This is a genomic window from Collinsella sp. AF05-9, from assembly GCF_003465595.1.
Taxonomy (GTDB): Bacteria; Actinomycetota; Coriobacteriia; order Coriobacteriales; family Coriobacteriaceae; genus Collinsella.
In genome coordinates this window covers 1-57671 of the sequence record NZ_QSBB01000002.1, presented here as the reverse complement: position 1 = coordinate 57671, position 57671 = coordinate 1, and the positions used below count along the sequence as shown (strand labels likewise).

Annotated in this window: 42 protein-coding genes and 1 tRNA gene; 37 read left to right on the top strand and 6 right to left on the bottom strand. The window is 59.7% G+C overall.

Annotated elements, in window-relative coordinates:
• Window positions 1-89 precede the first annotated feature (89 nt).
• Window positions 90-180, top strand: a tRNA-Ser gene (locus tag DWV43_RS01000).
• Between the two features lie 131 nt (window positions 181-311).
• Here DWV43_RS01000 and DWV43_RS00995 read toward each other — a convergent pair.
• Window positions 312-1652 carry a D-alanyl-D-alanine carboxypeptidase family protein gene (locus DWV43_RS00995; protein ID WP_158549379.1) on the bottom strand — a complete coding sequence of 447 codons (1341 nt, stop codon included), beginning with the start codon at window positions 1650-1652 and terminating at the stop codon, window positions 312-314.
• 197 nt (window positions 1653-1849) lie between these two features.
• On the opposite strand from DWV43_RS00995, the gene DWV43_RS00990 reads away from it, so the two are divergent.
• The 19 genes from DWV43_RS00990 (at window position 1850) to larD (ending at window position 28571) form a co-directional block, all read left to right on the top strand.
• On the top strand, window positions 1850-2545 hold the full coding sequence (locus DWV43_RS00990; RefSeq protein ID WP_117583803.1) for a response regulator transcription factor: 696 nt from the start codon (window positions 1850-1852) through the stop codon (window positions 2543-2545).
• Between the two features lie 25 nt (window positions 2546-2570).
• Entirely contained in the window at window positions 2571-3809 is a 1239-nt protein-coding gene (locus DWV43_RS00985; protein ID WP_117816966.1) for a sensor histidine kinase KdpD, read from the top strand.
• 103 nt (window positions 3810-3912) lie between these two features.
• Complete coding sequence (gene pstB, locus DWV43_RS00980) at window positions 3913-4788, top strand: phosphate ABC transporter ATP-binding protein PstB (protein WP_199569326.1); 876 nt, start codon at window positions 3913-3915, stop codon at window positions 4786-4788.
• A gap of 64 nt (window positions 4789-4852) precedes the next feature.
• Window positions 4853-5581 (top strand): response regulator transcription factor, encoded by a 729-nt coding sequence (locus DWV43_RS00975; protein ID WP_089572665.1) that lies wholly within the window; start codon window positions 4853-4855, stop codon window positions 5579-5581.
• Window positions 5582-5584: 3 nt separating this feature from the next.
• Entirely contained in the window at window positions 5585-7009 is a 1425-nt protein-coding gene (locus tag DWV43_RS00970; protein WP_117634258.1) for a cell wall metabolism sensor histidine kinase WalK, read from the top strand.
• A 195-nt stretch (window positions 7010-7204) separates the two neighbouring features.
• Window positions 7205-7861 carry a YveK family protein gene (locus DWV43_RS00965; protein ID WP_117816965.1) on the top strand — a complete coding sequence of 219 codons (657 nt, stop codon included), beginning with the start codon at window positions 7205-7207 and terminating at the stop codon, window positions 7859-7861.
• Window positions 7862-7863: 2 nt separating this feature from the next.
• A complete protein-coding gene (locus DWV43_RS00960; protein ID WP_117816964.1) occupies window positions 7864-8601 on the top strand; it encodes a CpsD/CapB family tyrosine-protein kinase in 738 nt (245 codons plus the stop codon).
• Window positions 8602-8618: 17 nt separating this feature from the next.
• Window positions 8619-9269, top strand: coding sequence for a tyrosine-protein phosphatase (locus DWV43_RS00955; RefSeq protein ID WP_055250497.1), 651 nt, complete (start codon window positions 8619-8621; stop codon window positions 9267-9269).
• 39 nt (window positions 9270-9308) lie between these two features.
• On the top strand, window positions 9309-9809 hold the full coding sequence (locus DWV43_RS00950; protein ID WP_117816963.1) for a GNAT family N-acetyltransferase: 501 nt from the start codon (window positions 9309-9311) through the stop codon (window positions 9807-9809).
• 202 nt (window positions 9810-10011) lie between these two features.
• Complete coding sequence (gene htpG, locus DWV43_RS00945) at window positions 10012-12036, top strand: molecular chaperone HtpG (protein WP_117816962.1); 2025 nt, start codon at window positions 10012-10014, stop codon at window positions 12034-12036.
• A gap of 510 nt (window positions 12037-12546) precedes the next feature.
• A complete protein-coding gene (locus DWV43_RS00940) occupies window positions 12547-15321 on the top strand; it encodes a YhgE/Pip domain-containing protein (protein ID WP_233539186.1) in 2775 nt (924 codons plus the stop codon).
• Window positions 15322-17511, top strand: coding sequence for a YhgE/Pip domain-containing protein (locus tag DWV43_RS00935; RefSeq protein WP_117816960.1), 2190 nt, complete (start codon window positions 15322-15324; stop codon window positions 17509-17511).
• Window positions 17512-17711: 200 nt separating this feature from the next.
• Window positions 17712-18695, top strand: coding sequence for a DMT family transporter (locus tag DWV43_RS00930; RefSeq protein WP_055250488.1), 984 nt, complete (start codon window positions 17712-17714; stop codon window positions 18693-18695).
• A 116-nt stretch (window positions 18696-18811) separates the two neighbouring features.
• Window positions 18812-20113, top strand: a complete 1302-nt coding sequence (locus DWV43_RS00925; protein ID WP_199569324.1) for a M20 family metallopeptidase — start codon at window positions 18812-18814, stop codon at window positions 20111-20113.
• Window positions 20114-20116: 3 nt separating this feature from the next.
• Entirely contained in the window at window positions 20117-21409 is a 1293-nt protein-coding gene (locus DWV43_RS00920) for an MFS transporter (RefSeq protein WP_117816959.1), read from the top strand.
• A gap of 303 nt (window positions 21410-21712) precedes the next feature.
• Window positions 21713-23026, top strand: coding sequence for a histidine--tRNA ligase (gene hisS / locus DWV43_RS00915; RefSeq protein ID WP_117817668.1), 1314 nt, complete (start codon window positions 21713-21715; stop codon window positions 23024-23026).
• A gap of 256 nt (window positions 23027-23282) precedes the next feature.
• Window positions 23283-26096 carry a phosphoenolpyruvate carboxylase gene (locus DWV43_RS00910; protein ID WP_369831442.1) on the top strand — a complete coding sequence of 938 codons (2814 nt, stop codon included), beginning with the start codon at window positions 23283-23285 and terminating at the stop codon, window positions 26094-26096.
• 416 nt (window positions 26097-26512) lie between these two features.
• The gene (larA, locus tag DWV43_RS00905) at window positions 26513-27790 is read left to right on the top strand and encodes a nickel-dependent lactate racemase (protein ID WP_117583385.1); all 1278 of its coding nucleotides are present in this window, start codon (window positions 26513-26515) and stop codon (window positions 27788-27790) included.
• A 49-nt stretch (window positions 27791-27839) separates the two neighbouring features.
• Entirely contained in the window at window positions 27840-28571 is a 732-nt protein-coding gene (gene larD, locus DWV43_RS00900) for a D/L-lactic acid transporter LarD (protein WP_117583384.1), read from the top strand.
• 300 nt (window positions 28572-28871) lie between these two features.
• Here the strand turns inward: larD and DWV43_RS00895 are convergent, their stop codons facing one another.
• From DWV43_RS00895 to serB, 4 genes are all read right to left on the bottom strand, one after another.
• Window positions 28872-29411, bottom strand: a complete 540-nt coding sequence (locus DWV43_RS00895; protein ID WP_117817670.1) for a TetR/AcrR family transcriptional regulator — start codon at window positions 29409-29411, stop codon at window positions 28872-28874.
• 2 nt (window positions 29412-29413) lie between these two features.
• Window positions 29414-30334 carry a LarC family nickel insertion protein gene (locus DWV43_RS00890; protein WP_117583382.1) on the bottom strand — a complete coding sequence of 307 codons (921 nt, stop codon included), beginning with the start codon at window positions 30332-30334 and terminating at the stop codon, window positions 29414-29416.
• A gap of 10 nt (window positions 30335-30344) precedes the next feature.
• Window positions 30345-31127: a nickel pincer cofactor biosynthesis protein LarB gene (gene larB, locus DWV43_RS00885; protein ID WP_117583381.1), complete on the bottom strand. Its 783-nt coding sequence runs from the start codon at window positions 31125-31127 to the stop codon at window positions 30345-30347.
• A 114-nt stretch (window positions 31128-31241) separates the two neighbouring features.
• Window positions 31242-31877, bottom strand: coding sequence for a phosphoserine phosphatase SerB (serB, locus tag DWV43_RS00880; protein WP_117583380.1), 636 nt, complete (start codon window positions 31875-31877; stop codon window positions 31242-31244).
• A gap of 256 nt (window positions 31878-32133) precedes the next feature.
• Here serB and aspS point away from each other — a divergent pair, with 256 nt between their 5' ends.
• Window positions 32134-33921, top strand: a complete 1788-nt coding sequence (gene aspS / locus DWV43_RS00875) for an aspartate--tRNA ligase (RefSeq protein ID WP_117817672.1) — start codon at window positions 32134-32136, stop codon at window positions 33919-33921.
• A 305-nt stretch (window positions 33922-34226) separates the two neighbouring features.
• Here the strand turns inward: aspS and DWV43_RS00870 are convergent, their stop codons facing one another.
• Window positions 34227-35243, bottom strand: coding sequence for a LacI family DNA-binding transcriptional regulator (locus DWV43_RS00870; protein ID WP_117817674.1), 1017 nt, complete (start codon window positions 35241-35243; stop codon window positions 34227-34229).
• A 376-nt stretch (window positions 35244-35619) separates the two neighbouring features.
• Between DWV43_RS00870 and DWV43_RS00865 the strand changes: the two genes are divergently transcribed.
• From DWV43_RS00865 to DWV43_RS00790, 16 genes are all read left to right on the top strand, one after another.
• Window positions 35620-38628: a glycoside hydrolase family 2 TIM barrel-domain containing protein gene (locus tag DWV43_RS00865; protein ID WP_117797114.1), complete on the top strand. Its 3009-nt coding sequence runs from the start codon at window positions 35620-35622 to the stop codon at window positions 38626-38628.
• A gap of 3 nt (window positions 38629-38631) precedes the next feature.
• On the top strand, window positions 38632-39087 hold the full coding sequence (locus tag DWV43_RS00860; protein WP_117765414.1) for a hypothetical protein: 456 nt from the start codon (window positions 38632-38634) through the stop codon (window positions 39085-39087).
• A 153-nt stretch (window positions 39088-39240) separates the two neighbouring features.
• On the top strand, window positions 39241-40704 hold the full coding sequence (locus DWV43_RS00855; RefSeq protein WP_117817676.1) for an amino acid permease: 1464 nt from the start codon (window positions 39241-39243) through the stop codon (window positions 40702-40704).
• 421 nt (window positions 40705-41125) lie between these two features.
• Complete coding sequence (locus DWV43_RS00850; RefSeq protein ID WP_035136856.1) at window positions 41126-41374, top strand: HPr family phosphocarrier protein; 249 nt, start codon at window positions 41126-41128, stop codon at window positions 41372-41374.
• 189 nt (window positions 41375-41563) lie between these two features.
• The gene (locus tag DWV43_RS00845) at window positions 41564-41806 is read left to right on the top strand and encodes a FeoA family protein (protein ID WP_040358815.1); all 243 of its coding nucleotides are present in this window, start codon (window positions 41564-41566) and stop codon (window positions 41804-41806) included.
• Window positions 41807-41845: 39 nt separating this feature from the next.
• A complete protein-coding gene (locus DWV43_RS00840; RefSeq protein ID WP_006234774.1) occupies window positions 41846-42067 on the top strand; it encodes a FeoA family protein in 222 nt (73 codons plus the stop codon).
• Between the two features lie 125 nt (window positions 42068-42192).
• Window positions 42193-44520 (top strand): ferrous iron transporter B, encoded by a 2328-nt coding sequence (locus DWV43_RS00835; protein ID WP_117817678.1) that lies wholly within the window; start codon window positions 42193-42195, stop codon window positions 44518-44520.
• A gap of 175 nt (window positions 44521-44695) precedes the next feature.
• A complete protein-coding gene (locus tag DWV43_RS00830; RefSeq protein ID WP_117797110.1) occupies window positions 44696-44896 on the top strand; it encodes a hypothetical protein in 201 nt (66 codons plus the stop codon).
• Between the two features lie 143 nt (window positions 44897-45039).
• On the top strand, window positions 45040-46119 hold the full coding sequence (locus DWV43_RS00825) for a substrate-binding domain-containing protein (RefSeq protein ID WP_117817680.1): 1080 nt from the start codon (window positions 45040-45042) through the stop codon (window positions 46117-46119).
• A gap of 459 nt (window positions 46120-46578) precedes the next feature.
• Window positions 46579-48006, top strand: coding sequence for a glucuronate isomerase (gene uxaC / locus DWV43_RS00820; protein WP_117817682.1), 1428 nt, complete (start codon window positions 46579-46581; stop codon window positions 48004-48006).
• Window positions 48007-48102: 96 nt separating this feature from the next.
• Window positions 48103-49617: a tagaturonate reductase gene (locus tag DWV43_RS00815; protein ID WP_117817684.1), complete on the top strand. Its 1515-nt coding sequence runs from the start codon at window positions 48103-48105 to the stop codon at window positions 49615-49617.
• Window positions 49618-49695: 78 nt separating this feature from the next.
• Window positions 49696-51180, top strand: coding sequence for a UxaA family hydrolase (locus DWV43_RS00810; protein WP_117817686.1), 1485 nt, complete (start codon window positions 49696-49698; stop codon window positions 51178-51180).
• A 379-nt stretch (window positions 51181-51559) separates the two neighbouring features.
• Window positions 51560-53119 (top strand): MFS transporter, encoded by a 1560-nt coding sequence (locus DWV43_RS00805; protein WP_157758022.1) that lies wholly within the window; start codon window positions 51560-51562, stop codon window positions 53117-53119.
• Between the two features lie 114 nt (window positions 53120-53233).
• Entirely contained in the window at window positions 53234-54829 is a 1596-nt protein-coding gene (locus tag DWV43_RS00800; RefSeq protein WP_117778843.1) for a glycoside hydrolase family 28 protein, read from the top strand.
• Between the two features lie 131 nt (window positions 54830-54960).
• Complete coding sequence (locus DWV43_RS00795; protein ID WP_117856204.1) at window positions 54961-57126, top strand: pectinesterase family protein; 2166 nt, start codon at window positions 54961-54963, stop codon at window positions 57124-57126.
• Between the two features lie 68 nt (window positions 57127-57194).
• The gene (locus DWV43_RS00790; RefSeq protein ID WP_158569801.1) at window positions 57195-57632 is read left to right on the top strand and encodes an SGNH/GDSL hydrolase family protein; all 438 of its coding nucleotides are present in this window, start codon (window positions 57195-57197) and stop codon (window positions 57630-57632) included.
• Window positions 57633-57671 lie beyond the last annotated feature (39 nt).

Sequence of the window (57671 nt, the reverse complement as noted above, 5' to 3'; positions counted from 1 at the left end):
AAGCTTTCAAGAAGGAAAGGCTGCTAGGCAATTAGAAAATTTCCTCTTGCTCATCCTTGGCTGTTTGGTTACTATAGAACGGCTGTTACGGAGAGCTGACCGAGAGGCCGAAGGTGCTCGCCTGCTAAGCGAGTATGCCCCAAAAGGGCATCTGGGGTTCGAATCCCCAGCTCTCCGCCAGTATGACTTGAAAGAAGGGTCCCATTTGGGGCCCTTTTTTGTGCGGAGAAAGGAGGCTGGGGATTCGAACCCTCAAAAAAAGAGGCATCCTTTCGGACGCCTCCTTTCAGTGGACTTATTATTCTTGCGCCCTACACCTCGGGCGCCTTGGCGACGGTCTCGCTTTCTGCCGTGAGTGGGCGGTTGTCGATGCGACGGCCCAAGCGATCGAGCTTCACGAGTAGCCATTCAATGGGATTCGGCCCTGCGCCTTCCTCGTCGGCAACTAGGTCCATGACGGCGATCTTGGTGCCGTCCTGCTTGAGCGTGACGCTGCCCACCTTGTCGCCCACATGCACCGTGCCCGAAAGATCGTCGTAGCTAACCTTTTCGGTCACCTCGCCGGCAAGGGAAAACACGGTCGCTTGCGCCGTAGGATCGGCGAGTGTGGCGTCGATCGTCTTATCCGTCCAGTCGGTTTGGCCAATGCGCGCCATAAGCGGGTTGCCGTTGGCGGTCTTTTCCTGTGTGTTGGCGATTGCGACCGTCACCTTGTGACCGTAGTACCAATTGGCAAGGGTTGCGGTATCGGTAAAGCGCTGGTCGGTGGTGGTGGAGTTCAAAACGACGGTGTAGATCTCGTCGCCGTCGCGGTTGTAGGCGCTCGTAAAGCAATAGCCCGCGTCGTCGGTGGTGCCGGTCTTGCCACCGATGTTGCCATCTTGGCCCAGCAAATAGTTATGCGTGTCCATGGAATGCGAATGGTCGGTGCCGTCGGCGCCCGTGACCTCGATCCAGGAATCCTCGCTCGCTACGACCTCGCGGATCGTGTCGTTTTTCATGGCCTCCTGCATCATCAGCGCTACGTCGTGTGCGGTTGAGTGCATATCGCCAGCCCACTCATCAAAGTCCAGACCATGCGGGTTTTCAAAAAGCGTACCGGTGCAGCCGAGCTTCTTAGCGCGCTCGTTCATGGCCTTCACAAAGGTTGCCTCGGCGTCTTTGGTCTTAGGGTCGATCTTCTTGCCCACATATTCGGCGAGCACGATGGCGGCGTCGTTGCCCGAGGGAATCATCAGGCCGCGCAGTGCCTGCTCCACGGTAAGCTCGTCACCTTCGAGCAAGCCGGCGGTCGAATTACCCACGGTGGCTGCGGCGTTGCTCACCGTGACCTTCTCGTCCATCTTGCAATTCTCGACGGTTAGGATTGCGGTCATGACCTTGGTGATCGAGGCGATTTTGACCTGCTCATCGGCGCCGCGCCCGTAGTAGACGGTGCCGTCTTTGCCCATGACGAGCGCATTGGTCGCATCGATATCGGGCAGATTATCGGCCGTGATGCCGCGCGCATCGGCGGTTTTGCCGCAGACATTGTCGGTCGTGAGCACTTGGGCGCCGGCGACGGTGGGCACGCCAGCGGCAAGGGCGATAGCGCAGACAAAGCCGGCGGCAAGCTGGGCTGAGCGCTTTGCAAAAGAGGTGAGGGACTTCACAGATTTCGCTTTCGACGGGATGGTCTCTTCTGGAACTAGAGTATATCGTTTGCCGGTGTCGGCAATCATCGCGTGCGTGCGTGGCCCACATCCGCGCCCGAACGGGCACAAGGGTGCTTAAGGCCGACTTAATCACCCACGCTTGTTGTGTGTGGCATGCGCCCCCTCGGGCATAATGGAGCGCGAGAGGAGCACGCATGAACGAGCACATTTTGGTAGTTGATGACGAGAAGGCCATCGCCGACCTAGTTGGCATCTACCTTACAAAAGAAGGCTTTGACGTACAGGTCGCCTATAGCGGGGCCGATGCTGCCAAGGCAATCTTGGAGCAAGAGTTCGATCTGGCGCTGCTGGATGTCATGCTGCCCGATATCGATGGCTTTGAGCTGTTGCGTACGATCCGTTCCAGCCATACCTATCCCGTGATCATGCTGACGGCGCGCGATGCCCAGCAAGACAAGATCGAGGGCCTTTCGCTTGGCGCAGACGATTATGTGGTCAAGCCGTTCCGTCCGCTGGAGCTCATTGCACGCGTTCATGCTCAGCTTCGTCGTTATACCAGCTACGGCAGCCGCGCACAGGCGGCCGAGTCGCCGATCATCCAGCTCGACGGCCTCGAGATCAACCGCGACGCCCGCTCTGTGACGGTGGACGGTGCGCCGGTGCGCCTTACGCCCATCGAGTATTCCATCTTGCTGTATCTGGTCGAGCATCGTGGTAGCGTGGTGCCCGTGGAGGACCTGTTCCGCGCGGTGTGGAACGAGGACTTTATGCCCGGCTCCAACAATACGGTTATGGTGCACATTCGCCATCTGCGCGAAAAGATCGGCGACGATGCCCAGAAGCCGCGCTTTATCAAAAACGTCTGGGGCGTCGGCTACATAATCGAATAACGCCTTTGATGGTGGGGGAGTAGATATGACAAAAGACGATAGGCGGGCATTCGAGGTACCCGATCGACTCTTTGAATACGTAAGGGCGGTCGTTGACAACCGTGCGTTAGCGACGGTGCTGCTCTTTTTGCTGAGTCTGCTGCTCATCGGCATTGACAATATCGTTGGCATCCTGGCAGTTCTACTCATTGGCTTTTTGCTGATTGATCGATTCGAAATCGTTCGCCGCTGTGTGGTGATCGGCGGCGCCGCGTGGACAATTACGTTGGCGATCGGGTCCATGGCGCTTGGCGGTATTGGCGAGCCCGTATTCTTTGACGCCGGCTTTGTGTTCAACATGCTTGGATTTGTGCTGGCGCTTGCCGTGTGCGTCCTGTTCTTCTGCGGACGCGCCCTGTACTACCAGGGTTACGAGCAGGGCGAGCTGCACGCCGACCGCGTGATTGCCGCCCGCATTCAGGACCGTCTGATCGATAACCCCGACACATGGGACAACATTGACGGCGACTTCCTCGAGGTCGAGGGCGCGCTCAACCGGGCGCGCGATTGCGAGCGTAGGGTTCAACAAGCCCTGCGTGACGAATCCCACCGCAAAGATGACCTGGTGACGTACCTGGCGCACGACCTGCGCACGCCGCTCGCCAGCGTGGTGGGCTACCTTTCGCTTTTGCAGGAGGCCCCCGATTTGCCGCTTGAGCAGCGCACGCGTTTTACGGGCGTGGCGCTCGACAAGGCGCACCGGCTCGATGCACTCATCGAAGAGTTCTTCGATATCACGCGCTTTGACTTCCACGATATCGTGCTCACGCGCGGCTATGTTGATCTGGGGTTGCTGCTGGCTCAGGTGGCTGACGAGTTCTATCCCATCCTCAACGAGCAACATAAGGAAGCCCAAGTTGATATTCGCGAGGACCTGACGGTGCTCGTGGATGGCGACAAGATGGCCCGCGTGTTCAACAACATCATGAAAAACGCCGTCGCCTATAGCTATGAGGGCTCGACTATCACGATTGAGGCCAGGCGCCAAGACGATGGCGGCGTGCGCGTGCGCTTTATCAATCAGGGCGATCCTATCCCTGCGGCTAAGCTCAAGGTGATCTTTGAGAAGTTCTATCGCCTGGATGCGGCGCGTGCGACCAATCGCGGTGGTGCCGGTTTGGGCCTTGCTATTGCCAAGGAGATCATCGCGGCACACGGCGGTACCGTTGCATGTGAATCGACGCCCGAACACACGATATTCACCATCGAGCTGCCCGCCGCATAGCTAGCGTGCCCTTACAAACACTTGACAATGTGCTCACGTGCGTATGAGCCGCGATTCCTACTATCGATACTGCTGAATTGATATCGATATGGAGGTGTGCGGTATGACGGCTGCTGCGGCTGTGGAGCCCACGGAGCTTGAAGAACTCATGGAAGCGCAGGCCGAGGCCGCGCATGAGCGCGAGGTTGGGGATGCGACTCGCCCCACGGCAGAGGATCTTGCCGCCTCGCCGACGCGCATCGATGTCGAGGGCCTCGACCTGTTCTATGGCGACCACCATGCGCTCAAGGACGTGAATATCAAGATTCGCGACAAGCAGATCACCTCGTTCATCGGGCCTTCGGGCTGCGGAAAGTCCACGTTGCTGCGCTGCTTTAACCGCATGAACGACGGCATCAAGGATTGCCGCATCGAGGGCAAAATCGCGCTCGATGGTCAAGATATCCTGGGCGATTACGACATCTGCCGTTTGCGCCAGCGCGTGGGCATGGTGTTCCAGCGCCCCAACCCGTTTCCCATGAGCATCTACGACAACGTCGCCTACGGTCCTCGCGGTATGGGTGTGCGCGACCGCGCCGTGCTCGATGAGCTGGTCGAGGACTCCCTTCGTCGCGCTGCGCTATGGGATGAGGTCAAGGACAAGCTCAAGGAGTCGGGCCTGGGTCTTTCGGGCGGTCAGCAGCAACGCCTGTGCATCGCCCGCGCACTTGCCGTGCAGCCCGACATTCTGCTGATGGACGAGCCGACCTCGGCGCTCGACCCTGTGTCGACGCTCGTGGTGGAGCAGCTTGCCTGCGAGCTCAAGGAGACTTGCACGCTGGCGGTTGTGACGCACAACATGCAGCAGGCCGCGCGTATTTCCGATTCCGTCGCATTCTTTTTGCTGGGTGAGCTGGTGGAGCACGCGCCTGCCGCGCAACTCTTCAAGAATCCGTCCGATCCGCGTACGGCGGATTATTTGACGGGGCGTTTTGGCTGATACCATCTAGTAAAGGTACCTTTAGGGTTAAGATGCGGTCATGCCGGCCGCAAAGGGGTTCAACATGATCTATTACGTCGAGGACGATGACAACATCAGGGATTTGACAGTCTACGCGCTGCGCAAGCAGGGAATCGAGGCCGAGGGCTTTTCGTGTGATGGCGAGTTTAAAGCTGCCGTGGCGCGACGGGTGCCCGATGCTGTGCTGCTCGATATCATGCTGCCCGACACCGATGGCTTGGCGATTATGCGTCGTCTGCGTGCCGATCGCCTGACGGCGACGGTGCCCATCATGATGCTTACCGCCAAGGACACCGAGCTCGACAAGGTGATGGCGCTCGATGGCGGTGCCGACGATTACCTGACTAAGCCGTTTTCGCTCATGGAGCTTGCGAGCCGCTGCCGCGCACTGCTGCGTCGCGGCGGCATGGTCAAGCAGGCGAGCGATGTGCTCAGCGTGGGCGACATCGTGCTCTCGCCCAGCCATCGCGAGGTGACCGTTGCCGGCGAGCCGCTTAAGCTCACCCTGCGCGAGTTCGACCTGCTCGAGTACCTCATGCGCAAGCCCGGCGTGGTCTTTACCCGCGAGTCGTTGCTGCAGAGCGTGTGGGGCTGGGACTTCGACGGCGGTTCGCGCACCGTTGACGTGCACGTGCAGACGCTTCGCCAAAAACTGGGCGAGCATGCCAGCGCCATCGAGACCGTGCGCGGCGTGGGTTATCGCCTGGCCGAGCCTTCTGCCGGTGATGGTGCCGAAGGCGACGACACCGCGGCCACCGCATCGGAGGAGTAACCCGTGGTCTTCGCCCCCCAGGGAAAACATACGCTGTCGCACCGCGTTTTTGTGACGATCTTTGTCTGCGCCATGGCGGTTATCGTGGCGTTTACGGTGCTGGGTGCGTTCTTTGTGCAAAACACTTTGGCGGATGCCACGAGTGCCAATCTGGCGCAGGAAACCGAGCTCATTGCTGCCGCTCTCGACGAGCAGCAGGAGCCCATTCCGTTCTTGCGAAGCCTCGATCGCGAGGATCTTCGTATCACGCTGATCAATAAGGACGGATCTGTTGCCTACGACAACGAGGCGTCGCCTTCCACACTGCCCAACCATGGCGATCGCCCCGAGGTCATCGAGGCCTTTGAGAGTGGTTCGGGTTCCGCGGAGCGCGCAAGCTCTACACTCGACGAGATTATGCTGTATCGCGCCGTCACCCTTGATAACGGCCAGGTCGTCCGCTTGGCGCAGGCCCAGCCTGGCGTTGCGGCGATTTTGCTGTCGATGCTGGCGCCGATGCTGCTTATCGCAGCAGCGGGTGCGGTACTCTCGTTTTTTATGGCGCGCCGTGAGTCCCGTGCCATCATCGCGCCGTTGCAAGAGGTGGATTTGGATCACCCACGCCGTAGCTATGAGCACGCCTATGCCGAGATGGTCCCCATGCTTGAGCGTATCGAGTCGCAGCGCCAGGAACTCAAGCGCCAAATGGCGGTGCTAGCGGACAACGACCGTATGCGCCGCGAGTTCACGGCGAATATCACCCATGAGCTCAAGACGCCGCTTACGGCGATTTCGGGCTATGCCGAGCTCATCGCAAATGGCATGGTCGAGGGCGAGGACGACCTGCGCAACTTTGGCGGTCGCATCTATCGTGAGGCGGGCCGCTTGGCAGCGCTTGTCAACGACATCCTTACGCTGTCTAACTTGGACGAGGCCGAACGTGCAACTGAAGGCGAGGCAGTGCCCATTGGGTCCACGGAGCCTATTGAGCTCTCGCGTGCGATCTACGCGGTTGAGCAGCGTCTTGAACAGGTTGCCCGTCAGGCGAATGTGACGATAAGTCATGAGACCAAGCCTGTGGTCATCGAAGGCGTGTCGCGCTTGGTCGACGAGCTCATCTATAATCTGGCAAGCAACGCCATCCGCTACAATCGGCCCGGCGGTACGGTTACGCTGCAGTGCGGCACTAACGACGAAGGCCATCCGTTCCTCGCTGTCGCCGACACGGGAATCGGTATCGCGCCTGAAGAACAGGGCAAGGTATTTGAGCGGTTCTATCGCGTGGACAAGAGTAGGTCCAAGGCACGCGGCGGAACCGGCCTGGGGCTTGCCATTGTCAAGCATGCGGCCCTGTATCATCACGCCACGCTTGATCTGTCGAGCGAGTTGGGCGTGGGAACCACCATTACGGTGACGTTTCCCATACAGCAGGACGAGCCATTCGCATAGCGATACAACACAGATATTGATGTAGACGCCGCATTTGACTTTCGGGTGCGGCGTTGTTGTGCAATTTTACGATTGCTTCCGACATTTTTACAGGAGAGCCTGTTTCTTATGTATAGAGTTTGGTCTCGGTAAAAAGATGCGATAACATACGGACAGTTTTGTCAATCCGAACTGGGGAAATGAAAGGCAAGCTGCATGACCCTTCTCGAACTGTTCCAGCTGCTGAAGAAGCACCTCAAGCTGGTCATCACCCTTCCGGTGGTCTGCGCGATCGCCATGGGCATCGTGTCCTTCGTTGCGATGGACAACACCTATACCGCGACGACGAGCATGTACATTCTCGCCAAGACCGACGATAGCGGTCAGATGAGCTACAACGATCTCTCGGCGAGCCAGATGCTTTCCAACGATATCGCCACGCTGCTGGATAGCGATAGCGTTAAGAGCGGCGCCGCCAAAGAACTGGGCCTCACCGATTTGGATGACTACAAGGTGTCTGTTTCCTCCGAGACCACCACGCGTGTCATTACGCTTTCGGTTACCGGCACCGATGCCAAGGAGTCGGCTGAGGTCGCAAAGGCCATTGCCAGCTCGGTGAGTACGGTCGCTCAGAACGTCGGCGCTGCCCAGAGCATCAACGTTATCGACGAGGCTAAGACCCCCGAAGCCCCCAGCGGCCCCAAGCGCACGCTGTATATTGCCGTCGCGTTCCTCGCCGGTATCTTTATCGCAGTTGCCTATGTCGTTTTGGCAGACATGCTCAATACCCGCATCCGCGGTGCCGAAGAGGCAGAAGAGCTCCTGGGTATTCCCGTTGTTGGCCGAATTCCGGCTATGAAAGGTGGTAAATAGGCATGGCTAAGGCAAAGAACACCGATAAGCTCGTTGTGCAGAATGCCGCCAAGACCCTTCTGGCCAACATCCGCTTTGCGAGCGTGGACGACCCCATTCGCACCATCACCGTTACCTCCTCGATTCCCAACGAGGGCAAGTCTACGGTTTCCATTAATCTTGCTCAGGCAATCGCCACGAGCGGCAAGAGTGTCCTGCTGGTCGAGGCTGATATGCGTCGCAGGTCCCTTGCCGATATGCTCGGCGTCCGCTCCCGCGGCGGACTCTATGCAGTCCTGTCCGAGCAGGTTTCTATCGACCAGGCGATTGTCGAGACAGGTCAGAAGAACTTCTACTTCCTCGATGCCGAGCCGCACATTCCCAATCCTGCCGACATCATCGTCTCCCATCGCTTTGCCAAGCTGGTAAAGGCACTGTCCGCCAAGTTCCAGTACGTCATCTTCGATGCTCCTCCGGTCGGCACCTTCATCGATGCTGCCGAGATTGCCAGCTTGACCGACGGCGCGCTGTTCGTGGTGCGCGAGGACTTTACCAAGCGCGAAGAGGCGCTCAACGCTATCGCCCAGCTTAAGAAGTCCGAGAAGGTCAAGCTCATCGGTACCGTCATGAATTACTGTGAGACCGAGACCAGCGAGTACTACTATTCTTACTACACCAAGGACGGTAAGAAGGTTAAGAAGGGCTCCGACGATCGGGGCACTTCCAAAAAGGGCATCTTCACCAACCGAGCAAACGTTTAGTTGATTAAGGCTGACCTATGCGTGACATTCATTGCCATATCTTGCCGGGTGTAGACGACGGCGCCGCCGATCTCGAAGAGAGCTTGGCGATGCTCGAGGCTGCCAAGCGGGCCGGTGTAACCAGAATCGTTTGCACTCCTCACTGCCGTGATCCCTATTTTGATTACGACAAGATGTGGGATGCCTTTGAGTTGCTGCGCGATAACGCTGACGGTTTTCCGCTCCAGATGGGCTTCGAGGTCAACCATCGAAAGCTCGTTGAGCTTGGTATCGATGCCGCGGATCACTTGCATTTCGATGGGACCAACGAGTTTCTGCTCGAGCTTTCGACGCATGCCGATGCGTATGCGTTTAGAGAGTACGAGAACACGATTTACGATTTGCAGTGCCGTGGCTACCAGGTGATCATCGCTCATCCTGAGCGCTATCGTGCGGTTCAAAAGGATGTAAGCGTGGCGGAGCGCCTGGTCGATATGGGCTGCAAGCTGCAGGCTTCGGCGGACTTTATTGCCGGCGGTCGCTTTGGTCGCGAGAAAAAGCCGGCACAGCGCCTGTTCGATCAGAACCTGTACAGCTTCATCGCGAGCGATGCCCATAACGTGGGTCATTACGACTGCCTGGCGAAGGCTCGCGCGAAGTTTAGCGTGCGCGGAGCTCATTTTCGCTAAAATCTGTCCCTAACGTTCGCATTGAATGAAAGGGCAGCCATGGATATCCAACTTAAGACGGGATGCTTTGATGACGCGGCGTTGGTGCGCCGCGTCGTTTTTATGGACGAACAGGGCTACGAGAATGAGTTTGACGCTATCGACGAGGATCCGAACTGCATCCATGTGACGCTCTATGTAGACGGTGAGCTTGCCGGTTGCTCGCGCGTGTTTCCCGAAGAGCTTGAGCGCGCGGCTGACGCAGAGGCTCCGGTGTCGCCGGCGTGCGACTTGGACGAAGGCGTCGCGGCGGGGGAGACCTACATTATGGGGCGCGTGGCCGTGCTGCCGAGCATGCGCCGTCGCGGTTTGGCGAGCAAGATTGTCGAGGCCAGTGATACGTGCGCGCGTGATGCCGGCTCCAAGCTCATTAAGCTGCACGCGCAGGAATACGTGCTACCACTCTATGCCAAGGCGGGTTACACGCAGATTGCCCCGGTGGACTATGAAGACGAGGGCCAGCCCCATGTTTGGATGGCCAAGCGCGTAGATGGCAGATAGGGACGTTCCTTTCCTGCCGGCAGTCGGGGACACTCCTTGGCAATTGGTGCATCAGAGCGTTTGGACATACAGTTTTTCGATTCCGTATGTATATATGCGCGCTAATGGGTTATAAAATCTAAGTCTGAACATAGCAGGTCTGCAATGCGGCTCGGGCAACCGGGCCGTTTTTGCGGACGGGGGTAGCGCGAAAGGACTGCACATGCGTCAATTTAAGACCGAGAGCAAAAAACTGCTCGACCTCATGATCAACTCCATCTACACCAATAAGGAAATCTTCCTGCGCGAGCTTATCTCCAACGCGAGCGATGCCGTCGACAAGCTCAACTTTAAGAGCCTGCAGGATCCGAGTGTCAAGCTCGACCAGGGCGACCTGGCCATCCGTGTTTCCTTTGATAAAGATGCCCGTACCATCACCATTTCGGATAACGGTATCGGCATGACCGCCGAGGAGCTCGAGCGCAATCTGGGCACCATCGCCCATTCCGGCTCCGAGGAGTTTAAGACTGAGAACGCCGAGCAGCAGGGTTCCGATGTCGACATCATCGGTCAGTTTGGCGTGGGCTTCTACTCTGCCTTTATGGTTGCCAGCCACGTAAAGGTTGTCAGCCGCGCCTATGGCGAGGACACCGCCCACGTTTGGGAGTCCGACGGTCTTGAGGGCTACACCATCGAGGATGGCGAGCGTGCTGAGCACGGTACCGATGTCATCCTGACGCTGCGCGAGAACGAGAAGCTCGACGCCGACGGCGAGGCCGAGACCTACGATCGCTTCCTGACCGAGTGGGGCCTCAAGAGCCTGATTCAGCAGTACAGCAACTATGTGCGCTACCCGATTCAGATGATGGTGAGCAAGAGCCGCCAGAAACCCAAGCCCGAGGACGCCGGCGACGACTACAAGCCCGAGTACGAGGACTACCAGGAGCTCGAGACCATCAACTCCATGACGCCGATTTGGAAAAAGCGCAGCTCCGACGTTGAGCAGAAGGATTACAACGAGTTCTACAAGTCCACGTTCCACGACTTTGACGATCCCGCGCGCACTATCAGCTTCCATGCCGAGGGTACGCTTGAGTACGATGCGCTGCTGTTTGTGCCGGGTCGCGCCCCGTTCGATCTGTACAGCAAGGACTACGAGAAGGGCCTGGCGCTCTACAGTTCCAACGTGCTGATTATGGAGAAGTGCGACGACTTGCTGCCCGACTACTACAACTTTGTGCGCGGTGTCGTGGACTCTGCCGACGTGACGCTCAATATTTCGCGTGAGACGCTGCAACAGAACCGTCAGCTCAAGGCCATTGCCAAGCGTGTCGAGAAGAAGATCACTGCCGATCTTGAGGACATGCGCGACAACGACCGCGAGGCCTACGAGAAGTTCTTTGAGAACTTTGGCCGCGGCCTTAAGTACGGCATCTACTCGAGCTATGGCATGAAGGCCGATGAGCTCGCCGACCTGCTACTGTTCTGGTCTGCCAAGGAGCAGAAGATGATTACCCTGGCCGAGTATGCCAAGGGCATGCCCGAGGATCAGAAGGCCATCTACTACGCCGCCGGCGACTCGCGTGAGCGCTTGGCCAAGATGCCCGTGGTAAAGGGCGTGCTCGAGCGCGGCTATGACGTGCTGTTGCTGACGCAGGATGTGGATGAGTTTACGTTCCAGGCTATGCGTGAGTACGTTGCCGCCGATATGCCTAAGATCTACGAAGACGACGCCGCCCGCGAGGCTGCCGAGAAGGCCGTTGCCGACGGTGCCGAGCCCGAGGTCGAGGATCGTCACCTGGAGCTCAAGAACGTCGCGACTGGCGATCTTGATCTGGCGACCGAGGACGAGAAGAAGGAGGCCGAGGACGCCACCAAGGAGAACGAGGACCTCTTTAGCGCTATGAAGGAGGCGCTCAGTGACAAGGTCGAGAAAGTTGCCGTCTCCGCGCGCCTGACCGATGCCCCCGCTTGCATCACCACCGAGGGTCCGCTTTCGCTCGAGATGGAGAAGGTGCTTCAGAAGGGTCCTGAGGGCGCGCCCGACGGTATGCCCAAGAGCCAGCGCGTGCTCGAGCTCAACGCCAAACACCCGGTCTTCGCCAAGCTCGTCGCTGCCCAGAAGGCCGGCGACGCCGACAAGATCAAGCAGTACTCCGGCCTGCTCTACGATCAGGCCCTGCTGGTCGAGGGCATCCTCCCTGAGGACCCCGTTGCCTTCGCAGCAGCTGTCTGCGAGCTTATGTAATTGGGTAGTTACGCGGTTCTACGAACCGCGTAACTACTCGACGCTGCCCTTCGTTCCGCCGTTCTAACGAACGGCGGACCAGCCGACGCTGCGCGGGCACCAGAGCGACAACTTGTCATTCAAAGAGGACGGCATGACCAGAAGGTCTATGCCGTCCTCTTTTCATGCCAATTTGTTCGCTCTGGTGACCGCTCGCTGGCATTACCAAAACATCGACGGTCCAATAATGATCCCTTGGGGACGGAGAAAAAGTGGTCGTTGGGGGACGTTCTTGTTTGACTGGTAGTTTAAGAACGCCCCCGATGACTATTCGGATTGCTAATTTGTGCGGGTTGTGGTTTTGTGACCTGCTGAAATTTGAGATACTGTACAACTGTACGTTAACTAATCTTCGTAGTATATTGCTACCCGCAAAACTCAATACCATTGTGCTTCGAGACGCTAAAGCGCCTACGTACAATGGTTTTTGATAGTACGATTTGATTCAACGACAGGATGGATGGTCCAAGCGTGAGTCTCGGCAGCAAACTATCCAACGCAAAGGTCTCCTTTGCGATATTTAAGCGCGACATTAAGCGACTGCTTATGAACCCCGTCGCCCTGGTGGTTACCTTGGGCGTGTGCGTCATTCCCTCGCTGTATGCCTGGTACAACATCGTTGCCAACTGGGATCCGTACGGAAATACCCAGGGCATTAAAATCGCCATCGCCAACAACGATCAGGGCACCCAGAATGACTTGGTGGGCGAGCTCAATGCAGGCGATAAGGTGGTCGACCAGCTCAAGGAAAACGATCAGCTGGGCTGGACCTTCGTCGACTCGGCTGCCGATGCCAAAGAGGGCGTCGAGAGCGGGGAATACTACGCGGCGATCGTAATCCCCAAGAACTTCTCCGACAATCTTGTCTCGATGCTCGATGGCAATTACCATCAGCCGAAGCTCACCTATTACGTCAATGAGAAGAAGAGCGCCATTGCGCCCAAGGTCACCGATACCGGTGCCAACACCATCGAGGAGCAGATCAACTCGGAGTTTGTCTCCACGGTGGGCGAGACTGTTGCCAGTATCGCCAAGGATGCCGGTGTCGATTTAAAGGACAAGGCAACCCAGACTCAGGACTCGCTGACAAGTTCGGTGTCCGAGGCATCCGACACCTTGGGTGAGGTGCGCGATTCGATTGGCGATATGAATGCCGCCATCGATAAGACGAGTGGCGCTATCGCCTCGGCTGATGCGGCGCTTGCCGGCTTGCAAGGTCAGGCACCGTCGCTGACGCAGGCAATCTCCCAGGGCAACGACCTGCTGGGCGAGGCTCGCGCCACGGCGGGCAACTCTATCACCTCGCTCTCCAAGGCACTCTCGGAAGGTAGCCTTGCACTCACCAAGACGTCAGCCTCCGCGAACGCTGCGATTGGCAAGCTAACGGGTACGGTCACATCTACGACCACCCGCATCGACAACTCGCTCGAGTCTCTCCAGGCGACGATCGATCACAATAAGGCCGTTATCGGGCACTTGGAGATTCTCGTTAATGACACGTCGACAGGTTCCGAGGAAATTGACGCGCGCATTGTATCGACCATCGATTCGCTTCGCGAGCAAAACCAGAAGCTGCAGAGCATCAAGGATGGCCTTTCTGCACAATCGAGCGCCATGGCAAACGACGCTACGGCAATCTCGAACGCGAGCAACGCACTCAACGCGGCAATTCAGACCGGTACGGCTAACCTCGGTCAGGCTCAGACCGATCTGGGTCAGAACGCACTTCCGAAGGCTTCGAGCGCGCTTGACTCCTTTGCCGCCGTTTCGGGCGATTTGACCGGCATTGTGTCGGGTATGACCCCCACGATAGCGAGCGCGCGCGGCACGCTGGCGCAGCTCGACGCCACGCTCAAGCAGGCAAAGACCACGCTGTCCCAAACCGACGCCTCCCTTGCCAAGGTTCAGGACAAGCTCGTGACCGCCGCCAATGACATTGCGGCGCTGCAGACCTCTGAGTCTATGGGCGAGTTAGCCGACCTCATGGACGTCGACGTCAATGACGTGGCAGATTTCATGGCATCTCCGGTTGAGCTGACGTCCAAGTCAATCTATCCGGTCAAGAGCTTTGGCTCGGGCATCGCGCCCTTCTACACCAATCTGGCGCTGTGGGTAGGCGGCTATGTGCTCATCGCTATCTATAAACTCGAGGTCGACCGCGAGGGCATCGGTAGCTTTACGGCGCGTCAGGGCTACTTTGGCCGCTGGCTGCTGCTGGTGATCCTGGGTGCGTTGCAGGCCATCATCGTTACGGTGGGAGATCTGGTCATTGGCGTTCAGTGCGTCAATCCGCTGCTCTTTGTACTGGGCGGCATCGCTATTTCGTTCACCTACGTCAACATCATCTATGCGCTGTCCACCACGTTTAAGCATATCGGTAAAGCCATTGGCGTCATCCTCGTCATTGTGCAGATCCCCGGCTCGTCGGGCATGTATCCCATCGAGATGATGCCCGGCTTCTTCCAATGGCTGCATCCGCTGCTGCCCTTCACCTATGGCATCAACCTGCTGCGCGAGACCGTCGGTGGCATGTATTCGTTCAACTACCTGTTCAACCTGTGCATCCTGGGCGTGTTCCTTGCCATCGCACTCTTTATTGGCTTGCAGCTGCGTCCGCTGCTGCTCAACCTCAACCTGCTCTTTGACAAGCAGCTTTCCACGACGGGCCTCATGATCTGCGAGTCCAACGACCTGCCGCGCCAGCGCTATTCGCTGCGCACGGCCATGCGCGTCATGCTCGATTCGGATTCGTACCGTCGCGAGCTGCTCGATCATGCCGTGGCGTTTGAGCATCGCTACCCGTACTACATCAAGGGCGGTTTTGCCGCCGTGGTAGGCGTGCAGGTTCTGCTCTTTGTGCTTTCGACGGTGCTCGATATCGACAATAACGGCAAGATCATCCTGCTCGTTATCTGGATCATTTCGGTTATCGCCATCTGCGGCTGGCTCATCAACATCGAATACATCCGTGCGAGCCTCAATACCCAGATGCGTATCTCGGCGCTTTCGGACGAGGACCTTCGCCGCGAGATGCGCGAGCACACGGCTGCCATCCCTGCCGCCCGTCGCATGTTTGGTCTCAACGCCAGCGAGCGTGGCGCCAAGGGAGGCGAACAGCCTACGAGCCGTCTGTCGCATATCGGTGCGCATCGTAAGGCTCAAGATGCCGACGGCGCTGACAACGTAAACGGAAACGACGGGGACACCACCTCGCTTGGCAAGCACTCTAAAGGAGGTGAGGCATAAATGAAAAACATCCTGCACCTGTTTAAGCGCGATGTCCAAAACGTGTCTCGCTCCGTGATCGGCATGGTCGTCGTGATGGGCCTGGTCATCGTGCCATGTCTCTATGCATGGTTTAACATCGCCGGAAGCTGGGATCCCTACGGCAATACCGGCAACCTTAAGATTGCAGTGGTCAACACCGATGAGGGTTACGAGAGCGATCTGATTCCCGTCGAGGTCAACGTGGGCGAAAACGTAACCGCCACCCTGCGCGGCAACGAGAACTTCGACTGGGTCGTCCTCAACGACCGTGATAAGGCGATTGAGGGCGTTAAGTCGGGCGCGTACTACGCTGCCGTCGTTATCCCTAAAACGTTTAGCGCCGACATGATGACGCTTTTCTCGACCGAGGTGAAGCACGCCGATATCGAGTTCTATGAGAATCAGAAGGCCAACGCCATCGCACAGATCGTGACTGAAAAGGGTTCGAGCGCCGTCCAGAGTCAGGTCAACGAGACCTTTACCAAGACCATCACGACCATCGGCCTTAAGACCGTGTCCAGCCTGCTCGACTATATGAGTACCGACCAGGTGAGCAGCTTTATCGCCAATCTGTCCTCGACGCTGGGCGATTCGGTCGAGGACCTGCAGGACGTTCAGGCGAGTGCGACGTCGCTCGCGGGCATTTTGAGCTCCACGTCCGATTCACTGACATCGGCGGGCGGCATGCTCAAGCAGACGGGCACCGTTGATGAGTCGACGAAGCAGCTGATGGAGCACGCCAAGAGTGGCATCAATGATTCCAAGGAAGCGCTCAAGGCCGCCAACGATGCCGTTGACGCGGCGATTGACGGAAGCGCGGGCTCGTTCGACAACGTGTCCGCCGAGCTTGCGAAGGCATTCGATGCCGCGAATCAGCATGTTGACCTTACGGTGTCTCAGCTCAACGAAGCCGCAGCGGCGCTCAATACGCGTGCTGACGATATCGATGCGATGACCGATCAGCTCCGTAACCTTGCCGACCAGGTGAGTGATGACAAGCTCAAAGACGGTCTCGAGTCCGCTGCGACGTCGCTGGGCAGAATTGCCGTGGAGTACCGCAACAATGCGAAGGACCTGACGGCGACCGCAAAGTCCCTTTCGGACGGCATGGCGGAGGTCAACAACTCGCGTGCCGAGGTCGACCAGGCCATCGCCGATGCCAAGGCGGGTATCTCGGGAGCCAAGTCCGACTACGATTCCACGTTCTCGGTTAAGGCCAAGGAGCTCAAGAAGACCATTTCGGGCGTTCTGGATTCCCTGAACGGTATCTCGGGTGACTTGGATAGCGCCGTGAGCGGTCTGACCGACGCCTCTGGCTCGCTCGCAAAGGGCCTCTCCAAGGCTGCGACGCTGGTCAACAAGGCTTCCGATCAGCTGGGTGAGGCATCGGACAAGATCAGCGCCTTTAAGGACGAGCTCGATGGCGCCCTGATGTCGGACGACCTTGCCACGATCAAGACGATGATCGGCAACGATCCCGAGGGTTTGGCCGTGTCGCTTTCCGGCCCCGTCGCGCTCGACCGCAAGCCGGTCTATCCGATCCGCAATTACGGTTCGGCCATGGCGCCGTTCTATACGATCCTGTCGCTGTGGGTCGGCTCGATCGTGCTGGCGGCCATGATGAAGGTATCGGTTGACGATGAGCTCATCAACGAGCTGATCCCCGTGCGCCTGCACGAGATCTACCTGGGCCGCTACCTGTTCTTTGGAGGTCTGGCCCTGCTGCAGGCGACACTCGTGTGCGCGGGCGACATCCTGTTCTTTGGCACCCAATGCGACAACCCGCTGCAGTTTGTGCTGGCGGGTTGGGTCGCGAGTCTCGTGTTCTCCAATATCGTCTACACGCTCACGGTTTCGTTTGGCGATATCGGCAAGGCGCTCGCTGTCGTGCTGTTGGTCATGCAGGTCGGCGGTTCAGGCGGTACGTTCCCCATCGAGATGACCGGCCCCGTGTTCCAGGCGATCTACCCGTTCCTGCCGTTTACCCACGGCATCAACGCCATGCACGCCGCCATGGCTGGCGCCTACCATATGGAGTACTGGATTGAGCTGGGTATCTTGGCGAGCTACCTGATTCCGTCGCTGGGCCTGGGCGTCGTCTTCCGCCGCCCGGTCATCAAGGCCAACGACTGGATCATCGAAAAGCTGGAGTCGACCAAATTGATTTAGCGCGACAATGTGGCGTTGACGGAACATCGAGGCCTTCCGGCTCGACGCTTTAGTTGAGTGAATTGCATGAGCTGCTTGGTTGTTGCTACAGTAGCGGGGCGTGCCGGGGGTCCGGCGCGTCCCGTTTTTATTTGACCATGAGGCGGCACGCAGCCATACGCGTGCGGACACCACGCCCAGATTGAGTGCGAGGATGTTCCATGGCCCAATACGCTGCCAACGAAATCGAAAACATGCCCGATAGCCCTGTAGCCCGTGAGGATTTGGGCGCGGGTGGTATTCCCCGGGGTGCCGGCGCACGCTCGCCGTTGTTCTGGAAAGTTCTACTGCTTTCGGTGGCGATTATCTGGGGCTACTCCTTTACCACTATGAAGGACGCACTCGACACCATTCCGGTGTTCGAGCTGGTCTATGTTCGCTTTCTCCCGGCATCACTGGTTATGTTTGCAATTTTCCATAAGCGCATCATCGCTCATTTCAATGCCCGCAACCTGATCGTCGGGCTTGGCATGGGTGCGCTCATGTGGGGTGCCTACGGTTTGCAGACGATCGGCCTGGCACAGACCACGGCGGGCAAGAGCGCTTTTTTGACCGGCACGTATTGCATCCTTGTGCCGTTTGCAAGCTATGTCCTGAGCGGTGAAAAGCTTACCCGGTATAACCTGGGTGCAGCGTTGTTGTGCCTGGCGGGTATTGGCCTGGTAGCGCTCGATAGCGTCGAGTTCAATGCCGGCGATGTTATTACCTTGGGCGGCGCGATCTTCTTCGCCATCCAGATGGCGGTGACTGCCAAGTACGGTCGCAAGATGGACATCAACGTCATCACGTTTTGGATGTTTGTGGGCAATGGCGTTTTGAGTTTAATCACGTCGCTGCTATTCGAGACCCAGGCGCCCCTCTCTGCATGGACGCCGGAGTTTATCGGTGTGGCTGTTTTCCTCTCGGTGGGCTGCACATGCGTGGCGCTGCTCGTCCAAAACGTCGGTTTGGCGCATGTCCCCGCCTCGACGGGCTCACTGCTTCTTTCGATGGAGTCGCCTTCGGGCGTGTTGTTTTCGGTGCTGCTGATGGGGGAGGCGCTCACCTCGCGCCTGCTCGCCGGCTTCGTGCTTATCTTCCTGTCGATTATCTTGAGCGAGACTCACTTTGATTTTTTGCGCAAAAAGCCGCGCCCGCAATTGTAAACAACTTGTTGCGCCGCCCTCCTGGGGCGGCGTTTTTTATGTAACGCCCTTACAGTTATACCTTGCACTTTAGACCATCAAAGTGTTTGCTGCACAAATAATACTGGAGGGCATCTATGGCACCAGCTCAGTCCGATTTTCAACCGCAACCAGCGCCCAAGGCCACCCCGGCAGCGCAAGCCGCTATCGGTGACGGTCTTGTTGCCGAGGCTCAAGCTTTTGCAGACAAGCTTGCTGCGTGGCGCCACGATCTGCATCAGACGCCCGAGTTGGGTAATTGCCTTCCGCAAACCTCTGCGTATATCCAGGCACGTCTGACCGAGATGGGCATCCCGTTCGCCACGCTCGTCGACGGCTCCTGTGTTGTGGGCCTCATCGGTGCCGGTGCGGCCGTGGCGGCCCAGGGCAACGGTACGTGCACGGACGATCAGGCCGGCACGGTCATCATGCTGCGCGGTGACATGGATGCCCTTCCCGTCGCGGAAGAGTCGGGCGAGCCTTTTGCCTCTGTCAACGGCTGCATGCATGCTTGCGGCCACGATATGCATGCGACGGCCCTGCTTGGTGCCGCCCGCCTGCTCAAGTCTCGCGAGACCGAGCTTGTCGATGCCAATGCCACGGTTAAGCTGCTGTTCCAGCCGGGCGAGGAAACCTTTGAGGGCGCCCGCGCCGCCATCGCCGACGGTCTGCTGCAGAACCCGCGTCCTCAGGCGGCTTTTGCCATGCACGTCAACAGCCAGTCGCCGCTCGGCCTAGTGCTCTATGGGAGTCCGGCGCTCTCGGGCGTGTACGGTTTCCGCATCACGCTGCAGGGCAAGGGTGGCCACGGTTCCAGCCCTGAGATTTGCATCGACCCCATCACGGCCGGCGTGCATGTGCACCTGGCGCTTCAGGAGCTTATCTCTCGCGAGGTGCCGGCGGCCAAGGAGGTCGCGCTTACCGTGGGTAAGTTCGCTGGCGGTTTGGCGGCCAACGTCATCCCCGACACCTGCGTGCTCGAGGGAACGTTGCGCGGCTTCGATGTCGAGCTCATGGCGCATCTTAAGACCCGCATCGCCGAGGTCGTCAATGGCGTCGCGGCAACGTATCGCACACCGGCGACCATCGAGACACTCTCGGATGTTCCGCCGCTCGTACTCGATGACGATATGACCCAGGCATCGCTGGGCTATGTGGGTGCGACATTGCCCAAGGCAGCTTTCCTGCCGTTATTCCACGCCATGGCGAGCGAGGACTTTGCGCTTATCTCGAGCGAGATCCCGAGCGCGTACTTTACCGTGGGCGCCGCTGTAACCGATACGGATGAGCATTTTGCCCAGCACCATCCCAAGGCGCGCTTTAACGATGCCGAGCTTCCCCTCGGCGCCGCGGCTTATGCCGCCGTCGCTCTCGGATACATTGCGGACCACAAGGAGTAATCCATGTCCCAGCAACGTAAGTTCTTCCCCGGCTGGCTCGTGGTGGCCTCTGGCTTCGTGATCATGGCCACGTGCTACACGATTTTCGTCAACTGCATGAGCCTGTTCCAGCCGCTGATCGTCAGCGACCTGGGCATTTCCCTTGCGCAGTACAACATCTCCAATGCCATCTCCACCGTGGTGAGCGTTGTGGGTTCGCTTGTGATCGGCCATGTCGCCGATAAGGTGAGCGGCCGCGTTTTGGGCTCCCTCACCGTTATCGCCACCTCTGCCGTGCTTGTCGGCATGAGCTTTGTGGGCGAGCTTTGGCAGGTCTACGTGCTCTTTGCCGTCTCGGGCTGCTTCGCCGTGGCCTCGACCCGTCTGCTCATTAGCCTCGTCACTGCCAACTGGTTTACGGCCAAGCGCGGTCTTGCTATCTCCATTGCGCTTTCGGGCTCGGGCTTTGGCGGTGCCATTCTCTCGCCGATCGTAAGCTCGCTGATCGTGAGCGTGGGTTGGCGTTCCGCCTTCTTGGTGCTTGCCGCCGTCTGCATTGTGGCGGCGCTGCCCATCACGGCGTATTCCTTCCGCACCAAACCTTCCGAGATTGGCCTGAAGCCGCTCGGCGAGAACCCGGGCGATCCGTCTGTTTCCACCGCGGGCGATAAGGACGAGCATACGGCCCCAGAGGTCAGCGTCGGTTGGTCGCGCATTAAGAAGAGCCCGGCATTCTGGCTGCTCGTCGCGGCATTCCTCTTTATGGGCCTTGTCAATGGCGCCATCCTGCCCAACCAGGTTACGAATATGACGAGCGTCACCGTCAACGGCACCAAGATCGTCACGGGCGGCCACGATCCCATGTGGGCGGGTACCGTACTTTCGGCCTACATGGTCACCGTCGTTATTGCCAAGATTTCGCTCGGTGCGATCTATGACCGCTTTGGCAATATCCTTGGCTCCGTTGCGTGCATTATCGCCTGCGTGGCGCTGTGTTTCCCGACGACGGACCTCGGTCCTATTGTCGCCGCTGTGAGCTTTGGTGTTGGAACGTGCATGGGCACCATCACGCCTACCATCGCCGCGTCCAAGCAGTTTGGCATGGCCGACCTGGGTAAGGTCACGGGCACCATTACCTCGCTCGAGATGGTCGGCGGCACCGTGGGCGCCATTGTCTCGGGCGTGCTGTTCGATGCCACGGGCTCCTTTGCGAGCACCTGGATTGTGTGCCTGGCGTGCTCCGTGGTCATGCTCGTGTTCCTGCTGGCATCCGAGCCCATCGCCGCCAAGCTGCGCGCAAGCGTGGCGGGGGAGTAGCGGGTCGCCGCCTATTCCTGTTTGCCTGTTCTGCCCGTGGCTGCCCTGGAAGCCGAATGGATGCTCGTACTGTCATTCGGTTTCCAGGGCAGCCACGGGTCTACGAAATGATCTCTTTTCCTCCGTCCCCAAGGGATCACGTAATCCGAAGGGGACGGAGGAAAAGGGATCACAAACCGCGGCGGCGTGTCTGGCCGAACGAGTCCCCATACCCTCGTTCGGTCAGACACGCCGCCGCGTTGCTGCTTTGTGCCGTATAATGTCCACTACCTATGACGCGATACAAAAGAAAGGTGTTTGCCCATGCAGGCACAGAAGGCGGAGGGAACCCGCGACCTTATCGGCGCCGAGATGCGCGCTTGGCAAAAGATGCAGCAGATCGCTGCCGGCGTGTTCGAGCCGTTTGGTTTTAAACCCATCGAGACGCCCGCGATCGAGCAGGTGGACGTCTTTGTCCACGGCATCGGCCAGTCGACCGACGTCGTGCGCAAGGAGATGTTCCGCGTCTTTAGCGGCGCCAACCTGGAGCGCGTCTTTACCGAGGGCACCGACACAAAACTCAAGCCCAAGCAGCGCCTGGCGCTTCGTCCCGAGGGCACGGCCGGTGTGGTGCGCGCAGTCGTGGAGAACAACCTGGTGCCCCAGGGCTCCACGCCGTTTAAGGCTTACTACGCCGAGGCCATGTTCCGTGGCGAGCGTCCCCAGAAGGGTCGCCTGCGCCAGTTCCACCAGGTGGGTATCGAGTGGCTCGGCGCTCCCGATCCGGCGGCAGACGCCGAGTGCATCATCATGCTCATGGAGTTCTACAAGCGCCTGGGCTTCGATCTTTCCAAGCTCCGTCTGCTCATTAACTCGATGGGTGACGCCCAGTGCCGTCCGGTTTACCGCGAGCAGGTTAAGCAGTTCATCCTCGATCACGCAGACGAGATGTGCGATGAGTGCCGCGAGCGCGCCGAGCTCAACCCGCTGCGTGCCTTCGACTGCAAGAACGACCACTGCCGCGAGATCATGGCCGACGCGCCGCTGATGGGCGACAACCTGTGCGACGAGTGCCGCGAGCACTACGAGCAGGTCAAGCGCTATCTGGATGCCGCCGGTATCGAGTATGTCGAGGATCCCACACTGGTGCGTGGTCTGGACTACTACACCCGCACCGTCTTTGAGGTCGAGGCTCCCGGTGCCGGCGTCGGCTCCATCGGTGGCGGCGGCCGCTACGACGGCCTGGTCGAGCTCGAGGGTGGCAAGCCCACGGCGGGCGTCGGCTTTGCCGTCGGTTTTGAGCGCGCCCTGCTGGCCCTGCAGGCCTTTGGTAACGACTTGGGTGCCGAGGAGGCCCCGTGCGTCTACGTTGCCAATGCCGGCAAGGAGCTGCGTCAGAACGTCTTTGCCATCACGCAGGAGCTTCGCGCCGCTGGCATCGTGACCGAGGCCGACTACCAGGGTCGTTCGCTCAAAGCTCAGTTCAAGCAGGCCGACAAGGTTGGCGCCAAGCTCATTTTGGTCCTGGGTGGCGACGAGCTTGCCGCCGGCAAGGTCAAGGTGCGCGACATGGAGAGCCATGAAGAGGTCCTTGCCGATCTGGCCAACGTCGTCGAGGCGGTTCGCGAGCGCCTGTAGCGCATCATTTTGAGCTGCGGACCCGCTTGAGTGTCCCGTCCATTGCGAGCGATTGTTACGGGGGTGTTTCGCATTTATGCGGAATGCCCCCGTTTGTGTATGCCGTCCACCGAGAAATACGACCATTTAGAGCAAAACCCTTGCAATGCAGAAAATACTTTTGTGTGGTAAAGCGCAATCAGTATCGAAAGTATTTCGCAAGCGCCTATAATGAATACCGCATGTTACGTGCATAGAAGGAGGAATGGGAGGAAACGTGGCTGAGAACCTAAGCAACCAGTCTGTACCCGAAGCCGCGGCGCGCGTCGCTGCCGTGGTCAACCGCCTCGTTAACCGAATCGGCTCGAATGCCGAATCCAAGGAGCGTCTCGCCGAGATCGAGATCCCCGAGGAGCTGCGCGACAATCTGGCGCTGTTCTTGCGCCTGGAGCGCCGTGTGCTTAGCGAGTATGATCCCGAGATCGCGGACCTGTTCGACAAGATTTTGACAGCCGAGATTGTGGCCAATGCCGGCAACCCCGGTAGCCGTGCTGCCGACGAGTCCGTCGACGAGCAGGGCGTGCCCACTGCCGACGAGCCCACCGCCGTGGCGTTTCGCGAGGTTGTCGATATGATCGACAGCCTGCCGCTCGATAAACAGCAGGTTATCGTCCGCGCCTTTACGAGCTTCTTCCATCTGGCAAACCTGTCGGAGGAGAATTACCGTGTGGCGCAGCTGCGCGAGCGCGAGGCCGGCGCATCGACCGATACCGAGGTCGATCCTGCCAACGAACTCACCGTCGCCTATCACCAGTTGGTAAACGAGATGGGTGTCGAGGGCGCCAACGAGCTGCTCGGCAAGCTCGAGTTCCACCCTGTCTTTACCGCACATCCCACCGAGGCCCGTCGTAAGGCCGTCGAGGGCAAGATTCGCCGTATCTCCAACCTGCTGGAGGAGCGTCCGCGTCTGGGCGGTTCCGACCTGGTGGAGAACGAGCGCCATATGCTGCAGGAGATCGACGCCCTGGTGCGTACGAGCCCCATCGCGCTCAAGAAACCCACGCCGGTCGAGGAAGCCGATACCATCATCGACATCTTCGATAACACGCTGTTCGACGTTATTCCCGTCATCTATCGTCGTTTTGATGACTGGGTGCTGGGCGATAAGGCCGGCACCGTGCCGCCGCTGTGCCCGGCGTTCTTCCACCCCGGCAGCTGGATCGGTTCCGACCGCGACGGTAACCCCAACGTCACCGCCAAGGTGAGCCGCGAGGTCGCTGCCAAGTATTTCACCCATATGGTGCTCAAGCTCGAGGACAAGTGCCGCCGCATCGGCCGCAACCTCACGCTCGAGGCCACCTACAGCAAGCCGTCTGCCGAGCTCATCAACCTGTGGAACCATCAGGTCGAGATGAGCACTCAGTACACCGCACGTGCTGAACTAATCTCCGAGCACGAGCCGCATCGCGCCGTCATGCTCGTCATGGCCGACCGACTCAACGCCACCGTGCGTCGCATCACCGACACCATGTACCACAGCGCCGATGAGTTCCTGGAGGACCTGCGCGTCGTCCAGCGCTCGCTGGCCGCCTGCGGTGCCGTCCGTGCTGCCTACGGCCCGGTCCAGACCATCATCTGGCAGGTCGAGTCCTTCGGCTTCCACATGGTCGAGATGGAGTTCCGTCAGCACTCCGTGGTGCACGCCCGCGCCCTCAAGGATATCCACGAGAACGGTATCCATGGTGATCTGCAGCCCATGACGCGCGAGGTCATCGATACCTTCCGCGCTATCGGCTCCATCCAAAAGCGTTACGGCAAGAAGATGGCGCACCGCTACATCATCTCGTTCACCAAGAGCGCCCAGCATGTGGCCGACGTCTTTGAGCTTGCCCACCTGTCCTTTGCGCATGAGGAGGATGTCCCCGAGCTCGACGTGATCCCGCTGTTCGAGCAGCTCGAGGACCTCGAGGGCTGCGTCGACGTGCTCGACCAGATGCTTACGCTGCCCGTGGTGCAAAAGCGCCTTGCCCAGACCAACCGTCGCATGGAGGTCATGCTGGGCTATTCCGACTCCTCCAAGGATGCCGGTCCTACCACGGCTATGCTCGCGCTGCACTCCGCACAGGAGCGTATTGCCAAGTGGGCCGAGAAGAACGATATCGATCTGGTGCTCATGCACGGTCGCGGCGGTGCCGTGGGCCGTGGTGGCGGCCCGGCCAACAAGGCCGTGCTGGCGCAGCCCAAGGGTTCGGTCAACTGCTTCTTTAAGCTCACCGAGCAGGGCGAGGTCATCTTTGCCCGTTACGGTAACCGCACGCTGGCTCAGCGCCATGTTGAGTCCGTTGCCGCTGCAACGCTTTTGCAGTCGGCCCCGAGCGTCGAGAAGACCAACACCGAGACCACGCAGAAGTTCTGGGATATGGCCGAGAAGCTCAACGCTGCAAGCCACGAGCGCTATCTGGATCTGCTGAACACCGAGGACTTTACACCGTGGTTCTCGACCGTGACGCCGCTGACCGAGGTCGGTCTGCTGCCGATCGGCTCGCGCCCGGCCAAGCGCGGTCTGGGTGCCAAGTCGCTCGACGACCTGCGTACCATTCCGTGGATTTTCAGCTGGAGCCAGGCTCGCATTAACCTGGCCGCTTGGTACGGTCTGGGTACCGCCTGCGAGCAGCTGGGCGATCTTGACCAGCTCAAGGCTGCCTACCAGGAGTGGCCGTTCTTCCGCACGTTCATCGACAACATCGAGATGTCGATCGCTAAGACCGACCAGCGCATCGCCAAGATGTATCTGCACCTGGGCGATCGCCAGGATCTGTCCAAGAAGGTCTTCACCGAGATGCAGCTCACGCGTAAGTGGGTCCTTGCCATCGTCGGTGACGAGTGGCCGCTACAGCGCCGTCGCGTGCTTGGCTGCGCCGTTCGCGTGCGTAACCCCTATGTCGACGCCCTGTCCATCGCTCAGGTCCGCGCCCTTCGCGAGGTGCGTATGAACCAGGACGAGATGGCCGAGGAGAAGAAGGCCGAGTACATGAGCCTGATTCTTTCGACTGTGACCGGCGTCTCGGCAGGATTGCAGAACACGGGGTAATCGATAACCCTGTAGTCGTCCGGGTCCGCCATCAGTTTACTTTTAGGCACGTCCTCGGACATGCAAGAAGCCCTCGCTGCGCACTTCGTGCGGCGAGGGCTTCTTGCGTCCTGCGGAGTGTGCCTAAAAGTAAACTGATGGGGCCCTACGATGTCCGGTCTTCGGCGGATTACTGCTGGGGAAAAGATAGCGCGCTTCGCGCGTTTTGGATGGGGTCTGTCTCGGCGGCGCGTTTGGCGCTTCTCGCCTTGCGACTGTAGCGCCCGCGGTCCTCATTGGGACCACGGCCGTTTTGTTATGGGTCAAATATGAACGTTGTGTTAATGAGTCGGTGGACGGTGGTGTTTTTCGGTGAGCGGCGTATCCTTCCAACGGTTTGACTAGTGTGTCAGTTGAAAGGAAGAGGGCGCTCGTCAATGTTTGAATGTGAACTACCGTTTGACCACAAGACGTTGCATCTGGAGCTCGAGGACAAGAACTTCGCGGGTGTGATGGAAGGTCATCAAAACGAGTTTAAGACTACAAAATCGCAGGAAGAGCTGGTAGAGGAGTCGCTTGCCAACCCTTATGGCTCGCCTTCGCTCGAGGAGCTTTGTGCTGGCAAAAAGGATATCGTAATTATCAGCTCTGACCATACGCGTCCCGTTCCTTCGCGTGTGACGATGCCTATTCTGCTGCATCACATTCATGCCGCTGCGCCCGAGGCCCGTGTGCGTATTTTGGTTGCTACGGGTATGCACCGTCCGTCGACGCACGAGGAGCTCGTCAATAAGTATGGCGAGGACATCGTTGCCAACGAGGAAATCGTTATGCATGTCGCGACCGACGACAGCATGATGAAAAAGATCGGCACCCTGCCTTCTGGTGGCGAGTGCATCATCAACAAGATTGCGGCCGATTGCGATCTGCTGCTTGCCGAGGGCTTTATTGAGCCGCACTTCTTTGCCGGTTTCTCTGGTAGCCGCAAGTCCGTCCTGCCTGGCATCGCCAGCTACAAGACCATCATGTACAACCACAACGGTCAGTTTGTGAACGATTCCCACTCGCGTGCCGGCAACCTGTGCCACAACCACGTGAGCGAGGACATGTTTGCCGCCGCCGAGATGGCTCACCTTGCCTTTGTGCTCAACGTGGTGCTCAACGGCAAGCACGAGGTCATTGGCTCCTTTGCCGGCGACATCCACAAGGCGCACGAGGCTGGCTGCGAGTTCGTGAAGAGCCTTGCCGGCGTTGAGCCCGTCGAGTGCGAGATCGCCATTACCACTAACGGCGGCTACCCCCTCGATCAGAACATCTATCAGGCTGTGAAGGGCATGTGCGCTGCCGAGGCCACGCTTCCCGAGGGCGGCGTGATCATCGACGTCGCCGGTTGTGCCGACGGTCACGGCGGCGAGGGCTTCTATCACAACATCGCCGACAACGATCCGGCAGAGTTTGAGCGCGCCTGTATCGATCGTCCTAAGGACGAGACCCTGCCCGATCAGTGGACGAGCCAGATCTTTGCCCGCATCCTGGCGCATCACCCCGTGATCATGGTCACCGACCTGTGCGATCACCAGATGCTCAAGGATATGCACATGACGCCGGTCAACACCCTCGAGGAGGCGCTCAAGCTCGCCTTTGAGATGAAGGGTGCCGACGCCAAGGTCGCCGTCATCCCCGATGGCCTGGGTGTTGTCGTCGCGCAGCACTAGTGCGCGGCTTAAACGAATCGTTTATAACCGACAAGAAAGATAAGGTTTTATGCTTACCAAACTCCTCTGCGAATTCGGCGCGACGGCCCTCATGATCGTCTTTGGCGTGGGCGTGCACTGCGATACCGTGCTCAAAGGCACCAAGTATCAGGGCTCCGGCCATATGTTTGCCATCACCACCTGGTCTTTTGGCATCTCGGTCTGCCTGTTTGTCTTTGGCGGCGCCGTGTGCATGAACCCCGCTATGGTGCTTGCCCAGTGCATCGTCGGTCTGGTGCCGTGGGGCAACTGCATCCCCTTCATGCTTGCCGATATGCTCGGCGGCTTTGTGGGTGCCGTGATCGCTTGGTTTATGTATGCCGATGAGTTCAAGGCTTCCGAGGGTGTCGTCGATCCCATTGCCCAGCGCAACATCTTCTCGACCAACCCCACCACCGAGGGTACGAACTATGCCCGCAACTTCTTCTGCGAGGCAATCTGCACCTTTGTGTTCATTAGCGCCATCCTTGCTGCTGCTAGCCGTGCTGGTGAGGACGTTTTGATGCTCGCCATCTGCGTCGGCCTGATTGTCTGGGCCGTTGGCATGGGCATGGGCGGCATCACCGGCTTCGCTATGAACCAGGCACGTGACCTTGGTCCCCGCCTTGCTTATCAGGTGCTGCCGATTAAGAACAAGGCTGACAACAACTGGAAGTATGGTCTGCTTGTTCCTGGCATCGCGCCGTTTGTCGGTGCTATTGTGGCCGCGCTGTTTGTGCATGGTTTCTTGGGCATGTTCTAGTCGAAGGCTACATAGTTGTCCGCTGGCCGCATGGGGTAACTTCCCAGCGCGTCCTCGGACATGCAAAAAGGCTCGCTGCGCACTTCGTGCGGCGAGCCTTTTTGCGTCCTGCGGAATGCGCTGGGAAGTTACCCCATGCGGCCAGCTGCGGGATCTTTGCTGCGCTCGAGCAAGCAACCCAACATATATCTGAATTTGGATGGGAGGGGCTTGTTGCTGATAGGGGCGTTGAGCTGTTGTTGACACTTTGGGATGCGTGGCGCCCTAGGTTGGGGTGATGCTTTGGGATGAGCTTCTTACTTAGCTGAAGAGGGGCTGTATGGCTGAGAGGTAGTCTTTGGCTACGTTGGATTTGTTGGCTTGGAAGTTGTGCCAGGCCCACCATTGGACCATTCCTACGAAGCTTGAGGCTATGTGGTGTAGTAGGAAGCTTCGGTCCATGGTGGCGGCGGGGCCGTTTGGGTCGGTGGGGACGGTTTCGGCTGCTCGTGACATGATGGTCTTGCGTAAGCAGTCGGCGAAGACGCGTGAGCCGGCGCCGGCTACGAGGGCTCGAACGCCCTGGCGGCGTTCCCAGAGATTGTTGAGGATATGCTCGACCTGCACGAGTGGGTCGTCGAGCGGTGTGCCATCGTCGTCAAGAGCGTGGGTGCAGATGTCGCTCACGAGTTCGGACAGTAGGTCGTCTTTGCTCTTAAAGAGACCGTAGAATGTCGCGCGGCCTACGTGAGCGCGAGCGATGATGTCGCCGACGGTGATCTTGCCGTAATCTTCCTCGCGCAGGAGCTCGGAGAACGCCGCAACGATGGCGGCGCGGCTTTTTGCCTTGCGGGCATCCATGGCTATGCGTCCGCGTGAACGAGCAGGCAGCGGAGCGTGCCGGAGCAACCCTCGTAGGGGCGTTTGCCGGCGCCGTAGCCGACAGCTTCGATGCGGTAGCGTGAGGGCAGTTGGTCGGACGTACGCAGGGCGGTGACGATGGCGGCGCCTGTGGGCGTTACGAGCTCGCCAGCGACCGGTGCAGGCGTGAGAGCGATATTGCCCGCCTGGCACAGGTTGACGACAGCGGGGACGGGAATGGGCATGAGGCCGTGTGCACAGCGGATGGTTCCGTGGCCCTCGGAGAGCGACTCGACCACGATGTCCTCAATGCCCAGGTCATCGAGGCAGATGGCGACAGAGCAGACGTCGACGATGGAGTCGATGGCGCCCACCTCGTGGAACATGACGGTCTCGGGCGTTTTGCCGTGAGCCTTGGCCTCGGCAGCGGCGAGTGCGGTAAAGATGGCGAGGGCGCGACGCTTGGCGCCATCGCTTAGCTGCGAGCCATCGATAATGGCGGTGACGTCCGCCAAAGACCGGTGGTGATGGTGGTGGGCGTGATGATGCCCCTCGTGGCCATGGCCGTGGATCTCATGGTCATGGTCGTGTGTGTGCTCGTGCTCATGCTCGTCATGGTCATGATGATGGTGGTGCTCATGCTCATGCATATGCTCGACAGCTGCTTCGTTGCCGTAGAGCCAGGCCATATCGTGGTCGTGGTTCTCGAGCTCCTCTGCCAGCTGAACGTCAAAGTCGCAGGCGTCGATGCCGTGCTTGTTTACGCGCGTGACGGCGATCGAAAAGCCATCGACCGGCAGCGTGGCGAGCTGTTCGCGCAGCTGCTCCTCACTGGCATCCAGGTCGAGCAGGGCCGCAACGGTCATATCGCCGCTGATGCCCGAGGTGCCGTCGATGATAAGCGTGTGCTGATGGTTGGACATGGGATGCTCCTTAGCGGGCGCAGGGCGTGCCGGCGCTCAGATGATTGATAAGACTTGCCTGGTAGGCGGCACCAAAGCCGTTGTCGATATTGACGACCGAGACGCCGCTGGCGCAGGAGTTGAGCATGGCGAGCAGCGCGGCCACGCCACCAAAGTTCGCGCCGTAGCCCACGCTGGTGGGAACGGCGATGACCGGGCAACTCACCAGGCCGCCGATGACGCTCGCCAGGGCGCCTTCCATGCCGGCGATGGCGATGACCACCTGCGCCTGGGCAAGTTCCTCGGCATGCGCAAGCAGGCGGTGCAGCCCGGCGACGCCCACGTCGTAAAGGCGATCGACTTCGTTGCCATAGAACTCGGCCGTCAACGCGGCTTCCTCGGCGACGGGCAGGTCGCTCGTGCCGGCGCAGGCGACAACGATGCGTCCGTTGCCGGTAGGGGAGGGCTTGCCGCCCACGAGGGCGAGCTGCGCGTCCGGGACATATCCCAGGTCGATGCCGTTGCCGAGAAGCTCCGAGGTGCGGGCGGCCTTTTTGGCGTCCAGGCGCGTGACCAGGATGCGCTCCTGGCCGGCATCGCGCAGCGCTTTGATAATGGCGGCAATCTGATCGGCGGTTTTACCGGCACCGTAGACAACCTCGCCGGCTCCCTGGCGCACCCCGCGCGAAAGATCGAGCTGCGCAAAGCCCAAATCGGCGGTCGGAGCCGTCTGGATGCGCGTGAGGGCGACGGCCGGGGTGACTGCCCCGCCGGCAACATCGCTCAGTAACTGCTCAAGATCTCGCTTATCCATATATGTTCCCTTCGACGGCGCAAAGTCTAGCACTCAAAGGGTATGTTTCCGAACATTAAGACAAAATTGTTCGGAAACTATAGGACAGACTGATTCACTTGTTAGATGGATTGACTAGTCACGCAGGATGATGTCCATGGCGAGCATCAGATTGCGCTCGTCGATGGCAAACGGGGCGGCCTCGCGCGTCTTGGGCTTGGCACAAAACGCGATGCCCGTGCCCGCGGCCTGAATCATGGGGATGTCGTTGGCACCGTCGCCGATCGCGACGGTGTGGGCCATGTCGACGCCGCACTCAACTGCCCAGTCCAGCAGCTGGATGAGCTTGGACTCCTTGGTCACAATGTCGGCAGCCAACTTACCGGTGAGCTTGCCGCCTACGACCTCCAGACGGTTGGCCAGGCAAAAGTCGATTCCCGCGGCGGCCACGATCTTGTCGGCAACCTCGTGGAAGCCGCCACTTACGACGCCGACCTTCCAGCCCTTGCTGTGCGCCGAGCGCACAAGCTCCAGCGCGCCGGGGGTAAACGTCACGCGCTCAAAGGTGCGCTCGAACACGCTCTCGTCCAAGCCGGCAAGCAGCCCCACGCGCTCCTCGAGCGCTTGCTTAAAGTCAAGCTCGCCGCGCATGGCGCGCTCGGTGATCTGCGCCACTTGCTTGCCCACGCCGGCTTCCTCGCCCAACAGGTCGATGACCTCCTGGTTGATGAGCGTGGAGTCGATATCCATAACGATGAGGCGTGCAGTCATGGCGGGCCTTTCCAAGTGCAGTTGTATTGGGGCACATTGTCGCACGTGACGAGCGCGGGCGGGTGTCACGGCGCGTCAATTGTTTCGTCTCCGTCAAGTCTTTGGGCAGGAGCCACTTTTTCGCGGCACATCGACGCGAGTGCGATAAGATAGAACGCCATGTCTGGCTGCGCGGTTTACGCAGGCTGGGCAAATCTGTACGACGCCGCCCGGAACGACACGGGGCGGCACAGATCCATAAAGGAGGATCACTGGTATGAGCCAGACCCGTCCCATCGACGAGCATTCCATGCACACCCGTACCTGCGGCGAGCTTCGCCGCGAGAACGTGGGCGAAGAGGTCACCCTCACCGGTTGGGTGAGCCGTCGCCGCGACCACGGCGGCCTTATCTTCTGCGACCTTCGCGACCGCGAGGGCATCACGCAGCTCACCTTCGACCCCGAGCACTCCGACGGCGACGCCTTTAAGATCGCCGAGACCATGCGTCCCGAGTGGCCCATCAAGATTCACGGCGTCGTGCGCGCCCGTGGCGAGGAGACCACCAACACCAAGCTCGCGACCGGCGAGATCGAGGTCCTGACCGACCACGCCGAGGTGCTCAACACATCCGTCACCCCGCCGTTCCAGATTGAGGACGGCATCGAGACCAGCGAGGACACCCGTCTGCGCTATCGCTATCTGGACCTCCGTCGTCCCGAGATGATGGCCAACCTCAAGCTGCGCTCCGACTTTACCTTTGCCATTCGCGAGGCGCTGCACAACCGTGAGTTCATGGAGGTCGAGACGCCCTCCCTGTTCAAGTCCACGCCCGAGGGCGCCCGCGACTTCATCGTTCCCAGCCGCATCCAGCCGGGCAACTTCTACGCCCTGCCGCAGTCCCCTCAGCTCCTGAAGCAGCTGCTTATGGTCGGTGGCGTCGAGCGCTACTACCAGGTTGCCAAGTGCTTCCGCGACGAGGACTTGCGTGCCGACCGTCAGCCCGAGTTCACCCAGGTCGATATCGAGATGTCCTTCGTGGACCAGAACGACGTTATGAGCGCGCTCGAGGAGGTCCTGGCCGACGCCTTCGGCCGCATGGGTGTCGAGATGCCCACGCCGCTGCGCCGCATGGACTATTGGGAAGCCATGGACACCTATGGCTCTGACAAGCCCGATACCCGCTATGGCATGCACCTGGTCGACCTGACCGACATCTTTGCCAACTCCAAGTTCAAGGTCTTTGCGACTGCCGCAAACGAGGAGGGCTCCGTCGTCAAGGCCATCAACGCCAAGGGCGCCGGTGCCTGGGCTCGCGCCAAGATCGATAAGCTCGCCGGTGTGGCCTCCACGTTTGGCGCCAAGGGCCTGGCCTGGATCGCATTCCGCGAGGACGGCTCCATCAACAGCCCCATCGTCAAGTTCTTCTCGGACGAGGAGATGGCGGCTCTGCGCGAGCGCATGGGCGTCGAGCCCGGCGACCTTGTGATGTTCGCCGCCGGTCCGCGCCTGCTCTCCGACGAGATCCTGGGCGGCATGCGTTCCCACATGGCCAATGCGCTCGAGATCAAGCGCGAGGGCCACGACTTCCTGTGGGTCGTCAACTTCCCGCTGTTCCACTGGGACGAGGATCGCAAGGCTTACGCTGCCGAGCACCAGCCCTTCACCCTGCCGACCGAGACCGACATCGCCAAGATCGAGGCCGACCCGCTGGCAGCCGGTTCGTGCACCTACGACTTTGTCATGGACGGCTTTGAGGCCGGCGGCGGCGGTATGCGTATCCACAACGCCGAGATGCAGATGTCCATGCTCAAGCTCCTGGGCTTTACCGAGGAGCGCGCCGAGTCGCAGTTTGGCTTCCTCATGGAGGCGCTCAAGTTTGGTGCACCCCCGATGGGCGGTTTCGCTCTGGGTCTGGATCGCGTGTGCATGCTGCTCACCGGTTCCGACTCCATCCGCGACGTCATGGCGTTCCCCAAGACGGCCAGCGGCTCCGACCTTATGTCGGGCGCTCCGAGTGCCGTTTCCGGCGCCCAGCTCAAGGATGTCAGCCTGCGCCTGATGTAAGCGAGCGGCTACATATTGCCCGCAACGAGGGAAGGACGCGTGCCTTCCCTCGTTTTTTATGCGCCGAGATTGTGAGGGCATGGGATGACCGGGCGTCGCGGAAAGTGCGTCCCGGAATCTGCGTCCAGAACGGGTCGCGCTTTCCCAAAGGGGGTCCTCTGGGAAAGCGCGACCCAGAATTCGGCAAAATAATGGGACACAGTTTCCGGTTGAGCTGTCTAACGGAAACTGTGCCCCAGAATGAGCGCTCAAAACGGGCCGGGCTTTCCACAGCAACTGTCTGGCGGAAAGCCCGGCCCAGTTTCCTACAGCGAGTCTCTCTGAACGAGCTGCATGTGCATGACGGTGGTGGTGGGCTCGGCACCCTTGATCATGTCGAGCGCAATGTTGGCGGCCATGTGGCCTTCTTCGCGCAGGGGCTGGCGGACGGTCGTGAGTGCGGGGACGCAGCGCGTCGCAATCTCGTGATCGTCGAAGCCGACGACAGAAACTTCCGCCGGAACAGATAGGCCTGCCTCGTTGAGTGCGGTGATGACGCCAGCCGCGATACGGTCCGATCCGCAGAGCACGCCATCGAAAGCAATCTTGCGCGCGAGGATCTGGCGCATGGCCTGATAGCCGTCTCCGCTGTTCCAGCCGGTATAGATAACGTTTGCGTCTGGGAGGTCTTCGCCCAAGACGGCGCGGTAGCCGCGCAGGCGGTCGACAACAGCGGGGTTGTCTTGCGGTCCCAACACGGCGACGATATCTTTGCGCCCGCGCTCCTTCATGGCGTGTGCCGCAAAGCGTCCGCCCTCTTCGTCGTCAGAGTAGACCGTCGAGAACACATCGCGATAGGGGTGGCCCTCGAGCTGGCCGCACAACACGGTGGGTACGCCCAGCTCGCGCAGCACCTCGAGCAGCTCGCTGCCCTTGTAGGGGGAGACGTCGATCACGGCGTCGAACGAGCGGCGCTCAAAGTGCTCGCGTGCGCGGTTGCGCTCATGCGTAGAAGACGCCTGCAAGATAACGGGCAGATAGGACGACTCCGACAGTTCCTCGGTAATACCGCTCAAAAACTCGCTATAGGTGGGGTCGCTGAAGAGTTCACTCAGGGGCTCGGTCACGAGCACGGCGATGATTTCCGTGCGCCCGACAGCGAGCGCTCGGCCACGGGCATTGGGGACAAAATTGACTTTCTTGGCCGCCGCACGGACGCGCTTTTTGGTTTCCTCGCTAATGCGGGGCGAATCGTTGAGGGCGCGCGATGCCGTGGAGCGCGACACGCCGGCAGCTGCGGCAACCTCGGCAAGCGTAGGTGCGGTGCGAACTGGTTGGGTCATGGCGTCTCCTGGAAAATGCGGTCGATGTTGTCACTGATACGGGCTGGTGCGGATACAGCTTACTATAGTGCACCTGAACAGCGTTCATGATATCCGGTGACAGGTGTCGTTTTGCAACCAAGCCGCAATCGAATACGTCTCGTGTGGGTGAGATATCAGCGGGCGTGGCGGTTGCCTACGAGCTTAAGAACGATGTTTTGCGCTGAGTTTCGATACTCAGGGTGACATAAGTGTCGCAGCTGTACAACCGGTTGCACCGTTAATCCGACCAAATCGACCGTTCAGCGGACAACCGGTTGCACAATTTTTTGCATCGCCCGTAAGATAAGGACAACCGGTTGCACAAGAATCACTACGATGACGAAGGAGCATCACCATGGACGCCATTAACGATTGGGAAAACCAAGCGCTCACCCACAGGAACCGCCTGGCACCCCATGCGTACTTTATGGGTTACGAGACCGCCGATCTCGCCGCTACGTACAGCCGCGAGCTGTCGCGCGGGTTTGTCCAGCTGTCCGGCTCGTGGCAGTTCCGCCTCTTTGAGGGGCCTGCTGCCGTTTCCAACGAGGAGCTCTCCACGTACGAGCCCGAGTGGGATCACGTGGAGGTTCCGCACCTGTGGCAGGTGGATGGCTATGGCAACCTTGCCTACACCGACGAGGGTTTCCCGTTCCCGGTGGATCAGCCGTTCGTTCCCTCCGACGACCCCACGGGCGTCTACCAGCGCATCGTCAACCTTCCCGCCGTGCCTGCCGGCGCTCGCGAGATCATTCGCTTTGACGGCATCGAGAGCTATGGTGAGCTGTACGTCAACGGTCAGTTTATCGGCATGACCAAGGGTTCGCGCCTGTCTGCCGAGTTTGACGTGACCGACGCGCTCGTCGAGGGCGATAACCTGTTTGCGGTCAAGGCTCTGCAGTACAGTGATGGCAGCTATATCGAGGATCAGGACATGTGGTGGGCCTCGGGCATCTTCCGCGATGTGTACCTTATGCAGCGTCCCGCCGCGCACCTGGTCGACTTTAGGTTCCGCACGCACCGCGAGGGCGATGCCGCTCTGATCACGCTCGATACGGTGGCCGAGGGCGCTACCCGCGTTGTGTATACGCTCAGCGATGGCGGAAACGTGGTGGCTACGGGTGAGTGCGTCGACGGCCATGCCGAGTGCAGCGTTGCCGATGCCCACTTCTGGAATCCCGAGGACCCCTTCCTCTATGACCTTACGTTTGAGGTCTACGATGGCGACGAGGCCAGCGAGTACGTTCCGCATCGCCAGGGTCTTGCCGAGGTGACGGTCGAGGGCAATCATATCTACCTCAACGGCACCTACTTTAAGATGCATGGCGTCAACCGCCACGATCACGACGATCACAAGGGCCGCGCCGTGGGCCTCGATCGCATGCGCCGCGACCTGGAGCTCATGAAGCGGCACAACATCAACGCGGTGCGCACCTCTCACTATGCCAATGACCCGCGCTTCTACGAGCTGTGTGATGAGTATGGCATCATGCTGGTCGCCGAGACCGATATGGAGAGCCACGGCTTCGAGAATATCGGCAACATCGCCCTGGTCACCGACGATCCGGCATGGGAGCCGGCCTACGTCGACCGCATTGAGCGCCTGGTGATGCAGGAGCGCAACCACGCCTGCATCATTATGTGGTCGATGGGCAACGAGAGCGGCTATGGCTGCAACATCCGCGCGATGTACGCCAAGGCTCACGAGCTCGATGATCGTCCGGTCCATTATGAGGAGGACCGCAACGCCGATACCGTCGACGTTATCTCCACGATGTACTCCCGTGTTTCGCAGATGAACGACTTTGGCGAGCACCCATTCCCCAAGCCGCGCATCAACTGTGAGTACGGTCACTCCATGGGCAATGGTCCCGGAGGCCTGTCCGAGTACCAGGAGGTCTTCGATCGTTGGGATTGCATCCAGGGCCAGTTCATTTGGGAATGGTGCGACCACGGTTTGGCTGCTGTGACCGAGGACGGCGTTGCCTACGATATGTATGGTGGCGACAACGGCGATTACCCCAACAACAGCAACTTCTGCATCGATGGCATGGTGTTCCCCTGGCAGCAGCCGAGTCCGGGCCTTACCGAGTACGGCCAGGTTATCTGCCCGGTCCGCATGGCTTATGACGCCGAGGCAGGCGAGCTGACCGTCACCAACAAGCGTTGGTTCACCACCCTCGAGGATGTCTGCCTGTCGGCCGAGACCCTGGTGGACGGCGACGTGGTCTGCCGCAAGACGCTCATGCCCGGCGCGGTTGCCCCCGGCGAGTCCGTCCAGCTGCCACTGGTGATTCGCGAGGCCGCAGTGGGCGAGACCCTGCTGACCGTGCGCGCCTACACCATGGCCGCTCACGTCTGGTGCGAGCCGATGTTCCAGCTGGGCGCTAGCCAGTTTGCCATCGCAAACCATCCGGCGCCGACCATCGTGGCCCCCGCTCGTCCTGAGCTTACGGTTGAGGAGACCGAGCAGGAGATCCGCATCCACTCCCTCAACGGCGAGCTGACCTTCAGCAAAGTCAACGGTACCGTGAGCGAGTGGAAGGCATCCGGCCGCGACGTCATGGCCTCTGGTCCCCAGGTTGGTTTTTGGCATCCGCTCGTCGATAACCATGCCCAGGAGTATGACTCACTGTGGAAGGACAACTTCATCGATGTGATGCAGACGTCTACCCGCAAGGTTTCTTGGAAGCAGGATGGCAATGCGGTCGTCGTTACCGTGAGCCAGCGTATCGCTCCTCCCGTCCGCGCGTTCGGCATGCGCGTCGAGCTCGTCTACACCGTGCTTCCGAGCGGTCGCGTCGACCTCAAGGTTTCCGGCGAGCCCTACGGCGATTACTCGGATATCATCCCGCGCATCGGCATCTCCTTCGAGGTCCCCGGTTGCGATCGTGCCGTCGAGTGGTATGGCCACGGCCCGGGCGAGAACTATCCGGACTCGCTGCGCGCCAACCCGGTCGGTCATTACCGCACTACGGTCGACGACATGTTCACGCCCTACGTTATGCCTCAGGATTGTGCTAACCGCGAGGGCACCCGTTGGGTCGCCCTGCGCTCTAGCCACGGTGACGGTCTGGTCGTGACGCGTCCGAGCGACGCCGCCTCCAACCCGTTCTCGTTCTCGGCATGGCCCTATAGCTGCGAGGCTATAGATAACGCCAAGCACGTCTACGACCTTGTCAAGGGCGACACGGTTACGGTCAATATCAACGACCAGCTGCTCGGCCTTGGTTCGAACTCTTGGGGTTCCGAGGTGCTCGATTCCTACCGCACCCGTTTTGAGAGCTTCAGCTTTGAGGTGTCCCTGCGACCGCTGACGTCTGCCGATCTGGCTCAGGCGCTGGCACCCATTAAGGAGGCATAAGTCATGCATGTCTTTAACTCGCGCGCCGATTTCGACGCTCAGATGAAGTCCGTCAAGAAGTGGATGCGCACCGGTCAGGCGCTCGATGGCGTTGCCGACCTGCAGCACGACGTGGCTTACTCCATCGGCGACTCGTTGGTGTACTGGTGGGTCTATGCCCGCGAGGCCGCTACCGCCGATCTGGTCGGTCACCGTCGCTACCATGCCGTGCTCGCTCCGCTCGACGGCGACCTGACCGTCGAGGTTGCCCCCAAGGCAGACCTCACCTGCATCCGTGCTTACAGCGATATCGATGATCGCGAGCGCTTTGAGGGTGCGGGGGAGACCGTGACGATTCCCGCCGGCGGCGTTGCCGTCGTCGAAATTGACGAGGCCTACCGTGTCGTGGCCGATGCCGCGGATTCCCGCGTCGTGGTACTGCACGTGACGGTTGAAGGTTATTCCTTCCCCAACAAGTAGTATTCGTCCGTTTGGACGTTTGCTTCGCGCCGTTAAGGGGGATGGCTTTGTTGACTCCCTTTTCCCCATTCCCCTTAGCAGGTGCGCCGTCCACGATTGCGCTTGCAGTCCGGACGGTTTTAGATGAGATATAACGGATGATTGGGAGGGCTTATGAGCTCTGAAAAACGAGGAACGATTGGTTCGTTCGCTCTGCTGGGCATGACGGTCGCCGCCGTGTTCGGTATCAAGAACATCATCAACAACAACGCGGCCATCGGCTTGGCAGCTGCGCCGTCGTTCTTTTTCGCTACGCTTTTGTACTTTGTCCCCTATACCCTGGTTACCGCCGAATTCGTCGGCCTTAACAAGGACTCCGAGTCGGGCGTGTACGCCTGGGTCAAGACCTCGATGGGCGGTCGCTGGGCATTCCTGACGGCATTTAGCTACTGGTTCGTTAACCTGTTCTACTTTGCGTCCGTCCTGCCTAACGTCATCATCTACGCGAGCTACGTGTTCTTTGGTGCCAATGCCGAGCTCTCGCAGCTGTGGATCACCATTATCGAGATCGTCGTCTTTGCTATCGCCACGTGGGTTTCGACCAAGGGTGCTAAGTGGATCGGCTCCATTTCCTCCTTCGGCTCGACCGCGGCTCTCGGCCTGACTGCCGTGTTCATCTTGCTGTCCCTGGCTGCTGCCTTTGGCGGCGTCGAGTTCGCTACGGCTCCTACCCCCGCTAACATGGCTCCCGACACGAGCAACTTCGCAACTATGTGGGGCTTCTTCGGTACGCTTGCCTGGATCATCCAGGGCGTTGGCGGCGCTGAGTCTGTCGGCGTGTTCCTTAACGACCTTAAGGGTGGCGTCAAGGCCTTCGTGCGCACCGTCGTTATCGCCGGCCTGACCATCGGCCTTCTGTATGCAGGCGCTTCGCTGCTGGTCAACCTGTTCATTCCCGAGGGCGGCGTTGCCATCTCCACCGGTATCTTCGACGTATTCGGCGCTGTCTTTGCCCACTTTGGCATTCCCATGGAAGTGTCCACGCGCGTCATTGGCCTGATCCTTCTTGCCGCCACGCTGGGCTCCCTCATGATGTGGACCTCTGCTCCCATCAAGGTCTTCTTCACCGAGATCCCCAAGGGCGTCTTTGGTAGCAAGATCGTCGAGCTCAACGAGCACGGCATTCCTGCCCGCGCTGCCTGGCTGCAGTTCGCCATCGTCGTCCCCATCCTGATCATCCCGGCCCTGGGCTCCGGCAACCTAGACGACCTGCTCATGATCGTCACCAACATGACGGCTGCCACCGCTCTGCTCCCGCCGCTGCTGATTCTGCTTGCCTACTTTATGCTGCGCAAGAACTTCGACGCTGCGCCCCGCGACTTCCGTATGGGTTCGCGCACCTTCGGTCTGGTCATTGCCGCCTTCCTGCTCGTTGTCTTCTGCTTCGTGCTTATCTGCGGCACCATTCCGCTCGATCAGCCTCTGTGGCTGACGCTGGTCTACAACGTTGGCGGTGTAGTTGTCTTCCTGGGCCTTGCCGTGATGTGGTACAACCGCTACATCAACCGCCTGCGCGAGACCGATCCCGAGCCCGCCGAGAACGAGCTTCGCCCCTCCGTCCTCGACATGATGGAGTAGCGGCTAGGATTAATCTACGGCTGTGGAATAAATCGATTCCCTTTCCTAAGGAGGGGCCTTACGAGGCCCCTCCTTTTGTGTTTTGGGGCATGGTTTTGGACCCCGTGGTCAAAAAATGCCAAATATGAGTACTGTTGCAAAAGAGGTGTCATATTTTTCGGCCTGTTCTGAGCAAAAACGGGCTCAAAATCAATTTATCTAACCCCCTTTAAAGGGCGTTTGACGGCTTTCAACCTCTTCGAATCGCTCAAAGCAGGCACTTTGCTCGCGATTTTGCTGCTACTAAATCGGTGACAGTACTCATATTTGCCACTTTTTGCCCACGAGGTGTTCAGAGGAGCTCTCGACAAGCATCTAACGCTACAATAACTACCACGTGGTTGGGTTTGCCGGCCGAATGTGCGATGCCGCGGGAGGGGACATGGTCGAGTTTACAAAGACGATTAAAGATCCGTTGGGATTGCATGCCCGCCCGGTTGCGCTGCTCTATGACATTATTGCCAAGCATCGTAGCGACGTATCGGTCAGCATCGGCGATCGCCATACCGACGGCCGCGATGTGATGGGGCTCATGGCTCTCTACGGCGAATGTGGCGAAGACATCGTGTTCCGCGTTTCGGGCGTGGATGAGGCCTCCTGCGTCACATCGATCAGAAACCTCTCGCTCTAAGCATGACAGGGCGCGGCAAAGGACAGCTCTTTGCCGCGCCTTTTTGTTTCGTATAGGAAACTTTTTCGAAATCTAAATGGGGACCCTTTCCAAAAAGTTAACCACGTGCTAGTTTACTAAAGCGAACATAGACGTGGTTAACTTTTGCTGCGTCGATGTTGAGGACGAACTGACGTTAGGAGCTCACTCATGTCTTGCGGACCGCAGATGCCGGCTATGCCGCTTTCGATGGTAAAGGCGGGCGAAACCGTGCGCGTGTCTCGTGTAAAGGGTAATGAGGACATGAAGCACCACCTCAAGGACCTCGGCTTTGTCGAGGGCAGCGAGATCCACGTGGTGAGCTCGAGTGGCGCCAACATCATCGTCACGGTGCTGGGCGCACGCTTTGGCATCGATTCCAAGGTCGCCATGCATATCATGACCGTCGGTTAGTCCGCAGCATTCTGTAAAAACTGAAAGGGGGAAAAGAATATGAAGACGTTGGGTGACGTTAAGGTGGGCGAGAGCTCTACCATCGTCAAGCTTCACGGTGAGGGCGCGCTGCGCCGCCACCTCATGGACCTGGGGCTCATCAAGGGCACTTCGTTCAAGGTCGTAAAGGTTGCACCGCTCGGTGATCCGGTCGAGATCAACGTGCGCGGCTACGAGCTTTCCATCCGTAAGGAGGAGGCCGCCGTCGTCGAGGTCCAGTAAGGGATCTTTGCGCGGTTATTTCTGCAGATAAAGTTAGGTTTTTCTAACTTAATGCAGCATCTTTGAAGCACATTATCCAGCCCGCGCGGAGAAAGCAGCGCAGGCACACAAGGAAGAAGGATTGAATGGCGGATTCTCAGATCCATGTCGCGCTGGCGGGTAACCCCAACTGCGGCAAGACCACGCTTTTCAACCTGATCACCGGCGCCAACGGCTACGTTGGCAACTGGCCCGGTGTCACGGTTGAGAAAAAGGAAGCCAAGCTCCTGAGCGACAAGAACGTTACCATCACGGACCTCCCCGGCATCTACTCGCTTTCCCCCTATAGCCCCGAGGAGCAGTGCTCGCGCGATTACCTCATGAGCGGCGAGCCCGATGTCGTCGTCCAGGTGGTCGACGCCACCAACTTGGAGCGCAACCTGTACCTGGCGCTTCAGGTTATCGAGACCGGCCTGCCCGTGGTCGTCGCCCTCAACATGGCCGACTTGGTCGAGAAGAACGGCGACAAGATCGACACGGACAAGCTCTCCAAGAAGCTCGGCTGCCCGGTCATGATGATCTCGGCCCTTAAGAACAAGGGCATCAACGAGCTGTTCGAGCAGGTCAAGAAGTCCGCTGCTTCCAAGGGCCAGGTGCCGGAGCACAAGTTCGATTCCTCCATCGAGGACGTTCTGGACCACATCGAGAACAATCTGCCGGCGAGCGTTCCCGCCAACAAGCGTCGCTACTACGCCGTCAAGCTGTTCGAGCGCGACGCGGACGCCTGCAAGCTCATCAACCTCACTAAGGAGAAGGCCGCTCGCGTCGAGCAGCTGGTCGCCCAGTGCGAGCAGGATTGCGACGACGACGCCGAGTCCATCATTACCGGCGAGCGCTACGGCGTGATTGCCCACATCATCGACGAGTGCCTCACCAAGGCTCCGGCCAAGATGAGCACCTCCGAGAAGATCGACCGTGTGGTTACCAACCGTATCTTGGGCCTGCCGATCTTTGTGGTCATCATGTTCTGCGTGTACTACATTGCCGTCTCTACCTTGGGCGGCACGGTGACCGACTTCACCAACGACCAGCTCTTTGGCACCGACGGCTGGTATGTGCTCGGCCAGGGCCGCGACGCCTACGACGCAGCTGTCGAGGCTGCGGGTGACGCCGCCGACTCGGTCGACCCGGCACAGTACGGCCCCTATGTTCCGGGTATTACCACCGTGGTGCACGATGCCCTTGTGGCGGGCGGCACCGAGGACGGTGGCCTGGTCGATTCGCTGGTCTGTGACGGTATCGTCGGCGGTCTGGGCGCCATCTTCGGCTTCGTGCCGCAGATGTTCCTGCTGTTCGTGATGCTGTCTTTCTTGGAGGACTGCGGCTACATGGCCCGCGTCGCCTTCATCATGGACCGCGTGTTCCGCCGCTTTGGCCTGTCCGGCAAGTCCTTTATCCCCATGCTCGTGTCCTCGGGCTGCGGCGTCCCCGGCGTCATGGCCACCAAGACCATCGAGAACGAGAAGGACCGCCGCATGACGGTCATGACCACCACGTTTATTCCCTGTGGCGCCAAGCTGCCGATCATCGCTCTGCTCATGGGTTCCATCATCGGCGATTCTTCCACCACCGCCGCATGGATCAGCCCACTGTTCTACTTCTTGGGCGTCTTTGCCGTCATCGCCTCGGGCCTCATGCTCAAGAAGACCAAGCTCTTCGCCGGTCGCCCGACGCCGTTCGTTATGGAGCTTCCCGCCTATCACTTCCCGGCAATCCGCTCTTGGGCGCTGCATGTATGGGAGCGCTGCTGGGCCTTTATCAAGAAGGCCGGCACGGTCATCTTCGCGTCCACCGTCGTGGTTTGGTTCCTCTCCAACTTTGGTAGCTACAACGGTTCCTTCGGCTTCCTGCCTGCGATGGACGGCATCCCCGAGGAGTTTATGGACTACTCCGTGCTCGCCATGCTGGGCAACCTGGTCGCTTGGATCTTCGCCCCGCTCGGCTTTAGCACCTGGCAGGCCACCGCGCTGACTGTCTCTGGACTTGTCGCCAAGGAGAACGTCGTCGCCACCGCCGGCTCGCTGCTGTCCGTTGCCGACGCCGCCGAGACCGACCCGAGCCTGTGGACCGCGTTCGCCGGCATGTTCCCGACTATGGGCGCTTGCGTTGCCTTTGGCGCCTTTAACCTGCTGTGCGCCCCGTGCTTTGCCGCCATGGGCACTATCCGCAACCAGATGGACTCCGGCAAGTGGACCGCGATTGCCATCGGCTACGAGTGCGCCTTTGCCTGGGTGATCGGCCTGTTCATCAACCAGTTCTACAACCTGCTTGTCCTTGGCCAGTTTGGTATTTGGACGGTTGTAGCCATCGTTCTGCTGGTTGCGATGCTCTTCCAGATCTTCCGTCCCATGCCCAAGCACGCTTGGACCGACGAGGACGAGACCAACACCGCTTCCGCTGCAGTTTCCGCTTAAGTCCGAATAAGGATCAGCCCCTTTCCACGAGCCCGGGTGTCCCAGCGACACTCGGGCTTTTTGGTGAGGGAGATGTGGCGTTTCCGCAGATAAAACCGACCAAAATATACCTGTCCCTTTTTGGCAGGTGGAGAATGGGGTAAAGTAAGTGATGGTTAACTAGAGGAGGCTTGCTATGGCACCTATCGATATTGTTGTACTGGCTATTATCGGTATTGCGTTTGTCGCCGTGTGCGTGCGCATTTATCGCAAGGGCACCTGCGCCGACTGCGCTCAGGGCGGCGTTTGCACGGGACATTGTTCCAACAAAAAAACCTGCGCCGCACTTAAGGGCGTGGACAAAATTGCCGAAGACTTGGGCCGCGGTATCAAGTAAGGTCCGTCATCCAAGCGCCTCGCGAGCATCCGTTTGCGGGGCGCTTTGCACATTTGGCGGCGAGCGCGGCGAGTTGAAGAGTGATTTTGGGGTATCGTTACCTGTACTGTTAATTGGCAACTTATCTATAACGGAGTAACCCCATGAGCGCTCGCGTAACCATGAAGGACATTGCCGCCGAGCTTGGCGTTTCCATCAATACCGTGCACAAGGCCCTGACGGGTAAGGCCGGCGTGAGCGAATCCGTGCGCTCCAAGGTGAATGCCAAGGCCGAGGCCATGGGCTACCATCGCAACACAAGTGCCTCGAGCCTGCGCCGCAAGGATATCAACCTGGTGTTTTGCCTGCCCCGCGCATCGCGCGAGGGGGCGTACTTTTTCCGTTACCTTTGGGAAGGCTGCAACCGCTTTGAGCAGGAGGTCATCGACCGGGGCATTACGGTTGAGCGCGTAGAATTTGGCGTGGGCGGCTACGCCGATGCGCTCGAGCAGATTGATGAGCGTCTGCAGGTAGGCGAGAAGATCGATGGTCTGCTTGCCTATGTTCCGGGCGATGACCGCGCGACCGAGCTCTTGAGGCAGATTGCCGAGGCGGGCGTGACAATCGAGCTCGTAGACGGCGACCGCCCGCACCTCGATCGCCTGGGTGCCAGTCTGGCGGACTATTCCGCGGCGGGCAGTCTTATGGCAGAGCAGGCGGCAAATCTGGTCCACGCTTCTGGGGCTGACGCCCGCGTGCTCCTGTTGGCGGGCGACCCCTATACCGATTCACACTACCTGACCGCCCGCGCCTTTCATAATTACCTGCGCGAACACGATATTCCATGGCAGGTTGAGGACCTTGCCGGCGCCCATGCGCAAGTCAAACAGCTCGAGCGCGAGCTTGAGCAGCGCTTGAGTACGCCGGATGCTCCCGAGCTCATCTGTAGCGTTTTTGCCGTTGGTTCCGAGGTGGTCGCCGACGCGCTTGTTTCAAGCGGCAAGGCCGGCAAGGTCATGGTAATCGGCAACGACCTGTTCCCCGAGAGCGCCTTGGCCTTGCGCCGTGGCATCTTTACCAATATTGTCTATAAGGACCCGGTGAGCCTGGCCTACCGTGGCGCCAAGACCTTGGGCGAGTATCTGCTGTGGGGTAAAACTCCGGCGGAGCCCGTGCAGAAGGGTGCTGTGGAGATGGTGTTTGCCAGCAACGTCGACCGCTACTGCGAGCTTGCGGGAATTTAGCCGTTTAGTCAGGTACCCCCTCTTGCGACGTGCATTTTTTGGAGTATTCAGCAATGGCGTGTCCCGAAAGAGGTTAGGACGACTGTTTTAAGTGCCCCCGATGGCGTAATTCGCCATCGGGGGTATTTATTTATGCCGATTGGGCGCAATATGAGCATCAGATAGGGCTTCGAAGACGGTGCGCGGTGCGCTCCGATGCTGAATACTCCCAAAAATGCACGGCGGAACATGACCCACCTGGCCAAAGCGCTCAAGTTCGGTATTCGGGGACGCCTGCCAATTCGCAATACATACAAGTCACGGCTCCAGTAACCGTTGAACGGGCAAAATCGACCGTTCACCCCATGGTGGTTAGGTGAACGTTCACCTTTTAAGTCGCAATGAATTAGTATAGTGAACGTTCACCTAGAGGATAACGAGCGCATCGTGCGCCCGCTCCGCCAACAAAGGGGTTGTTTGATGAAAAACTTCATGGACGATCAGGATTTCCTGCTGAGCACCAAAACCGGTGAGGAGCTGTTCCACAACTTTGCCGAGGGCATGCCCATCGTTGACTACCACTGCCACATTTCTCCCAAGGAGATCTGGGACGACAAGCGTTTTGAGAACATCACCGAGGTTTGGCTGGGCGGTGACCACTACAAGTGGCGCCTGATGCGTGCCAACGGCGTCGACGAGCGCTTCATTACCGGCGATGCCCCTGCTCGCGAGAAGTTTCAGAAGTGGGCCGAGACCCTAGGCCGTTGCGTGGGCAACCCCGTCTTTGAGTGGAGCCACCTGGAGCTTAAGCGTTACTTTGGCTACGAGGGTGTCCTGAACGGCAAAACCGCTCAGGAGGTCTGGGACCTTGCCAACGCCAAGCTCGCCGAGGCCAGCTTTACCTGCCGCAACCTCATCAAGCAGTCCAACGTCCGCATGATCTGCACTACCGACGACCCCGCCGACAGCTTTGAGTGGCACAAGAAGATTGCCGCCGACGACAGTTTTGACGTTCAGGTCGTTCCCGCCATGCGCCCCGATGCCGCCCTGCGCATCGAGCGTGGCCAGGAGTTCGCCGACTACTGCAAGCATCTCTCCGAGGTTGCTGGCGTTGAGATCAGCGACTTCGAGGGCATGAAGGCTGCCATCTCCAAGCGCTACGACGTTGCCCACGAGCTGGGCTGCCGCGCTTCCGACCACGCGCTCGACTACGTTATGTACGTTCCGGCTACCGCCGACGAGATCGAGACTATCTTTGCCAAGGGCCTTGCCGCCGAGCCGCTTACCGAGGACGAGGTCCTCAAGTACAAGACGGCCTTTATGCAGTTCGTCGCCGGCGAGTATGTCCGCCTTGGCTGGGCCATGCAGCTGCACTTTGGCTGCAAGCGTGACAACAACCGCGCTATGTTCGCCAAGCTCGGTCCCGACACCGGCTACGACTGCATCTCCAACTACACGCCGTCCGACCAGCTGGCCGATTTCCTCAACTCCATCCAGGAGTCCACGGGTCTGCCCAAGACCATCCTGTACAGCCTGAACCCCATCGACAACACCATGATCGATACCGTGATGGGCTGCTTCCAGGAGGCTCCGACCGCCGGCAAGATCCAGAACGGCTCTGCCTGGTGGTTCAACGACAACGAGATCGGTATGCGCGAGCAGCTTACGGCTCTGGCTAACGAGGGCGTGCTGGGCAACTTTGTGGGCATGCTTACCGATTCCCGCTCCTTCCTGTCCTACCCGCGTCACGAGTACTTCCGTCGCGTGCTGTGCGGCGTGATCGGCGAGTGGGTCGAGCAGGGCAAGTACCCCGCCGACATGGAGCTGCTGGGAGCCATCGTGCGCGACATCAGCTACAACAACGCGGTCCGCTACTTTGGCTTTGACCTGGATGCCGTCGAGGCCTAAACCCGCATCGAATCACACCGAACTCGGGAGCGCCGTTGCCACACGCGGCGCCCCCGTTTTGCCTGCACGCTAACAGCAATCTAAGGAGAGACATCGATGGAGAACATCAGCTACGAGACGCTCGAGAAGATCGGCTACAAGGGCTACCTGCTGCCCAAGGACGCGCCCGAGAAGGTTCTGCAGTTTGGCGAGGGCAATTTCCTGCGCGCCTTCGTCGACCGCTTCTTTGACATGGGCAACGAGGCAACCGGCTGGAACGGCAAGGTTGTCATGGTCCAGCCCATCAGCGGTGCCTTTGGCTTTGCCGACGGCATTAACGCTCAGGATGACCTGTACACCGTGCTGGTGCGCGGCAAGGAGAGCGGCAACACGGTCGACGAGTCCCGTGTGATCAGCGCCTGCAGCCGCTGCCTCAATCCGTATCGTGAGGACGACTACCGCGCCATGATGGAGGTCGCCGTCTCCGACGATTTGGAGATTATCGTCTCCAACACCACCGAGGCTGGCATTGCCTACGATCCGTCCTGCAAGGCCGACGACATGCCGCCCGCGAGCTTCCCCGCTAAGCTTGCCCAGGTGCTCCACACCCGCTGGGCCGCCGGCAAGCCGGGCGTCATCGTGCTCGCCTGCGAACTCATCGATCACAACGGCGAGGAGCTGCTGCGCATCATGAACCAGTACGTGAGCGACTGGGGCTGGGAGGACGAGTTCTCGCAGTGGATGGCCAACGACTGCACCGTCTGCACCACGCTCGTCGACACTATCGTCCCCGGCCGCATCCGCGACCCCAAGGAGGCCGCTGCCGTGGCCGAGCGCCTGGGCTACGAAGATCCCTTCCTGGCCGTGCGCGAGCCCTTCCAGATGTGGGGTATCCAGGGCGACGAGTCACTTGCCGAGAAGCTGCCCTTCGTGAAGGCCGGCCTGCCGGGCGTCTTTGTGACCCCCGATGTCACCCCGTACAAGAAGCGCAAGGTCCGCATCCTCAACGGCGCCCACACTGCCTTTGTTCCGGGCTCCTGGGTTGCCGGCTTTGACATCGTGCGCGATTGCATGCACGACGAGACCGTCCGTGGCTTCATGAACACCATGCTCTACGACGAGGTCATCCCGACGCTTGCCGCCGATCTGGATGTCGAGGACTGCAAGGCCTTTGCCGCCGCCGTCGAGAACCGCTTCGACAACCCGTTTATCGACCACGCGCTGCTCTCCATTTGCCTCAACTCAACCGCCAAATGGCGTGCTCGCGACCTGCCCACGCTCAAGGACTATGTTGCCGAGACCGGTAACCTGCCCAAGTGCCTGGCGACGAGCCTCGCTACGCTCATTGCCTTCTATACGCAGGAGCTCGTTGCTCGCGAGGGCGATGGCCTGCACCTGCGCCGCGCCGACGGCACCGAGTACACCGCTCAGGACGATGCCTTCGTGCTCGATTTCTACGCCGCCCACGCCGGTGCAGACGATGCCGAGCTGGTGCACGACGTGCTCAACAACGAGCAGATGTGGGGCGAGGACCTTACGCAGATCGCCGGCCTTGAGGAGTTTGTCGTCAACGCGCTTGCCGTTGTGCGCGCCGAGGGCGCCAAGCAGGCATTTGCCAACGCCCAGGCCTAAATCCTTCTGTGCGCCCGCCGGGCAACTGGCGGGCGCCCGCTGACTTCTGCTCAACCTGTAGGGTTAGGACCATTTGTAATGAACACTATCCAGATCAATCCGGCCGATAACGTGATCGTCGCGCTGTCGCCGCTTGCCAAGGGCACCGCTGTCGCGGTTCCCGGGGTGGGCGAGGTCGTTGCCGCGGAGGATATTCCGCAGGGCCACAAGATGGCCGTGCGTGCCATTGCGGCGGGGGAGGACGTCGTCAAGTACGGTCTTCCTATCGGCCACGTGACGGGCGACATCCAGCCCGGTCAGTGGCTTCATACGCATAACGTCAAGACCAACCTTTCGGGCGAGGTCGAGTACGCTTACAACCCGACGCATCCGGTCGTTGAGCCGGTTGAGCCCGAGACCTTTATGGGTTTCCGCCGCGCTGACGGCCGCGCCGCCACGCGCAACGAGCTGTGGATCATCCCCACGGTCGGCTGCGTCAACGAGGTCGCACGTGCCATGTGCGAGCAGGCTCAGGATCTGGTCGAGGGCTCGCTGGAGGGCGTTTACTACTTCCCGCATCCCTTTGGCTGCTCGCAGACCGGTGCCGACCATGCCCAGACGCGCCGTCTGCTGGTGGCGCTCTCGCGTCACGCAAACGCTGCGGGTGTGCTGTTCCTGTCCCTCGGTTGCGAAAACTGCACGCACCAGCAGGTACTCGACGAGCTCGGTGACTTCGATCGCGAGCGCGTTCGATTCCTCGCCTGCCAGGATGTAGCCGACGAGCAGGTCGAGGGTCACAAGATCCTGTCCGAGCTTGCCGACCTGGCCAAGCAGGCCAAGCGTGAGCCCATTCCTGCCTCCGAGCTGGTCATTGGCCTTAAGTGCGGCGGCTCTGACGGTCTTTCGGGCATTACCGCCAACCCCACGATCGGTCGCGTGAGCGATATGGTCGTCGCCCGCGGCGGCACGTCGGTGCTCACCGAGGTTCCCGAGATGTTTGGCGCGGAGAGCATTCTGCTCGATCGCTGTGAGAGCCAGGACGTCTTTAACGCAGCTGCCGACATGCTCAACGGCTTTAAGGACTACTTTATCAGCCACGGGGAGGTCGTCTATGAGAACCCGAGCCCCGGCAACAAGGACGGCGGCATTACCACGCTCGAGGACAAGAGCTGCGGCTGCGTGCAAAAGGGCGGATCTGCCCCCATCGTCGACGTGCTGCCGTATGCCGGTCAGGCTACCAAGCATGGCCTGAACATGCTGTGCGGCCCGGGTAACGACATGGTATCCACCACGGCCCTGACGGCTGCCGGCTGCCACGTAATCCTGTTCTCGACCGGCCGCGGCACGCCGTTTGGCGCACCGGCGCCTACACTCAAGGTGTTCACCAACCAGCGTCTGTGCGACCACAAGGCCAACTGGATGGACTTTAACGCCGGCGTGGTCGCCACGGGCGAGCGTACGCTCGACGAGGCTGCCCACGACCTGTACCAGCTGGTGCTAGAGACGGCGAGCGGCAAGCTTACGAGTGCCGAGCGCCGCGGCTGTCACGAGATCAGCATCTGGAAGGACGGCGTCTGCCTGTAGCGGTAAATGGGTTCGCATAGGGCGCTATTGACCATGGCCCCGTCGGGAGTGTTCCCGGCGGGGCCATGTTTGTTCTGTCTGTTCGGGCGTGTCTTTCTGAGGGTACGGGAGCGGCGAAAACAATAAACGTTCACCTAATCGACCTCAAATTTAAACCCACTCAATACCCATGTAATCGTGATTTTTTTCAAGTCAGATGTCCGTTTAACGGCAAAAAACGACCGTTCAAGGATAATATACAAGTGAACGTTCACCTATCATATGCAATCGCGCATAATCTAGCTAAACGTTCACCCTACGAGTGGGCGATATGCAGACAGACATCGGTATGGACTCCAATGTCTTGTTACAAGACAATCGAGAAAAGAGAGGGAGCTCGATGACTAACAAGATCGGTAAAAAGCGCAAGATCACATTCTGGACGCGCTTGGGCTTTGGTATGGGCGGCATGCTCAACTCCGGTGCCCTGAGCTTTACGCACAGCTACATGGTGCTGTTCCTGTCCACGGAGTGCGGTCTGTCCGCAGGCGAGGCTGCGCTGATCAGCTCGTTCGCCATCTATCTCAACGCCATTCTGTGCCCGCTCATGGGCTTTGTGGCCGATAACTTCTACGCTACTAAGATCGGCCGCATCTTTGGCCGCCGCCGTTTCTGGATCTTGCTGGCTATCCCGATGATGGTCGCCGAGCCGCTCATCTTTGTGGCTACGCCGTTTGGTTTCCCGTACTACTTTGTGTTGTACCTGATCTACAACGTCGCGTACACGTTCTGCACCGCCAACCTGTCGCCGCTTACCATCGAGATGACCGATGACTTCAAGGAGCGTACGTACCTCACCGGCTACAAGCACCTCTTTGGTAACGCCGCCGGCTTCCTGATGGCAGCACTCGTCGGCTTTGGCTTTGGCACCTTCGGCGAGACCAACCCGTTCAGCTACTTCATTATTGCTACGATTAACGCTTCGGTCATGGCAATCTCGCTGCTCTGCGTGTACCTGTCTACGTGGGAGCACACCCCCGAGGAGGTCGCTCAGGAGAAGATCGAGAGCGTCGGCGAGGGTATCAAGAAGTTTTTCATCGACGTTATCTCTACCTTCCGCAACAAGTCCTTCCGCAAGGTCCTGTATGCGCAGGTCTCCACGAAGCTCGCCGCTGCCTGCTGGTCTGCGTGCCTGTCCTTCTTCATCGTCTACTGTCTGCAGATTCCTAAGTCCTACGAGTCCGTGATGGAGATGCCCGGCAAGGTCGTCGCTATCGTCTGCACCGCCATCTGGGTCGCCCTCATGGCCAAGAAGGGCTTCCACAAGTCTTGGTACCTGGCAAACGTCGGTTGCGCCGCGTGCATCATCGCCTACAACTACTTCGCCTTTGGTCAGATCAACGGCACCTCCACGGTCGCCATCGCCATGATCGCCTACCCCATCATCTTCGCCATCTGGAAGTTCTTCTACGTTGGCTTCCAGTATCTGCCCGATGTTCTGCTCAACTACATCCCCGATGTCGATGAGCTCATCACCCTGCGTCGTCGCGAGGGCATCTACAGCTCCGCACAGCAGCTCTGCCAGCAGATCGCCCAGGCTGTTGCCGTCAACGTATGGGCTATCGTCCTTGCTGCCTCCGGCTTCATTCAGACCGCCGGCAACAGCGACGCCGTGACCCAGCCCGCCACCGTGCCTCTGTACATCTGCGGCTACATGCTCATCGGCTGCGCCGGCTTCTTCCTGCTCGCGGCCGTCCTTGCCCGCGGCATCAAGATTGACAAGGAGCAGTGCGACATCCTTTGCGACGAGATCCACCGTGTCAAGGAGGGTGGCAAGATGGCCGACGTCAAGCCCGAGGTCAAGGCGCTTTGCGAGGAGCTCTCCGGCTTTAAGTACGAGGACTGCTTCGCCCACAACAATGTTGGCTTCCAGGACGGCAGCGTAATTCCCGCCGAGTAGGGCAGGCGCATCGTCCAAACCACAGGGCCGTGCCACCGGAGATCCACCGGCGGGTACGGCCCTTTTTTAAAAACGACTAGTATGAACTTCTGATTACATTTGAGGGAGAGACCCATGGAGACGAACGTTATCTGGCGCAATGCCCGCGCGGCCGTTATCGAGCTCGACGATGGCGGCTACTTTACCTGTGCCGATACGTGGGAGATCTTTGTCAACGATGAGCCCGCCGGTACCACGAATACGGTCGAGACCTATGTCGATGGCCTGACTCCCGGCAAGCGCAACCTGATCCGCTTTGTCTGCGGCGAGCGCGAGTTGAGCGTAGGCGTCACCACGCCGGCGGAGCCCTTTACCATCAACGTTCGCGACTGCGGAGCCAAGGGCGATGCCGAGCACGATGACACCACCAACATTCAGGCTGCCATCATGGCCTGCCCCAAGGGCGGGCGCGTGCTGATCCCCGCCGGCAACTACCGCATCAAGTCCCTCTTCCTTAAGAGCAATATCAACATCGAGCTTGCCGAGGGCGCGGTGCTGCTGGCCCGCCACGACCGCGCCGCGCTTGCCTACATTCCGGGCACGGTCACGGGTGACGAGGGGGCTGGGTACGCCGGCACCGATATGCTGCCCCTGGGCCGTTGGGAGGGCGAGAGCTTCTCGACCTACTGTTCGACCTTTACGGGCCTGAGCGTGCACGACGTGTGCATCTATGGCCGCGGCGCCATCGACGGCCAGACCGATTTTGCCGAGGACAACTGGTGGAACAAGGACTTTAAGAACATCTTCCGTCCCGAGGAGGGCCGCGAGATCGCCCGCCCGCGCATGATCTTCCTGTCCGAGTGCGAAAACGTGAGTCTTGCCGGCTTTACCGTGCGCAACAGCCCGGCGTGGAATATCCATCCCATTCTGTGCGAGCACGTCGATGCCCTGTGCCTGTCCATCGAGGGTCCCAAGAACTCCCACAACACCGACGGTTTCGATCCCGAGAGCTGCGGTTTTGTCCGCATCCTTGGCTGTCAGTTCTCGGTGGGCGACGACTGCATCGCCATCAAGAGCGGCAAACTGGGCATTGAACCCGAGCTCCGTCCCGCCACGCACGACGTGCTGATCTCGCACTGCTACATGCACGACGGCCACGGCGCCGTGGTGCTGGGATCCGAGGCCGCCGGCGGCATCAAGGACCTCACCGTGAGCAAGTGCCTCTTTGAGCGCACCGACCGCGGCCTGCGCGTCAAGACACGCCGCGGACGCGGCAAGGACGCCGTCAACGAGGGCATCACCTTCGAGCACATTCGCATGGATAAGGTGCTCACGCCCTTCGTGGTCAACTCGTTCTACTTCTGCGACAAGGACGGCAAGACCGACTACGTGCAGTCTCGCGAGGCGCTGCCCGTCGACGACCGTACGCCCGGCTTTGGCGCCACGACGTTTTGCGATATCGAGGCCACCAACTGCCATGCGGCCGCGGCCTATATCACGGGCCTTCCCGAGAGCAAGGTGACGCGCCTGACGTTCCAGGATGTCCATGTGACCTTTGCCGCCGATGCCGAGCCCTTTGTGCCGGCCATGGCCTGCGGCGTGGAGCCCATGGTGCGCCAGGGCATCATCGCGCAGAACGTGAAAGTCCTCGACCTGCAGAACGTGCGCATCGAGGGTCAGGATGGCGACGAGTTGCAGCTGCAAAACGTCGACAAGGTTATCCGCGCGTAGGGTAGTGCTCCTGCACAAGTGAATACGGCATGTTGAGGCGTGCGACGGTCGGGTCTGCCCGGCTGTCGCACGCAATCTATAGGTGCCGGCATTGCATGGTGGGTGTTCTGTGACAGAAAGCGTAATGACAGATGAGTGGTAAAGAGCAGCTCTTTGAGGTATCGCTCGAACGCGAAGGCGCGTATCGCAGCATTTCGACGGCACTCGAGGCGGCTGAGCGGTGCGTGCCCGATACGACCGTGCCGGTGCGTGTGCTGGTGGCGCCGGGTGAGTACCGCGAGCGGGTTGAGATCCGTCGTCCGCATGTGACCATCGAGGGTGAGACGGCCGACAGCGTGCGTATCGTGGGAGGCCTGGGTGCCAAGATGCCTTCGGAAGATGGTAGCGGCCAGGATGGAAGACTCGGCACCTTCCGTACGTACACGGTGCTGGTCGATGCCGACGACGTGACGCTTGCGGGTCTAACAATCGAAAACAACGCCGGTGATGGGCGCGAGGTCGGCCAGGCGATTGCCCTGTATGCCGATGGTGACCGCCTGGTTGTCGATGCCTGCTGCATTAAGGGACACCAGGACACGCTCTTTTTGGGGCCGCTGCCGCCGCGCGAGGCCAAGCCGGGCGGCTTTATAGGCCCCAAGCAGTTCGCCCCGCGCCGCGTGGGGCGGCAGTATTTTCGACGTTGCCGGATCGAGGGCGATGTCGACTTTATCTTTGGCGGCGCGCGTGCCTACTTTGAGGGGTGTGAGATTCGCTCGCTCAACCGCGATATGGATGTCAACGGGTATGTAACGGCAGCCTCCACGCCCCAGGGCGAGCCGTACGGATTTGTGTTTCATGGCTGTTCGTTTACAGCCGATGAGGGCATTGCCCCCGGATCGGTCTATCTGGGTCGTCCATGGCGCGAGTGGGCCCAGACCGTTTTGCTCGAATGCTGGCTGGGCCCCCATATTTCACTCGAGGGTTGGTGGGATTGGAATAAGCCAGCGGCACATGACGGCACCCTGTATGCCGGCGGTGCCCTGTTTGGCCCGGCGGGTGATACTGCCGCTTGGGTGCCGTGGGCGCATTGCCTGACCGGTCAGGATTCCGAACGCTATGCGCGTGACCGAGTGCTTGCCGGCACGGATGGTTGGGATCCCGAGGGCGGCGACGGTGATGCGGTAGAGACGGCCGGGCTATCTGCCAATGGCCGCACCGTGCACATCGAGACGTACTACGAGGACGAACCTGCGCTGCGCGCCCGACTGAAGCGCGAGGGGCGCTCGGCCGCATTTACGGGCAAGACTCCCACAGACTTTGAGGCATGGAAGGCTGCGACCAGGACTCGTCTGTACGATATTTTGGGTCTTTCGCTTATGGACCGCGCCCCGATTGAGATTCGTGAGCTCAATCGCGTGCGGGTTGCCGGCAGCATCGTGCGTACTCATGCGGTGCTGCAGGTTGAGCACGATGTGTGGATGCCGTTTTACCTGTTGGAGCCGTCCCGCCCCAAGCTTGACGAGCGGGGACTCAAGCGCTGCTATATCTGCCCGCATGGTCACCAGGGGGCGGGTGCTGCAAGCATAGCCGGCGTTGCGGGCGTGCCGGCGGTCGACGATGCCGTGCGTAAGTTCAATTACGACTACGGTCTGCGTTTGGCGCGCATGGGTTATGTGACCGTCTGCCCCGATGCGCGTGGTTGGGGATACCGTCGTGACTGGAAGGGTCAGGGCGACGACGAGAACAGCTACCTGCGCGGTACGTGTCTGAATCAAGCACGTATGGCCGAGCCGCTGGGTCTTACGGTCGCGGGCCTCAACGCCTGGGACAACATGCGCTTGATTGATTACTTGGAGACACGCGGTGACATTGCCATGGACGACCTGGGCTGCTTTGGTTTTTCGGGCGGCGGTTACATGACGTTGTACCTGTCCGCGCTCGACCCGCGCGTGCGCAAGGCGTTTGTCTCGGGCTATCTGTACGGCGTTGATGATTCGCTACTGCACCTCAACGGCAATTGCAGCTGCAATTACACGCCTGGACTCTGGCGTCTGCTCGACATGGGCGACATTGCATCGCTTGTCGCGCCACGGCCGCTCTTGGTTCAGAGCTGCGAGAAAGACCATCTCAACGGCGCCCGCGGGCTTGCGAACGTAGACGAGCAGCTCGATATCGTTCGCGACGCCTACGCGCTGCTGGGCAAGGACGAAAACCTTCTGCACGAGGTCTGCCCGGGTGGACACCACCTGGGCGTGGCGCATCTTGCCGAGGATATCGAATGGCTCGATTCGCAAGTTGCGGAATACGCCCACGCATAGCCCCTCGGATGTTGTGAATGAACGGTATGTACCTGTATGACCGCCGGTGTGCGGGTGAGGAGAAGAATATGGAAACGAAAAACTTGAGCGAATCGACCGTCTGCTGCTTTGGCGATTCGACCACCTGGGGCGATAACGGATGCGGCGGGGGAGGCAACGACATCTCTTGGACCTCGCACCTGGGTGCGCTGCTGGGCGGCGCTACGATCGAGAACTTTGGTATTAAGGGTTCGCGTATTGCCGTCAAGGCCGACCGTAGCGATTCGTTTGTTGAGCGCTTGGACGGCATCGATCACACGGCAGATATCTGCATCGTCTTTGGCGGCGTTAACGACTTTAGCCGTAACGTGCCGCTGGGAGAGCTGGGCAGCACGGACGTGCACGAGTTCTACGGTGCGCTCGACTACCTGATCCGCACCATCACGGCGCGCTCGCCTCAGGCAAAGCTGATGTTTATGACACCGTGCAAGACGAGCGGTAAACACGAAAAGGATAGGCTCTGTTAGACCACATTTGACACGATCGGCTGTTCGTCGAACCGGGAA

What these genes read in the sequence shown, in the direction of transcription:
- DWV43_RS00920 (WP_117816959.1), top strand. Translation starts at nt 20,117, where the DNA reads ATGTCCCAGCAACGTAAGTTCTTCCCCGGCTGGCTCGTGGTGGCCTCT.
- DWV43_RS00955 (WP_055250497.1), top strand. Translation starts at nt 8,619, where the DNA reads ATGCGTGACATTCATTGCCATATCTTGCCGGGTGTAGACGACGGCGCC.
- htpG (WP_117816962.1), top strand. Translation starts at nt 10,012, where the DNA reads ATGCGTCAATTTAAGACCGAGAGCAAAAAACTGCTCGACCTCATGATC.
- DWV43_RS00810 (WP_117817686.1), top strand. Translation starts at nt 49,696, where the DNA reads ATGAACACTATCCAGATCAATCCGGCCGATAACGTGATCGTCGCGCTG.
- DWV43_RS00805 (WP_157758022.1), top strand. Translation starts at nt 51,560, where the DNA reads ATGACTAACAAGATCGGTAAAAAGCGCAAGATCACATTCTGGACGCGC.
- DWV43_RS00930 (WP_055250488.1), top strand. Translation starts at nt 17,712, where the DNA reads ATGGCCCAATACGCTGCCAACGAAATCGAAAACATGCCCGATAGCCCT.
- DWV43_RS00865 (WP_117797114.1), top strand. Translation starts at nt 35,620, where the DNA reads ATGGACGCCATTAACGATTGGGAAAACCAAGCGCTCACCCACAGGAAC.
- DWV43_RS00830 (WP_117797110.1), top strand. Translation starts at nt 44,696, where the DNA reads ATGGCACCTATCGATATTGTTGTACTGGCTATTATCGGTATTGCGTTT.
- uxaC (WP_117817682.1), top strand. Translation starts at nt 46,579, where the DNA reads ATGAAAAACTTCATGGACGATCAGGATTTCCTGCTGAGCACCAAAACC.
- DWV43_RS00925 (WP_199569324.1), top strand. Translation starts at nt 18,812, where the DNA reads ATGGCACCAGCTCAGTCCGATTTTCAACCGCAACCAGCGCCCAAGGCC.
- DWV43_RS00950 (WP_117816963.1), top strand. Translation starts at nt 9,309, where the DNA reads ATGGATATCCAACTTAAGACGGGATGCTTTGATGACGCGGCGTTGGTG.
- DWV43_RS00960 (WP_117816964.1), top strand. Translation starts at nt 7,864, where the DNA reads ATGGCTAAGGCAAAGAACACCGATAAGCTCGTTGTGCAGAATGCCGCC.
- DWV43_RS00895 (WP_117817670.1), bottom strand. Translation starts at nt 29,411, where the DNA reads ATGGATGCCCGCAAGGCAAAAAGCCGCGCCGCCATCGTTGCGGCGTTC.
- serB (WP_117583380.1), bottom strand. Translation starts at nt 31,877, where the DNA reads ATGACTGCACGCCTCATCGTTATGGATATCGACTCCACGCTCATCAAC.
- DWV43_RS00935 (WP_117816960.1), top strand. Translation starts at nt 15,322, where the DNA reads ATGAAAAACATCCTGCACCTGTTTAAGCGCGATGTCCAAAACGTGTCT.
- DWV43_RS00890 (WP_117583382.1), bottom strand. Translation starts at nt 30,334, where the DNA reads ATGTCCAACCATCAGCACACGCTTATCATCGACGGCACCTCGGGCATC.
- DWV43_RS00825 (WP_117817680.1), top strand. Translation starts at nt 45,040, where the DNA reads ATGAGCGCTCGCGTAACCATGAAGGACATTGCCGCCGAGCTTGGCGTT.
- DWV43_RS00860 (WP_117765414.1), top strand. Translation starts at nt 38,632, where the DNA reads ATGCATGTCTTTAACTCGCGCGCCGATTTCGACGCTCAGATGAAGTCC.
- DWV43_RS00870 (WP_117817674.1), bottom strand. Translation starts at nt 35,243, where the DNA reads ATGACCCAACCAGTTCGCACCGCACCTACGCTTGCCGAGGTTGCCGCA.
- larA (WP_117583385.1), top strand. Translation starts at nt 26,513, where the DNA reads ATGTTTGAATGTGAACTACCGTTTGACCACAAGACGTTGCATCTGGAG.
- DWV43_RS00845 (WP_040358815.1), top strand. Translation starts at nt 41,564, where the DNA reads ATGTCTTGCGGACCGCAGATGCCGGCTATGCCGCTTTCGATGGTAAAG.
- DWV43_RS00840 (WP_006234774.1), top strand. Translation starts at nt 41,846, where the DNA reads ATGAAGACGTTGGGTGACGTTAAGGTGGGCGAGAGCTCTACCATCGTC.
- DWV43_RS00975 (WP_089572665.1), top strand. Translation starts at nt 4,853, where the DNA reads ATGATCTATTACGTCGAGGACGATGACAACATCAGGGATTTGACAGTC.
- DWV43_RS00790 (WP_158569801.1), top strand. Translation starts at nt 57,195, where the DNA reads ATGGAAACGAAAAACTTGAGCGAATCGACCGTCTGCTGCTTTGGCGAT.
- larD (WP_117583384.1), top strand. Translation starts at nt 27,840, where the DNA reads ATGCTTACCAAACTCCTCTGCGAATTCGGCGCGACGGCCCTCATGATC.
- DWV43_RS00850 (WP_035136856.1), top strand. Translation starts at nt 41,126, where the DNA reads ATGGTCGAGTTTACAAAGACGATTAAAGATCCGTTGGGATTGCATGCC.
- larB (WP_117583381.1), bottom strand. Translation starts at nt 31,127, where the DNA reads ATGGATAAGCGAGATCTTGAGCAGTTACTGAGCGATGTTGCCGGCGGG.
- pstB (WP_199569326.1), top strand. Translation starts at nt 3,913, where the DNA reads ATGACGGCTGCTGCGGCTGTGGAGCCCACGGAGCTTGAAGAACTCATG.
- DWV43_RS00815 (WP_117817684.1), top strand. Translation starts at nt 48,103, where the DNA reads ATGGAGAACATCAGCTACGAGACGCTCGAGAAGATCGGCTACAAGGGC.
- DWV43_RS00990 (WP_117583803.1), top strand. Translation starts at nt 1,850, where the DNA reads ATGAACGAGCACATTTTGGTAGTTGATGACGAGAAGGCCATCGCCGAC.
- DWV43_RS00985 (WP_117816966.1), top strand. Translation starts at nt 2,571, where the DNA reads ATGACAAAAGACGATAGGCGGGCATTCGAGGTACCCGATCGACTCTTT.
- DWV43_RS00800 (WP_117778843.1), top strand. Translation starts at nt 53,234, where the DNA reads ATGGAGACGAACGTTATCTGGCGCAATGCCCGCGCGGCCGTTATCGAG.
- DWV43_RS00795 (WP_117856204.1), top strand. Translation starts at nt 54,961, where the DNA reads ATGAGTGGTAAAGAGCAGCTCTTTGAGGTATCGCTCGAACGCGAAGGC.
- DWV43_RS00855 (WP_117817676.1), top strand. Translation starts at nt 39,241, where the DNA reads ATGAGCTCTGAAAAACGAGGAACGATTGGTTCGTTCGCTCTGCTGGGC.
- hisS (WP_117817668.1), top strand. Translation starts at nt 21,713, where the DNA reads ATGCAGGCACAGAAGGCGGAGGGAACCCGCGACCTTATCGGCGCCGAG.
- DWV43_RS00835 (WP_117817678.1), top strand. Translation starts at nt 42,193, where the DNA reads ATGGCGGATTCTCAGATCCATGTCGCGCTGGCGGGTAACCCCAACTGC.
- aspS (WP_117817672.1), top strand. Translation starts at nt 32,134, where the DNA reads ATGAGCCAGACCCGTCCCATCGACGAGCATTCCATGCACACCCGTACC.
- DWV43_RS00965 (WP_117816965.1), top strand. Translation starts at nt 7,205, where the DNA reads ATGACCCTTCTCGAACTGTTCCAGCTGCTGAAGAAGCACCTCAAGCTG.